The sequence below is a fragment of the Fimbriimonadia bacterium genome, assembly GCA_039961735.1.
Lineage (GTDB): Bacteria > Armatimonadota > Fimbriimonadia > Fimbriimonadales > JABRVX01 > JABRVX01.
Window position 1 is genome coordinate 1 of sequence record JABRVX010000006.1, and the last position, 57,671, is coordinate 57,671.

The 57,671-nt window shown below is 61.8% G+C and carries 48 protein-coding genes, 1 tRNA gene and 2 rRNA genes (1 of these 51 running past the window's edge); 21 read left to right on the forward strand and 30 right to left on the reverse strand.

Annotated features, from left to right (window positions below):
- The first annotated feature begins 230 nt into the window (after window positions 1-230).
- Together HRF45_02405 and HRF45_02410 are read left to right on the forward strand one after the other, a co-directional pair.
- Complete coding sequence (locus HRF45_02405; GenBank protein MEP0765382.1) at window positions 231-1,529, forward strand: hypothetical protein; 1,299 nt, start codon at window positions 231-233, stop codon at window positions 1,527-1,529.
- A 19-nt stretch (window positions 1,530-1,548) separates the two neighbouring features.
- A complete protein-coding gene (locus HRF45_02410) occupies window positions 1,549-2,559 on the forward strand; it encodes a hypothetical protein (GenBank protein MEP0765383.1) in 1,011 nt (336 codons plus the stop codon).
- A gap of 112 nt (window positions 2,560-2,671) precedes the next feature.
- Here HRF45_02410 and HRF45_02415 read toward each other — a convergent pair whose 3' ends face one another.
- Window positions 2,672-3,940 (reverse strand): aminotransferase class III-fold pyridoxal phosphate-dependent enzyme, encoded by a 1,269-nt coding sequence (locus tag HRF45_02415; protein MEP0765384.1) that lies wholly within the window; start codon window positions 3,938-3,940, stop codon window positions 2,672-2,674.
- 241 nt (window positions 3,941-4,181) lie between these two features.
- Here HRF45_02415 and HRF45_02420 point away from each other — a divergent pair, with 241 nt between their 5' ends.
- Window positions 4,182-4,871, forward strand: coding sequence for a matrixin family metalloprotease (locus HRF45_02420; GenBank protein ID MEP0765385.1), 690 nt, complete (start codon window positions 4,182-4,184; stop codon window positions 4,869-4,871).
- 741 nt (window positions 4,872-5,612) lie between these two features.
- Here HRF45_02420 and HRF45_02425 read toward each other — a convergent pair.
- Window positions 5,613-6,539, reverse strand: coding sequence for a fumarylacetoacetate hydrolase family protein (locus HRF45_02425; protein ID MEP0765386.1), 927 nt, complete (start codon window positions 6,537-6,539; stop codon window positions 5,613-5,615).
- Between the two features lie 68 nt (window positions 6,540-6,607).
- On the opposite strand from HRF45_02425, the gene HRF45_02430 reads away from it, so the two are divergent.
- Window positions 6,608-7,459 (forward strand): SDR family oxidoreductase, encoded by an 852-nt coding sequence (locus HRF45_02430; protein ID MEP0765387.1) that lies wholly within the window; start codon window positions 6,608-6,610, stop codon window positions 7,457-7,459.
- Window positions 7,443-9,722, forward strand: coding sequence for a hypothetical protein (locus HRF45_02435; GenBank protein ID MEP0765388.1), 2,280 nt, complete (start codon window positions 7,443-7,445; stop codon window positions 9,720-9,722). Before HRF45_02430 ends, HRF45_02435 begins: the two co-directional genes overlap by 17 nt.
- Here HRF45_02435 and HRF45_02440 read toward each other — a convergent pair.
- From HRF45_02440 to HRF45_02450, 3 genes are all read right to left on the reverse strand, one after another.
- Entirely contained in the window at window positions 9,688-10,476 is a 789-nt protein-coding gene (locus tag HRF45_02440) for an alpha/beta fold hydrolase (GenBank protein ID MEP0765389.1), read from the reverse strand. The two genes, HRF45_02435 and HRF45_02440, sit on opposite strands and share 35 nt — an antisense overlap.
- A 694-nt stretch (window positions 10,477-11,170) precedes the next feature.
- The gene (locus HRF45_02445; protein MEP0765390.1) at window positions 11,171-13,453 is read right to left on the reverse strand and encodes a penicillin acylase family protein; all 2,283 of its coding nucleotides are present in this window, start codon (window positions 13,451-13,453) and stop codon (window positions 11,171-11,173) included.
- Window positions 13,454-13,491: 38 nt separating this feature from the next.
- Entirely contained in the window at window positions 13,492-13,683 is a 192-nt protein-coding gene (locus tag HRF45_02450; protein MEP0765391.1) for a hypothetical protein, read from the reverse strand.
- A 354-nt stretch (window positions 13,684-14,037) separates the two neighbouring features.
- Here HRF45_02450 and HRF45_02455 point away from each other — a divergent pair.
- Window positions 14,038-14,112, forward strand: a tRNA-Val gene (locus HRF45_02455).
- Between the two features lie 17 nt (window positions 14,113-14,129).
- Window positions 14,130-14,843, forward strand: coding sequence for a prepilin-type N-terminal cleavage/methylation domain-containing protein (locus HRF45_02460; GenBank protein ID MEP0765392.1), 714 nt, complete (start codon window positions 14,130-14,132; stop codon window positions 14,841-14,843).
- 15 nt (window positions 14,844-14,858) lie between these two features.
- Here the strand turns inward: HRF45_02460 and HRF45_02465 are convergent, their stop codons facing one another.
- The 3 genes from HRF45_02465 to HRF45_02475 all read right to left on the reverse strand — a co-directional run bounded on the left by HRF45_02465 (window position 14,859) and on the right by HRF45_02475 (window position 17,768).
- Window positions 14,859-15,470 carry a hypothetical protein gene (locus HRF45_02465; protein MEP0765393.1) on the reverse strand — a complete coding sequence of 204 codons (612 nt, stop codon included), beginning with the start codon at window positions 15,468-15,470 and terminating at the stop codon, window positions 14,859-14,861.
- 83 nt (window positions 15,471-15,553) lie between these two features.
- Entirely contained in the window at window positions 15,554-16,960 is a 1,407-nt protein-coding gene (locus HRF45_02470) for a fucose isomerase (GenBank protein ID MEP0765394.1), read from the reverse strand.
- A gap of 355 nt (window positions 16,961-17,315) precedes the next feature.
- Window positions 17,316-17,768 carry a GyrI-like domain-containing protein gene (locus tag HRF45_02475; protein ID MEP0765395.1) on the reverse strand — a complete coding sequence of 151 codons (453 nt, stop codon included), beginning with the start codon at window positions 17,766-17,768 and terminating at the stop codon, window positions 17,316-17,318.
- Between the two features lie 338 nt (window positions 17,769-18,106).
- Between HRF45_02475 and HRF45_02480 the strand changes: the two genes are divergently transcribed.
- Entirely contained in the window at window positions 18,107-18,367 is a 261-nt protein-coding gene (locus tag HRF45_02480) for a hypothetical protein (protein ID MEP0765396.1), read from the forward strand.
- 118 nt (window positions 18,368-18,485) lie between these two features.
- On the opposite strand, the gene HRF45_02485 is transcribed toward HRF45_02480, so the two are convergent.
- Both HRF45_02485 and HRF45_02490 read right to left on the reverse strand, forming a co-directional pair.
- Window positions 18,486-19,523, reverse strand: coding sequence for a peptidylprolyl isomerase (locus HRF45_02485; protein MEP0765397.1), 1,038 nt, complete (start codon window positions 19,521-19,523; stop codon window positions 18,486-18,488).
- A 96-nt stretch (window positions 19,524-19,619) separates the two neighbouring features.
- Window positions 19,620-20,582 (reverse strand): MoxR family ATPase, encoded by a 963-nt coding sequence (locus HRF45_02490; GenBank protein MEP0765398.1) that lies wholly within the window; start codon window positions 20,580-20,582, stop codon window positions 19,620-19,622.
- A gap of 205 nt (window positions 20,583-20,787) precedes the next feature.
- Here HRF45_02490 and dnaK point away from each other — a divergent pair, with 205 nt between their 5' ends.
- The 4 genes from dnaK to HRF45_02510 all read left to right on the forward strand — a co-directional run bounded on the left by dnaK (window position 20,788) and on the right by HRF45_02510 (window position 24,686).
- Window positions 20,788-22,707 carry a molecular chaperone DnaK gene (dnaK, locus tag HRF45_02495; protein MEP0765399.1) on the forward strand — a complete coding sequence of 640 codons (1,920 nt, stop codon included), beginning with the start codon at window positions 20,788-20,790 and terminating at the stop codon, window positions 22,705-22,707.
- A gap of 34 nt (window positions 22,708-22,741) precedes the next feature.
- Entirely contained in the window at window positions 22,742-23,188 is a 447-nt protein-coding gene (locus HRF45_02500) for an Hsp20/alpha crystallin family protein (protein MEP0765400.1), read from the forward strand.
- Between the two features lie 62 nt (window positions 23,189-23,250).
- Window positions 23,251-24,300, forward strand: a complete 1,050-nt coding sequence (dnaJ, locus tag HRF45_02505; GenBank protein MEP0765401.1) for a molecular chaperone DnaJ — start codon at window positions 23,251-23,253, stop codon at window positions 24,298-24,300.
- Window positions 24,297-24,686 carry a MerR family transcriptional regulator gene (locus HRF45_02510; GenBank protein ID MEP0765402.1) on the forward strand — a complete coding sequence of 130 codons (390 nt, stop codon included), beginning with the start codon at window positions 24,297-24,299 and terminating at the stop codon, window positions 24,684-24,686. Before dnaJ ends, HRF45_02510 begins: the two co-directional genes overlap by 4 nt.
- Window positions 24,687-24,761: 75 nt before the next feature.
- On the opposite strand, the gene HRF45_02515 is transcribed toward HRF45_02510, so the two are convergent.
- From HRF45_02515 to HRF45_02540, 6 genes are all read right to left on the reverse strand, one after another.
- Window positions 24,762-27,767, reverse strand: coding sequence for a hypothetical protein (locus HRF45_02515; protein ID MEP0765403.1), 3,006 nt, complete (start codon window positions 27,765-27,767; stop codon window positions 24,762-24,764).
- A 280-nt stretch (window positions 27,768-28,047) separates the two neighbouring features.
- The gene (locus HRF45_02520; protein ID MEP0765404.1) at window positions 28,048-30,681 is read right to left on the reverse strand and encodes a hypothetical protein; all 2,634 of its coding nucleotides are present in this window, start codon (window positions 30,679-30,681) and stop codon (window positions 28,048-28,050) included.
- A gap of 194 nt (window positions 30,682-30,875) precedes the next feature.
- Window positions 30,876-32,108 carry an amidohydrolase family protein gene (locus HRF45_02525; protein ID MEP0765405.1) on the reverse strand — a complete coding sequence of 411 codons (1,233 nt, stop codon included), beginning with the start codon at window positions 32,106-32,108 and terminating at the stop codon, window positions 30,876-30,878.
- Window positions 32,090-32,755: a type II secretion system protein gene (locus HRF45_02530; GenBank protein MEP0765406.1), complete on the reverse strand. Its 666-nt coding sequence runs from the start codon at window positions 32,753-32,755 to the stop codon at window positions 32,090-32,092. The genes HRF45_02525 and HRF45_02530 overlap by 19 nt, the downstream gene beginning before the upstream one ends.
- A gap of 61 nt (window positions 32,756-32,816) precedes the next feature.
- Entirely contained in the window at window positions 32,817-34,052 is a 1,236-nt protein-coding gene (locus HRF45_02535) for an ABC transporter permease (GenBank protein MEP0765407.1), read from the reverse strand.
- Window positions 34,049-35,734 carry an efflux RND transporter periplasmic adaptor subunit gene (locus HRF45_02540; GenBank protein MEP0765408.1) on the reverse strand — a complete coding sequence of 562 codons (1,686 nt, stop codon included), beginning with the start codon at window positions 35,732-35,734 and terminating at the stop codon, window positions 34,049-34,051. Before HRF45_02540 ends, HRF45_02535 begins: the two co-directional genes overlap by 4 nt.
- 274 nt (window positions 35,735-36,008) lie before the next feature.
- Here HRF45_02540 and HRF45_02545 point away from each other — a divergent pair, with 274 nt between their 5' ends.
- From HRF45_02545 to rpmA, 3 genes are all read left to right on the forward strand, one after another.
- On the forward strand, window positions 36,009-38,189 hold the full coding sequence (locus HRF45_02545; GenBank protein MEP0765409.1) for a Gfo/Idh/MocA family oxidoreductase: 2,181 nt from the start codon (window positions 36,009-36,011) through the stop codon (window positions 38,187-38,189).
- 225 nt (window positions 38,190-38,414) lie between these two features.
- Window positions 38,415-38,729: a 50S ribosomal protein L21 gene (gene rplU / locus HRF45_02550; GenBank protein ID MEP0765410.1), complete on the forward strand. Its 315-nt coding sequence runs from the start codon at window positions 38,415-38,417 to the stop codon at window positions 38,727-38,729.
- Between the two features lie 13 nt (window positions 38,730-38,742).
- A complete protein-coding gene (rpmA, locus tag HRF45_02555; GenBank protein MEP0765411.1) occupies window positions 38,743-39,003 on the forward strand; it encodes a 50S ribosomal protein L27 in 261 nt (86 codons plus the stop codon).
- On the opposite strand, the gene HRF45_02560 is transcribed toward rpmA, so the two are convergent.
- From HRF45_02560 to HRF45_02580, 5 genes are all read right to left on the reverse strand, one after another.
- Window positions 39,000-40,487, reverse strand: a complete 1,488-nt coding sequence (locus tag HRF45_02560; GenBank protein ID MEP0765412.1) for a hypothetical protein — start codon at window positions 40,485-40,487, stop codon at window positions 39,000-39,002. The genes rpmA and HRF45_02560 overlap by 4 nt on opposite strands.
- 70 nt (window positions 40,488-40,557) lie before the next feature.
- Window positions 40,558-41,166, reverse strand: a complete 609-nt coding sequence (locus HRF45_02565) for a hypothetical protein (protein MEP0765413.1) — start codon at window positions 41,164-41,166, stop codon at window positions 40,558-40,560.
- 27 nt (window positions 41,167-41,193) lie between these two features.
- Window positions 41,194-41,856: a hypothetical protein gene (locus HRF45_02570; protein ID MEP0765414.1), complete on the reverse strand. Its 663-nt coding sequence runs from the start codon at window positions 41,854-41,856 to the stop codon at window positions 41,194-41,196.
- Between the two features lie 96 nt (window positions 41,857-41,952).
- On the reverse strand, window positions 41,953-42,459 hold the full coding sequence (locus HRF45_02575; protein ID MEP0765415.1) for a hypothetical protein: 507 nt from the start codon (window positions 42,457-42,459) through the stop codon (window positions 41,953-41,955).
- A 2-nt stretch (window positions 42,460-42,461) separates the two neighbouring features.
- Window positions 42,462-43,532 (reverse strand): M42 family metallopeptidase, encoded by a 1,071-nt coding sequence (locus HRF45_02580; GenBank protein MEP0765416.1) that lies wholly within the window; start codon window positions 43,530-43,532, stop codon window positions 42,462-42,464.
- Between the two features lie 249 nt (window positions 43,533-43,781).
- Here HRF45_02580 and HRF45_02585 point away from each other — a divergent pair, with 249 nt between their 5' ends.
- The 4 genes from HRF45_02585 to HRF45_02600 all read left to right on the forward strand — a co-directional run bounded on the left by HRF45_02585 (window position 43,782) and on the right by HRF45_02600 (window position 48,069).
- Window positions 43,782-45,473, forward strand: a complete 1,692-nt coding sequence (locus tag HRF45_02585) for an Ig-like domain-containing protein (GenBank protein MEP0765417.1) — start codon at window positions 43,782-43,784, stop codon at window positions 45,471-45,473.
- A 211-nt stretch (window positions 45,474-45,684) separates the two neighbouring features.
- Window positions 45,685-46,356 (forward strand): sigma-70 family RNA polymerase sigma factor, encoded by a 672-nt coding sequence (locus HRF45_02590; GenBank protein ID MEP0765418.1) that lies wholly within the window; start codon window positions 45,685-45,687, stop codon window positions 46,354-46,356.
- Window positions 46,353-47,057, forward strand: coding sequence for a hypothetical protein (locus tag HRF45_02595; GenBank protein MEP0765419.1), 705 nt, complete (start codon window positions 46,353-46,355; stop codon window positions 47,055-47,057). Before HRF45_02590 ends, HRF45_02595 begins: the two co-directional genes overlap by 4 nt.
- Window positions 47,047-48,069, forward strand: coding sequence for a serine protease (locus tag HRF45_02600; protein ID MEP0765420.1), 1,023 nt, complete (start codon window positions 47,047-47,049; stop codon window positions 48,067-48,069). Before HRF45_02595 ends, HRF45_02600 begins: the two co-directional genes overlap by 11 nt.
- A 200-nt stretch (window positions 48,070-48,269) precedes the next feature.
- Here HRF45_02600 and rrf read toward each other — a convergent pair.
- Window positions 48,270-48,386: ribosomal RNA gene (rrf, locus tag HRF45_02605) — 5S ribosomal RNA — on the reverse strand.
- A 100-nt stretch (window positions 48,387-48,486) separates the two neighbouring features.
- Window positions 48,487-51,387, reverse strand: a 23S ribosomal RNA gene (locus tag HRF45_02610).
- Between the two features lie 520 nt (window positions 51,388-51,907).
- On the opposite strand from HRF45_02610, the gene HRF45_02615 reads away from it, so the two are divergent.
- Together HRF45_02615 and HRF45_02620 are read left to right on the forward strand one after the other, a co-directional pair.
- Complete coding sequence (locus HRF45_02615; GenBank protein MEP0765421.1) at window positions 51,908-52,558, forward strand: PEP-CTERM sorting domain-containing protein; 651 nt, start codon at window positions 51,908-51,910, stop codon at window positions 52,556-52,558.
- Between the two features lie 112 nt (window positions 52,559-52,670).
- The gene (locus HRF45_02620) at window positions 52,671-53,150 is read left to right on the forward strand and encodes a DUF4395 domain-containing protein (protein ID MEP0765422.1); all 480 of its coding nucleotides are present in this window, start codon (window positions 52,671-52,673) and stop codon (window positions 53,148-53,150) included.
- 4 nt (window positions 53,151-53,154) lie between these two features.
- Here HRF45_02620 and HRF45_02625 read toward each other — a convergent pair whose 3' ends face one another.
- From HRF45_02625 to HRF45_02655, 7 genes are all read right to left on the reverse strand, one after another.
- On the reverse strand, window positions 53,155-53,613 hold the full coding sequence (locus HRF45_02625; protein ID MEP0765423.1) for a hypothetical protein: 459 nt from the start codon (window positions 53,611-53,613) through the stop codon (window positions 53,155-53,157).
- Window positions 53,594-54,148 carry a hypothetical protein gene (locus tag HRF45_02630; protein ID MEP0765424.1) on the reverse strand — a complete coding sequence of 185 codons (555 nt, stop codon included), beginning with the start codon at window positions 54,146-54,148 and terminating at the stop codon, window positions 53,594-53,596. Before HRF45_02630 ends, HRF45_02625 begins: the two co-directional genes overlap by 20 nt.
- A complete protein-coding gene (locus tag HRF45_02635; GenBank protein MEP0765425.1) occupies window positions 54,145-54,756 on the reverse strand; it encodes a hypothetical protein in 612 nt (203 codons plus the stop codon). The genes HRF45_02630 and HRF45_02635 overlap by 4 nt, the downstream gene beginning before the upstream one ends.
- A gap of 66 nt (window positions 54,757-54,822) precedes the next feature.
- On the reverse strand, window positions 54,823-55,098 hold the full coding sequence (locus HRF45_02640; protein ID MEP0765426.1) for a hypothetical protein: 276 nt from the start codon (window positions 55,096-55,098) through the stop codon (window positions 54,823-54,825).
- 121 nt (window positions 55,099-55,219) lie between these two features.
- Window positions 55,220-56,362 (reverse strand): DUF4350 domain-containing protein, encoded by a 1,143-nt coding sequence (locus HRF45_02645; protein MEP0765427.1) that lies wholly within the window; start codon window positions 56,360-56,362, stop codon window positions 55,220-55,222.
- Window positions 56,359-57,273 carry a DUF4129 domain-containing protein gene (locus HRF45_02650; GenBank protein ID MEP0765428.1) on the reverse strand — a complete coding sequence of 305 codons (915 nt, stop codon included), beginning with the start codon at window positions 57,271-57,273 and terminating at the stop codon, window positions 56,359-56,361. The genes HRF45_02645 and HRF45_02650 overlap by 4 nt, the downstream gene beginning before the upstream one ends.
- Window positions 57,212-57,671 carry the 3' portion of a hypothetical protein gene (locus HRF45_02655; GenBank protein MEP0765429.1) on the reverse strand. 455 nt of this gene lie beyond the right edge of the window, so only the last 460 of its 915 coding nucleotides appear in the window; the start codon falls outside the window, past its right edge; it ends in the stop codon at window positions 57,212-57,214. The genes HRF45_02650 and HRF45_02655 overlap by 62 nt, the downstream gene beginning before the upstream one ends.

The window sequence follows — 57,671 nt, forward strand, 5'->3', positions numbered from 1 at the left end:
CCTTACAAGGCTTGACAAGGGCCGGGGGTTTTGCTATCTTGGTAGCGTGCCCACTATCAGCCGAAGGGCACAAAGGGGGTTAGCATGGCTGAGCTTTCGGAGGGGTACGGCCCTCATAGCGCTCCTGCTGCCCTCTAGCCTCTTGGGCGTGACCGCCGTCTCCGGCACCGCGAGCCTGGAGTTCTGGACGGCCTCGCCGGCAAACATCCCCGTGACCGTGGAGATCGGCTTTGGGTAACCCCTACGCTCCGTATCGCGTCTATAGGAAGGCAGGCGGGGGCAACTACTCGCTCGTCGGAGAGACCCCGATGCGGCTGTTCTTGGACACCTCGGCGACCAACGGCACGGCGTACACCTACAAGGCGTGCGTACTGAACGCGGGCGGCGGGGAGAGGGTGCTTTTCGCGTGCAAGCTGAAGGAGCCGCAACGGTTCCGCGTGGACGTTGTTGAGGGCTCGACCTGCATCGTCGTGAAGACCTGGACCTCGCCGTCCGCCAGTCCAGTGGTGGCCTATGAGTGGGATGGCACCGACATGTACGGCACGGATTTGGAGGACGACACCTACCGCTTCGTGCTCACTCTCGTTGACAAACCAGGCCAGCCCAAGATCAAGCCAAAGCGATTGGAGGTCAGCCGGGTATTGCTCGGACAAGCGAGAGCTGTGCTGGTGAACGTAATGCACCACAACGTAGGCCCCATGACGTCGGGGTATGCTCGCCTCGCTCACATCAGGGCGGCCTGCAAGAGAGTTAGCCTGCCTGTAAAGGTGTTTCAGCCCGGCAACGCCTACTGGCTTGACTATGGACCTGATGGCATGACGCCAGGAGTCGCGATCTGGATCAAGTCGAGTGGAACCCGCATGGTGTACATCTTCACCCACGGCAACCATAACGTGCGTCCCCAAGGCGATCTGGATACGACCAGTTTCGTCATGAGGTCAGCACCTGGGGAGATCAGCCTCGATCCTAGAGTCGGCATTGTTCGTGTCACCAACGTGCACATCGCTGCTCTTCAGCTCCCGAAGCGCAAGCCGAGACTCGTGTGGGTTGACGCATGCGGCAGCGGTAGGCGTTACGCTAGTATCAACGAAGGGAACCTTAAGGACCCCGAGTCCTGGACAAAAGTGTCCATGAGCAACGCGAACGACATGGCATACTGGTTCTGGGGCGGTAGCGATCCGGACTACTATATCGGCGATCCTGCATGCTACTACATGGGCTACTTCGGGATGATGTACATGGGTGCGGATCCATACATTGACATGGTGCGATTGTTCTTTCAACGTTTCTCGGAAGGTGGTGGAGTGCCCTATCAGACAACTTACACCATCGGTCAGGTCATGCAGTGGCTGAGCGGTAGGTCAGAAGTAACGTCCGACTTCCAGGGGCCTCCTGCCCACGACTGGTACCAAGGGCAGCTGTGGCTAATGGATAGTCCACCATTTTACAACATCCGTGTCTTCACGGATAGCTTGTGGGGCGGGACGTCCCTCTACTACGGCGGACTAAAGATGTCCGACATGCGCTAGCGGACAAGGGAGTCATCACATGTCTCGGGCAATGCTCATAGCATCTTCCGCAATAGTGCTTGCGGTCATAGTGGCTACTGGTTGGTATTGGTGGAACCGGGATTCGGATCGCGTGCAGACCGGCCCGCTCAACGTAAAGGGGCCACTGCTAGAGCCAGGGGTCACTCCACCTAGCGAGCGCGACGTCGAGTGGATGCTGTTCCGACGACTCCTCTGGCGCCCCGACGACTATCCGCTGGCTTCGGCCCAACTGCTCCACATCCTCGAAGGGGACGCAACGGACCTCATGCCAGAGCCTTGGGAGCCTCAGAGGGACCCGTGGCCGGTGGAGTCGTGGCCGTTTGCCGTAGGCTTGCGCTCAGGTAACGTGTTGCTCGCCGACGAGGTCCGAGTTCTCAGAGACGACGATCTAGGGCCCAAGCTCGACAGGTTTCTGGCTCCAGACGTACCCCATGGTCAGCACCCTGCCGCGCGCCACGTGCTCGTGGTTGCGTCGCAAGACCTGCTGCTGAGGCCCGCAGGCTGGAGCGTCGTAGAGGCCTACGATCCAGGTTCTGATACGTGGCAGCCGACGAAGTCGGACCATCGCCTCGAGTCGCACCTTGAGAGCTGGCCAGCACGGATCCCTGCGATGTACCTCGTTCCCACCGACGGGTCCAGCAGCATCGAGTGCACTGGGTACTTAACCCCTTCGCACGCGGCGAGCGGTAGGGAGCGGGCACGGCGCACCGGCGAGGGTTACCTCGTTCGATTCGGCAAGCCGGTGCCCGTTACGATCGTGCCACTGCGGTGGAATCCCCTGTACTTTGCCTGGGTGCAACGAGAAGGGGAGCGTGGTAGGCCAACAAGGAAGAGCGTGCCCGCGCTCTCTCCGGTGATCGAACCTCGCGTTGTGAATGTCCAGGAGGCACTCGTCCTTCCTACGGCATTCGAGGATCAGTGTGAGGTGTACCTGCGTTCCTTGGGGGCCGATGACTGGTTGTGTGGCGTCGCCGTCTCCGCATCCACTCCTACTCTGGACGGAATGTGATGACACGCCGCTCAGCGCCCTGTGATGCTTGCTCAGAGTGGGCGAACGGGCTGGAGTTGTGCCGCGCGGTGTAGACTGGTCGCAGGGGGGCTGCGCGCGCCCCTCCTGCCTATTATCCACCCAGCTCCTGTAACAGAGCTGATGTTGCGGACATAGCATCGCCGAAGGCGGACACGGCGAAGTCGCACTGGTCCTCGGTGATGATCAGCGGGGGCTCCATGCGAATCACGCGCGGATTGTTCAGCGTATAGGCACAGATGACGCCGCGCGCGGTGAGCTGCCCGACGCACAACTCGCCGACATCGTCCTCGCTGAACACGATACCGATCATCAACCCCCTGCCCCGCACCTCCGCGATGTGCGACGGGAAGTCGGCCTGCACCGCACGTAACCCGCGAAGCAGCCTCTCCCCCATCTGCGCCGATCGCTCGCAGAGACCCTCTTCCTCGATCACTTGCAGCGTAGCCAGCCCCGCGACCGCGGCCAGCGGGTTGCCGCCAAAGGTGCTGGAGTGGATCAGAGGGTTTTCGGCGAAGGCCGGCTCCCACACCGCGGGCGTACCCATCGTCGCGCCTGCGGGGATCACTCCACCGCCTAGCGACTTTGCCAGCGTCATCAAGTCGGGCTCCACGCCTTCATGCTCCACCCCGAACATGCGACCGGTGCGGCCCAGCCCCGTCTGCACTTCGTCCACGATCAGCAGCGCACTTCGCGCACGGCACAGCTCGGCCACCTGCCTCAGGTAGCCGTCCGGCGGGATGACGATACCCCCTTCGCCTTGGATGGGCTCGATGATCACGCCCGCCGTCTCGTCGTCCACCGCCTCGCGCATGGAATCGATATCTCCGAACGGAACGTGCACGAAGCCGGGCACCAACGGGTCGAAGGGCGCGCGAAACACCTCGCGGCCAGAGGCCGACAGCGATCCCATGCTCTTGCCGTGAAACCCGCCGATGGTGCATACGAACTTGCTCTTGTGCGTGGCCTTCCGGGCGATCTTGATGGCCGCCTCGACCGCCTCGGTGCCCGAGTTGCACAGGAAGCTGTACTGCAGGTCGCCGGGGACCACCGCAGCGAGCCTCTCCGCCAGGTCGGCGAGAGGCTTGCTGAAGAACACCTTGCTGGAAAGTGGCATGCGGTCGAGCTGCTTTTTGACCGCCTCGACCACCTTCGGGTGCCGATGCCCTAGGCTGAAGACGCCGTAGCCACCGAGGCAATCCAGATAGCGGTTGCCCTCGGCATCCGTCACGTAGCAGCCCTCGGCTTCCCACTCTAGTCCGAAGCCGGCGAAGGACATGAGACGCTCGAGGCCGGGATTTACGAATCTGCGGTACTTTTCACGAGTATCGGCCAGCAGTCGTTCGGGATCCTCGGGCTTCATGTGGCCAGTATACCTACGGGTTCCTGGAGGGCCGGCAATCCAGTCCTGTCGGCGTTGCTGACGGCAGAAGTGCGAGGTTCCATTTACTCGCTCGCTTCCCTCCCCGGATCCGGGGTTATCATGTCGTCCAGAAGGGTTGGGCAACTTCCGAGGGCCGGACGGAGAGCACCTCGGAGCCGCCTTCGCCGAGGCCGGCAATTGTGCCTGCCTATTGATTGTTTGTTCGTGGAATGAGTTGAGAGTGAGAGCGCTGCCTATCTTGCTGTGTGCGTGCGCGGTGGGCCTCGTCGTCTCCGCCTTCGGGTCGGAGTCGCCGCATCGCGATAGGCTAGACCCGCAGATCACCCGACACTACGAAGCCGCGTGTATGGCCTTCGAGTCGGGCGATACGCAACGGGCTCTAGCCGAGATCGAGCTCGTGCTGGTGCCCCGCTCGACGGTATATATTGCTGCACCCAAGCGGTCCGAGTTGTATCGCTGCGCAGTACAAGGGCTCGAGGTATGGCGTGAGGCGCTCGGGGAAGACATGCCTTTCCGCCTGACGGACGACCCGAAGACCGCCGACATCCGCATCGAGTTTCGCAAGCAGTTGGCTAGCGACACCCACCACCTATGCGGTCACGTGGAGTGGAAGCGCAAGGCCGTGTACAGCAGAACCACGCACAACACGTACCTGGACGCGACGGTGCTGGTGGCAACGCACACTGCCAAGGGCGAACCGCACGATGCAGCGTCCCTGGTGCACATCGTCGCGCACGAGCTTGGCCACATCCTGGGGTTAGACGACACGAGCGACCCCAACGACATCATGGGGCCCGACCTGCACGGCGCGGCCTCTTGCCGTCTCAGCGCCGGCGAGCTGGCGGCTATCACGAGCCTCCGCGCCCTGTGCAGAGAGCTCAAGGAGAACGCCGTTCGCGCGCAGCCTTAATGGTAGGTATTGCGACGTTGTAGGCAACGTGGACGTCTACTGCATCGCCATGCCGAGCCTGCTTAGCGTCATGCTGAGCTTGTCGAAGCAAACGTCATGCTGAGCTTGTCGAAGCATGACCCCGCCCGCCGCATGTCGTCGTCCTTCTGTGCTACGGTGCCGGCTTGCCACGTCATGCTTCGACAGGCTCAGCATGACGTGGGGGAGGTTCAGCATGACGTGGCAAGACTCAGCATGACGCGGCGGGGCTCAGCGTGACGTGGGGAGGTCAGCGTGACGATAGTGGTTGCGGTTGTAGGCACGATGATGGGCCGAGCATGGCGGTGCGGCTAGTTAGCAGTCGGTGAGAAAACGGGCTGCCCTACACAGCGAAAAGGCACGCAATCCGAAACCGCCTTCCGGGGTCCCGTATCGCGTCGGGTCGTGCCTGCGGCTTGCCTTTCCGTCCCGAACGCGTCCTGCACCCGCCCGCCGCTCCGCCCCGGTACCTTGCCGGCACACCATCCGCTACCATGATAACACAGGTCTCGCTGCCTGGCGAGAGGTTCGCTGCACGAATGCCTTCCCGTGGACGGGTGGCCGCGCCCACGGACGGTGGGGCCATCGCGGTGCAGGTGTAGCGCAGCGTGGCAAGGACCACCGGGACGGCGGCATGCGCGCACACGACAGCGAGTGGAGAACCTCCGAGACCGCGGAATCACGGCGCGCGTGAGGCCACCTGGAGCCGTCAGGACGGCGAAACTACGACTCCGCTTCTTCCACCCGATTGCGAAGTGTGCCAAGACGCTCGATCGTTACCTCCACCTCGTCGCCTGGCTGCAGCAGGCGAGGGGGGTTCGAGTAGATACCCACCCCTGCAGGCGTACCGGTGGTCACGATGTCACCCGGCAGCAGGGTGAAACTGCGTGACAGACGTGACAGCAGGTGCGCCACACCGAACACCATGTCCCTCGTGTTGCCCTTCTGCCGCACCTCTCCGTTCACTCGACACTCCACACACAAGTTCTGCGGTTCACCCACCTCGTCTGCCGTCACCAGATAGGGTCCGCATGGGCCGAAGGTGTCGAAGGATTTTCCGCGTACCCACTGCTTCTCTCCCTTCTGGATGTCACGCGCCGTCACGTCGTTGAAACACATATAACCGAACACGCAGTCCAGCGCCTGTTCTTCGGGCACGTCCTTAGCCACACGCCCCACTACGAAGGCCAGCTCCGCCTCGTAGTCCAGGCTGTTCGTCTCGGCAGGCTTCACGATGGGATGCCCATGCCCGACCAGGCAGCTGGGGAACTTTGCGAACACCGTGGGGTATTCGGGTAGAGGCACGTTCTGCTCTTCGCAGTGATCGCGATAGTTCAGTCCGATGGCGATCACTTTGGATGGGTCCGGTACCGGCGGAAGGAACTGCACCTCTCCGATAAGGAACGAAGAACTCGCAAGGTTGGTGGGGTCGGAGACTGACAACTCGCGAGCGATCCGCTCTGCTCGCCCCGCGAGGCGAAACCCGGTCTCCCCCATCTCGATGAGAGCACGCATGGTTCTGGGTGCTGCGCTGCCGGTGCCGTCGGGCGTAGCGCTCAGAACCGCAGCGATGTCGAGGCACAGCCCGAGATCCTCAACCAAGACGCCAGCGCGGGTGCGGCCCTTGGCCACGAAGGACACCATCTTCATGAGCGGAGACCCAATGGGGGACAATGTGCAGTCATGGGGCGCATTATTCCTGATCGAAGTGTCGTGACGTGAGCGAGGCGGGACGAGTTCTGATTACCGGATGTTCGAGCGGTTTCGGGCTGCACTCGGCGATGCTCTTTGCGGGGCGCGGATGGCGGGTATGGGCCGGTGTGCGTGATCCCGATCGAGCCCACGCGCTGAGAGCCGTTGCCACGGAAGCCAGCGCCGGTTCGATCGAAATCCTGACCCTGGACGTTGCCAAGCATGAACAGGTGACGAGCGCAGTCGCCGAGATGGAACGTGTTGCCGGCGGTGTGGATGTCCTCGTGAACAACGCGGGCTACGGCTACTTCGGCTTCGTAGAGCAGGCCGACCTGGACGAGGTGCGCGCGAACTTCGAGACCAACGTGTTCGGGCTGCTCGCGGTCACACAGACCGTGCTGCCCATCATGCGCCGGCAGGGGCGCGGGCGGATTATCAATCTCTCGAGTCTCGTCGGACGATTCGCTTTTCCTCTCAGTGGACCTTACTGTGCGACGAAGCACGCAGTCGAGGCACTGTCAGAAGCGCTGTACCACGAGGTGCGCGGATTCGGCATCCATGTGAGCGTCATTCAGCCCGGGATGTTCCTCACGGACTTTCAGAGTCGCTCGCTCCGCGTGCATCCCGACACCGACAACCCAGCGTCGCCGTACGCAGCCGTTCGTGAGGGCACGAGGCGACGCAGAGCAAAACAGGCGGAGGCGGCGGGCGACCCGCGGGAGGTGGCGGAGGTCATCTGGAAGGCAGCCACGGCGCCAACTCCGAGGTTCCGGTACCGCGTAGGAGCCGACGCCGAAGAATATCTCTCGATGCGTGAGAGAATGACCGACGAGGAGTTCTTCGCAGAGATGGAGACGCGGCATGCGAACCCTCAGTAGGAGAAAACCGCAGCAACCTGTGGGCGTCTGTACCTCGATGATGCTGAGGCTTTCGCTTCTCCTACTGCTACCCTTTGCTCTGGTTACTGCTCACGCTGACGATCTAGACGAGTTCGTCGCCGCAGCCGACGCGGCCGCTCGGAGCCGCGACTTCCTCACTCTGAGGCGCGCGTGCGCCCAAGGCGTCGGCGAGCGGTTCGCGTTCATCGTAGAGAACGGCCCCTACGGCGGTGGAGAGGCGGGATGGCGAGCGGGGGCACTGACGCTGCCATCCGCCCTGCAGCGCTACCTGGTCTTCCACACGCCCAGCAGGGCGAGAGACACGACGGCTCACGTGTTTCGAGTGACTTCGGAGGACGGTGACCTTCGCATCGGAGCGCGGCTTCCCGACGAGGCGGCGGCCGGCTACCGCGTCACCCACCACCGGTTCGATATCCGCTTGGACCCTGCGAGTGGCAAGGCATTCATCACCGACCGGCTCACACTGGAACGGATGCCCGGTGCACAGGGTCTGGCGATCCTCAGGATGGGATCGGAGTTCGTGGTGCAAGAGGTGCGGCGCGATTCCGGCCCGCTGCCCTTCGCGCAGTGCGGGGGCGTGGTAGCCGTGCAGGTCGGCACGGCGACAGAGATTACCGTGCGGTATGAGAGCACCGAGGGCTTGGTAACGGAGGACGAAGGCGTACTGTCCGGGCATGTGTGGTGGCTCTCGGTGGGGCGTCTGCAGGCCACGCACTCGGCCACCGTTAGGGTGCCAGATGGCTGGGACCTCGCCAGCATGGAGCCGGCAGTCAAGAGAGCTCCGGGCGTATTTGAGTACGACTGCAAGCAGCCGAGCACATTCCTCTCCTTAGCGGCGGGCAAGTACCGCACTGCGGAGCAGTCAGCCGGCTCTACGGCAGTGCGGCTGTTGTACCTAGGCGAAATGTGCGGTAGTCCTGAGGGTTATCTGCAGGCTGCAGTTGAGGCACATCGGTTCTTCGAGTGGCTAGGCGCTCCGCGGTGGAGGAAGGCGACGGTACTCGTCTCGTCGGGATACCATGGCAGGCCGTTGTCGGTGCCCGGGCTGATCGTGCTGGGGTCGAGCACACCGATCTACGAAATGCCACGCTCGGTCGCGCAGATGTGGTTCGGCGGCATTGCGCCCGCAACATACATCCGAAACGCATGGCCAGAGGCGTTCGCCGACTTCGCAGCTCTGCTGATGACGCGAAAGGATTACCCGGCCGGCACCTTATACCTCGGCCCATCGGAAAACCCGAGGATGTTCGCCGAGCCCGTGCGAGAGGGACCTCTGTTTTTGGCGTCACCCGAATCTGGCTGGTCCGTGTGGGACTTCGCGCGCCGCAAAGGGTGTAAGGCGCTCGAGATGCTGGAGATCGAGATTGGTCGAGAGGCGCTGCAGCAGGCGCTGCGCCTCTTCGTGACCGATGCAGCGGTGTCGCGCGGCGTCGATTGGGAAGACCTACAACGTGCCGTGGACGATGTGACTGGACCGAGTTACCGATGGTTCTTCGACTTCTGGGTCGGCATGGGTTTGTGGGCGGAGCCGAGGGTGACCGCCGAAGCGGGCGCTGTGGTCGTCTCGTTGCCAGGGATGCCCGGACGAGGGACGGTTCCGGTTGCGTTCTTGGATGCCCGCGGGGGCATGGTCGAGCAACTGACTGCCCAAATCACCGACCGCGAGGTGCATCTGCGGCTTCCAACGGGGGCGTCCAGCGTCGCGCTGGACCCATGGTGGCGTGTGCTGAGGAGAGTGGATGCTCGCGATGTTCCTCCTACCTTGCAACAGCTCGCAATGGACACGTGGGTGATCGTGCCGGACGAGTTATGGATGTCGGCTGATTCGCTGCTGCAGAGACTCCCTCGTCTCTGGCCGGGCTGGAAAGTGAAGAAGGCCAGCGATGTCGTGCCGGACGATCTGCAGGCGCACGACGTGATCTTTTGGGGCACAGGAACGCACCCGCTGCTATGGGACCTCGGAGTTAAGTTCAGGTTGTGGGATAACGATGGTCGGATGGTGTTCCTCTCCCAGGCCTACCCCATCGCCAGCCACACCGGTCTCACCGTGATGCGCAACCCGCGCAGCGAAGGGCGACTGGTGGGTAGGATGTTCGGGGTGCCTGAAAACGGCCCTTGGACGGTGCAGGCTGGCACGGTAATCTGGGACCGTCAGGGCCGGCCCGTGATGCTGCACAGCGACCCAATCCTCACTCTGCGTGCTGGTGCTAAGGGGCCTGCGGGGCAGCCGGTTCTGCCTTGAGCGCGTCGTGGAAGAACTGAACGAGTTGCTTCACCAAGTCCGGTTCCTTCTCGAGCATACGCGTGCCGTGCGCGTCCCCCTTGAGCAGGATCGATGTCAGCCGGTCGCCTAGTCCACTCCGCAGAATGTCGAGCGCTCTACCGACTCCCCTATCCCCTTCGCTGAGAAGCACGAAGGCCTTCCCCTTATACTGATTCGCTGCGTCTGCGATCTTCAGTCCGTGGTAGTTCTCGCCGGGTGAGAGGAGCGCCACGGCCAAAACCTCCGGGTGAGCGGCGGCGTAGAGCAAAGCGTTGTTGGCGCCGTAGCTGGAACCTGCGATGCCGATCCGCTTGCAGCCCTTCTCTTGAAGCAGCTCGACTGCGCCGGCAACGTCATGCCCGATGTCCCATGTCGGTGCGAACCGCTGGTTGCCCTGCTGTTCCGACCTGCCGTAGCCGCGGGCGTCGATCGCCAACACACTGATCCCCTTGTCCACGAAGGCGGTCAGGTATGGCCGCCAAGTGCTCGCATCGGCGTTCCACTGGTGCAACAGGACGACGCCTCTATCCGTCTTCGCGTCGGCGAAGTCGCCGCAGATCGTTAGGCCGTCCGAGGTGCGGAACGACACCGCGACCGTCTTCGGCGGCTCCGTGGTGGACCTGGTGTTGCCGGACTGCTCGCTCCCGGGCGCCATGGGGCCACTCTCAGACGCGCAGCCGCATGCACCGACGATGATCAGCGCTGCCGACAAGATTTTGCCAACGGGCATCATGGGTCCCCTCCTTGGTCGAGCGGGCTCACGCGCGACTCGACGCTTGCCACCAGTATTGCACAGCCTGCGAGTCGTGTGGTGTGCCGCCATGTCGGCGCACTGGCCATCGGCTGGGCCTGGCCTTGGCTTGGGGGAAGTGCTCATCCGCTCACGGGCTCTAGAATCCGGCAGCCCTGGCATCATTCCGTGTGGCCTACAACAGGGCGCGCGAACGGACTGATCGTTCGGATTCGCTCGCCAGGCAGCGAGACCAGTGTTATCGTGGTAGCGGATGGTGTGCCGGCAAACGTGCCGGGGCGGAGCGGCGGGCGGGGTCATGCTTCGCCGAGACACGACGTCGGCCGCAAGGCCAACCATGCGGAGAGTAAACGTGCCCAGTACCGTCATGCTGAGCCCGTCGAAGCATGACGGGACGTGCCGAATGCCATCGTCTTCCGGTGCCACGTTCGCGGCTTACGACTCCTTGCTTCGACGGGCTCAGCATGACGTTTGCTTCGACGGGCTCAGCATGACGTCGGGGAGGGCTCGGCGTGACGATAGCGGTTGCAGGGAGGTGATCGCCTCCATTGCGCGTGCTCGGCGACATGATGCACCGCTCGTTTAGGAGAAGCATAGACAACCGAACACGAATGCAACCCCGCCAGTGCGATGGACCTGCCGGATGGACGCTGAGCGGTGTCTGCCTGCCACTCGCTCACTGCGATCGCTCGGTCCGAGGCCTAACGCTGTCCCACAGCGGTTTGTACATCCACCACGATGCCAGGTCGCGCTGGTCGGAGTAGTGCGGAGACGCGGGGTCCTCGCTCTGGCCGGGGCATAACACGCTGATAGAGCGGACTCCGCGACGGCCTAGTTCCGCGAGCATGATGTAGGTTCCGCGGTTCGAATAGGGCACGGGGGGCAGCGGTGCAAGGTTCATCTGTGATGCGCGGAACGTTGCCCGCGAGAGGTCATCCCCCGCGTCTTTTTGGATGTCCGCCACCGCCTTCTCCCAAGCCGCCCGCATCACCTGCTCGCGAGAACGACCAACCAGGTAGTCGAGCTTAGGCTTCGCCCCCGGCTTGAGCACGTGCCAGAGGTAGCTGGCCTGGGCCACCTGGCGGAAGCTTTGGTCGGAACCGAAGTTGCCGAGTGTAGGCAGCAACGTCTCTTCGCGCAGCCTACCCACGTACGCGCGGAACAACGCCGCAGCGGCAGAGCCCTCCCTTTCGTGGCGATCCCAGGCACGCAGTAGCCGCGCACCGGCGTCATGCGACGGTAGCTCACGTAAGAGCGGCTCGAGGAAGAAGTCGGCGTCCACCTGATAGGTAGCGATGTCGCGCACGACCTCACGCAAGCGGTCGGGCGAAATGAGCAGCATGCTACCTAACAGGTCGTCCAGCCGCTTCGAGCGAAAGACGGCGCCCCAGGTCGGCGTGTCCGAATGCCCATACCAGGTGGCAGGCTTGTTATTCCAGTTCGCCAACCACCCGCGCGATGGCTTCACGCACTTCGGCAGCTCCTCGAACGGAACGAAGCCCTTCCACTCATACTCCCCCGTGCCCGGCGTGGGGAATCTCGGGTCCAGCTTCTCGCTGCGGACAGGATACCGGCCCGCGTACCAGTAGCCGATCTCCCCCGAGGACGTCGCCGCCAGGAAGTTATGCGAGGTGATCACCTTACGGCACGCCGCCTCGAATTCCGCCAGGTTCTTCGCCTCATAGAATGCAAAAAACGCCTCGAAGTTATCCAGCTCCCGCTCCCAATACGTGGAGTGGCGAGCGTAGGCCCACTGCTTGCCAGATGTGCGCACGACGGGCCCGTGCACCGACCGGCGCACCTCGTGGCGCACAGTCTCCCCGCCCTTGACCTTTATTTCTTCAACTCGGACCTCGAAAGGCAGGCTCTTACCGTCGTACAAGTAGTTCGCAGGGTTCTCGGGGTCTATGTGCTCCACGAACACGTCCTCGGTGTCCCCTAGGCCGGATGTGGTGGTCCAGGCTAGGTGGCGGGTGTGGCCGATCAGCACGCCCGGGATGCCGGGAAATCCCATGCCGGCGACTTCGATTCCCCCGCCCTCCAGCCGAATTTCGTGCGCTATTTGCGGCGTTGTCCATCCCATCTGCGGCGCGCCCAGGAGCAAGGCGTTGCCGGTAGCCGAGCGCTGTGCATCCACTGCGATAGCGTAGCTGCCGAAGCGCGTGTACAGCCCGTGCGCCTCGGCAAACTCCTTCTCGTCCGAATGGGCGAAGGCCCGAATGCCCTCCAGCAGGTCGGCCAAACCCAGCTTGGGTAGCAGAGCGAGATGGGCCTTGGTCAGTTCCCTCGGCGGGTTGGGCACGGGCTTGTGCGAGCGAGATAACGGGGCGTCGCGAGGCACTGTGACGGGTGCCTCGGCATCGTCCATCCACGCGATATCGTTGACGGCGTCGAGAGCCTTGTCCTTCAGTCGAGCCTCCAGGTAGGTAAAGGCTAGCAGATTGCGGAACTCGCCTTCGCCGAAGGCCCCGAAGCGACGGCTCATCAGTTGCGCGATGGCGACCGTATCGGTGACTTCCCAGGGCCGAGGATCCACCCCGAACTGAGCGAACTCCTTCGGAAGCTTCCCTTCCCTCTTTGCCTCTGCAACCCACGAGTTCACTCCCTTGGCGTAGGCACGAATCGCGGACTTCAGTCGTAGGCCGAGCCTATCGAAGTGCCGCTGTCGCTCGTCCTCGGTGTAGCCGTCGGTGCGGGCCGCCCTGTCCTGGGCTAGGGCGTCGGGGCCATAGATCTCGGCCATCTCGCCCTTCGCCATGCGACGGTTGCGCTCCATCTGCCATAGCCTGTCTTGGGCCACCGCATAGCCCGCACCGTAGAAAAGCGAGCGGATTGACGGCGCGACGATGTGCGGCACGCCGAAGGGGTCGCGAGTGATGCGGACGGTCTCACCGTCTAGTTCAAGGGTCTGCTGCGGAACCGAGGCAAGCACGAAGGCACTGAGGATGGCGGACAACATGCAGGTCCATTCTGGAGCCTACGGACGGAGTCCTTCCCTTACTTAGGCAGGCTCTTGTCCGACCTGTCGGACAGCCGACCACCCATCAAGTGGTAGATGATAAAGCCCAGGGCAGCCAGTACCGCGACTGGGATGACGAGTGCGAGCGCAGCCTTGAACAGCCACCACATTACTTGGATGGCTAGCAGCGCCAGGATGCCGATTACGATGAACTTGAGAATGTTTCCCATAGATTGCTTGCCTCCTCGGCGTACGATATCCTACCGACCATACCCCACCGGGCGCCACTCCAACAGCAAGGATACGTCACGGCACTCGATCGGGTTGCACACGATCTGGCATGGGGCCCGATTCCGACCGGCGCGTTTGTGTGGACCACCCCAGCATGCGCTTTGCGAACGGACCTAGGTCATGCCCCAGCGCAGTTCTTGGGTTCGCGCCGTGCGACGGGCGGCGTGGCTCGCCGCCACCCGTAGGACCGGTCTGCCGCGATGTCGAACCGTCAGGGCATTCGCACTGGCCGCTACCCCACCTCTCCCGCTTGACCCGTCGGCGTCCGGGAGCCCATAATGGAATCGCAGCGTGGGCGGTTAGCTCAGGGGTAGAGCACTTCGTTGACAACGAAGGGGTCACTGGTTCAAAGCCAGTACCGCCCACCACCTCCGCCCCGATTCCGATGTACACTGGTGTCGTGCGACGAGACAGCCGCCCGTATTCCGGCGCGCGCCGTCACGGTCCGGTCACGGCGCTTGCCTTCACGCTGATCGAGCTTCTGGTGGTCATCGCCATCATCGCGGTGCTTGCCGCCATCCTCTTTCCCATCTTCTCGCACGCGCGGCTGAAGGCGCACCAGACCACCTGCGTCTCCAATATGCGACAGCTCGGTATCGCGAACATGGAATACGCCTCCGACTACAATTCCTGCCTGCCCATTCCCCACAACACGGCGAACGCCAGCATCTGGTGGGTGGACACCTGGCGCGAGCGAGTGCAGCCCTACTGCAAAAGCAAGGGCATTCTGCACTGCCCCAGCAAGACCTTCATCCAACACCGGAACGCAGGCGGGCACGACGTAGGGCATTACGGCGTCAACCCGTGGCTGACTCACTGGCCCTACGCGCACATCGTTCCCGGTGGGTTCGGCTATTCGCGCCTGCCCGAGATCCAAATGCCCGCCGGCACGATTCTCGAGGGCGAGAACCGAGATGGCGACTGGTCGGCGGAACCGCTAAACACGTACCCGGGCGACTCCGGTATCGAAGGGCACTTCCACCCATACCACTTCGATGGCGGGAGCTGGATTTTCTGCGACGGACACGCGAAATGGATGCCCATCACGGTGGCCGAAGCCGATGAGTTCTACCTCTGGCTGAAGAGGAAACCGTACTAGTCCAACCTCATAGTCCTATGGTTCTGCCCAGTAGCCGTAGTACCCCACCACATTGAACTCATGTTCTATCACTTCCTGAGCAGGGTCAGTGACGATCCATGGTTGGCCACCATCGATCCCGCTGAACGTTACCTCCATCCGATAGTGCCCAGGCGGCAGGATGTGCCCGTTGTGCGCTTCGAGGTCACGAAGGTGCTCGTACGGCGCTGTGGCAACCCTTCGGAAGCTGAAGGACTTCCAGGATCCATCGAACGTACGGTACTGCAGGATCCCCTGATGGGTGGTGAGCTTCACGTTGTACACATGATCCCCGTCCGGTTCATCCGAATCGCTAGGATCGTTTGGGTCGACATCGGTTACTACCGGTCTGCGGCCAGTTGCCTGTACGGTGAACCACATGAACCAGTGGGAGCCATACTCGTCGTCATGCGTATGCTCCCATGTGGCTCCGGGATAGTCGAGGGTCAGGCGCCACAGCTCGGACTGGCGGGGGAGTGTGGCCACACGAAGAGCGGTCGCGTTGCCTCCGAACTGGGCCAATACTGGACGGGCGAAGAGAACGCCGAGCGCAGCGGCGAGGGTGAGGCACGCCGCGCCGGCAAGCACCAAAGCCTTGCGAGAAGTCAACTGACTTCACCTCCGTGCACAGTGTAACTCCGGTTTCGCCCGCTGTCAACTTGTCTTCTGCGCACTGCCCTCCGGCACAAGACTCATGCGTGCCAGTGGATGTCCCACTCCAGATACGTCGTCAGAGCGTCGTAAACCGGTGCTGCGACCTCGGAGAGGTTCGCGGCCACGTGGTGTTCGAAGCCGTTCGCACAGATATAGTGCAGCAGGAGTTGCAGGTTGGGCACCTCCACTACTCCGAAACCACCGAAGGTGTCTAGCGGATCATCCGTCACGCGACCCTCGCCCACGTATCCGACGATGTCGCCCGCCAGGTCATCCGTGGAAATGCGTAGGAAGCTCAGCGGCCCCGGCTGCATGCGCCCGACGATGGTGCCATAAGCGTTCTCCCGGCCCACGCTGGCTGCGATAATGTCCTGCAACGACATCCTCTGCTCTCGGAACACGCTCTTCGGCAGATTGGAACAGTGGAACACCACGCACTTGTCCGGATCGTCCCCATAGTTGTTGTTCCAGTCTAGCAGTGCCGAAGGCTTGCCCGAAGCGAGCTGAAGGATGTGCATTCCCAGCACGCCTGCTATGTCGGTCTCGCATGCAGAGGGCATCAACCGGTCGCTCATCATGGACATTAGGGTGCAGGGCACGATTCCGTAGAACTCCTCGATGGAGGTCCAACACTGGAAGGCCGTGGCTGCCAACTCACGGTCCCGCATCCAAGCGTCCACCACTGCACCCAGGCGAGCCATGCGATCCAGGCTTTCGGCGGGGATACCCTCGGTCTGGGTGTAGGCACGGATCTCGTCCAGCTTCGCTTTGACCACTGGATCATCCGAGCTTAGACGATTGGCGCGACCGATCACCTCGGACAGGTCTAGCGTCTCGACAGTGATGCCCGATCTCTCGAGAAGCTTCTCGCTGTAGCGCACGGTGTTGAAAGCTGCCGGACGCGCGCCTATGCAACCGACGCGGAGGTTGCGCAGCCCTCGCACCACTCGACAGGTGGCGCCGAACCGCTGCAGATCTTCTCGGAAGGAGTCGTTGTCCGGGTCCACCGTGTGCAGCGCGGTCAGCGAGAACGGGATCCCATACTGACGCAAGTTGTTGCACACCGACATCTTTCCGCAGAAGCTGTCGGCCCTGTCTGCGAGCGACATCTTTGCCGGCTTGTCTGCGAAGGCATGCACCAGGACGGGCACGTTCAGTGCTGCGAGACGGATGGTGTCGGCGACTGCGCGCTCGTCGCCAAAGTTGGGCAGCGTTACCAAGATGCCATCTATATCGTCTGCGTGCTTACGGAATAATTCGGCACAGGCCCTCGCCTCACCAAACGTTTCGACCGAACCGAACTTACCCACGCTTTCCGGTAGCACGACCGTGTCGAATCCCATTTTCTCGAGCAGTGCCAGTATCCGCTCCCGCCCGGTCTTACATAGGTGATCCGGGAAGAAGCCGCGGTTTCCTACTATGACACCTAGTGTGGTTCTCGACATTCCATTCCTCCTAGGATGTATGTTGTCCCTTGCTCTCTCCCACCCCGTTAGGTGGTGCCACCCTCACCACTGCAAGCTGTGAGGGATGAGACAGTGACGCGATGAGGGGTATGACTGCCGCCATGCTGAGCCCGTCGAAGCAAACGTCATGCTGAGCCCGTCGAAGCATGACGGCGCGTGCCGCACGCAACCTGCTTGACGCGCCACGCTCGCCGCCTGCCACGCATGCTTCGACGGGCTCAGCATGACGGGTGGCCCGAGCACCCCGCTCAGCATCAGGGGTCATCACGCACTCCAATCTTGGTCGGTCGTTGGTCCGATACACAAGCACATCCCAGCACCAAAGCTCCACTCGCTACCCCGTCACCGGCACGAAGATACGGACGGGCACATTGCCCTCCATCACGCCGGGGGCAAACTCCTCGAAACACGGGTTCCCCTCTACGTAACGATACCCAGACCCTGGCAGCCACTCACCGAAGATGCGATGCCAGGTCGGCCCGATCTCCTCCATGCTGCACTCGAAGACCGCGTATCTTGCCTCGGGAACATCGCGGGCGACGAGTCCTTCCTTCGCCGCGGTCCCGGCGGGAATCATCATGCCCGCCAAGAAGTCGCTCGCCTTCGGGTCTCCCGCGTCGAAGTAGGCTCCATAGCACGCCTCTCCCAGTGCAACAGGCGCGATATCAGCCATCCGCCTCTCGAATGCGGCCCACAGGGCCTTCCAATCGGCCTGCTCGAGCACGATGCGCTCGCCCACTCCCAAGAGCGTGAATCCGGCACGATCCTCAAACGTCGGCTCTTTCATTCGGCCTCCTCTGCTACGATTCGAGGGTCAGGAGAGAGCTCCTACCCACGGGTTTTGCAGGAAGAGGACGGCCTGATTGTAGGCTACGCCGAGAACGGCAACGTCTTGCTCTTGGCGCGCCTATTGGACCGACGCCGACTCGTGGGAAGAACTTCGGGAGTACCCCTGGGGCGTCACCCAGTCAGTTCGGCGACCCGAAGCCTGCGAACCTCAACCGCGCCGCTCTGTCGCGCGCTCCACCGAGCTTGCCATCACGCTACCACTGACTGAGAAGGGCGAGAATTACTGGTCGGGACTGCGCGGTCTCCAGGCGTGGGTCACCGAGCCTACGCGACAACTTGAGGTTCGACGATGTTGCGCCTGATGGCCTTCGCAACAAGGCACCGCGCAACGCCCACATGAACTGGTACATCTACGATGCCCTCGTCGGCGCACGCTATGCAGCTTCACAGTACCTCACGATGATCGAAGGCGACCTGCCACAGTCGGAAATCGAGTCGATTCGAGCTGCGGGACGGCACTATCGCGAGGAGGCCGCGCATCTCGAGTCTGCGCGCGACACGGTCAGGCCGACGCTTTGGAAGCTGCGGTGGCACTGAAACGAGAGGCTGGGGCACTTGGCAAGGTCCGATCGTCGCTAACAGCCCCTGCTTCGGGCTAATGCGCGATGGGGGCGCTTCCGCGCCCCCATCGCCGAAGTTGGTCACGAGCTTTCCTCTAGCGGGGTGGTCGGTTGCCCTCGGGCGAGGGCTGCGGCTGCCTGGGAGTCATTGCGCCAGGAGGGACCACAGGCACGATGTAGTTTTCCATCTTCGCCTTGTCCTGGAGTTCGCGCACGATCATCCCGCGCTTCATCTCGGTGATGCGGTCCACGGCAGTCTTGTACTCCTCGGGAGTGGCCTGCTGGCCTGTTTTGACCAAGCGCACGATCTGGTATCCGCTCGGCGTCTCGATCGGATCGGTGACAGCGCCGACATTCTTGCCCAAAACAGCTTCTGCGAACTTGGGGTCCAGCTCTTCCTTCCAGCGCCATCCGAGGTCTCCGCCCTTACCCTTCGTAAACGGGTCCTCGCTGTACTTCTCGACCGCTTCGTCCCAGGATAGCCCACCGCGGATCTCCTCGACGACCTTCTGGGCGGCTTCGAGCGTTGCCGCCTTATTCTTTTCCTGCTCTTCGGGGGTGTTGCCCGGCACGCGGATGATGATCTGCGCCGTGGAGACCAGGTCATCGCGCTTCAGGCTCTGCTCAATGATGCGATCGAGCTGGATGGTCGCACGGATCTGAATGTAGAGCCTCGTCCAAGCGGTATTCCGAGCCAATAGTTCCTGTTCCAACGTGCGTCCGGCGGGCACGAGGGGTTTGAGATCGGCCAGTGTCTCATCCATCTTGGCCAACACGTCTGCGCGGGTCACCCGGATCTTCTGCCGATTGGCCTCTTGGTCTATCAGCTTGAAAATCATCAGTGTGTTGACGACATCCGCGGCGCGCCAATCCCACAGGAAGGTGGTGACTTCGCGTGCGGTGATCGCCTCGCCGTTCACCTTTGCTACAGCCTTATCCGGGGCCCATGCGGGCACGAAGCGGTCCTCGGGGATGTTGTACCAATTGGGTCGCTGCTGCGCCGGGGTCTTTGCAGGCTGGCTGGTAGCGGTGGTTCCCTTCCCGCCCTTTGTCGTCTGGGCATCGCTAACCGTGGTAACTCCGAATGCCAGTGCAATGGTGGCTGCTAGGCACAATCCGATGTGGGACGCCATGATCCTCAAAACTCTCACCTCGATCGGGGATATCGGGCGCAAGGCGCCCCTGGGTGTGGCGATTCTTGCATAGAAACCGACGGGCTGTCCACTTGCCTAGCGCGGCACGGGTACTTGGCGCGCCAGGTTCTTCAGTACGTCGTCCGGCCTCAGCCCTTCTATCTCGGCTTCCGGACGGAGAAGCACTCTGTGCCTCATTGCTGGCAGATAGACCGACATAACGTCGTCGGGGGTTACGTAATCGCGCCCGTGAAGCGCAGCAGCCGCCTTCGATCCCGAGAGCAACGCAACACCAGCACGAGGCGAGCCACCCAACACTAGATGCTCGGCCCCACGAGTCTTGCGGACGAGTGAGCCTATGTACCGTAGCACCTCCGCAGTAACCTGCACCCCGGCGATGGCCGCGCGTAGAGGTGCCAGCTCGAGCGCACTGACTACTGACACAATGCCCGCCTCGTCGAGCCTAGAGGGACGGAATCCGCGGTGATGGAGGTCCAAGACTGTGAGCTCGGCCGACTCGTCGGGATAATCCACCAGCACCTTGAACAGGAAGCGATCGAGTTGTGCCTCGGGCAGCGGGTAGGTTCCCTCGTACTCTATGGGGTTCTGTGTGGCAAATACGATGAACGGGTCCGGCAGGCTCTGGGTCGAACCCTCGATGGTCACCCTCCGCTCCTCCATGGCTTCGAGGAGTGCAGCCTGAGTTTTCGGGGGCGTGCGGTTTATCTCGTCCGCAAGCAGGACGCTGGTGAAGATCGGTCCGAGTCGTAGCTCGAACACGCCGCTAGAGGAGACGTACACCGATGTGCCGGTGATGTCGGAAGGCATCAGGTCAGGTGTAAACTGAATGCGGCGGAACGGGAGGTCGCATGCAAGCGCGAGAGACCGTACGGCGAGGGTCTTCGCCACGCCGGGGACACCTTCCAACAACACGTGCCCGTCCGCGAGCAGTGCGATCAGAAGTTGGTCCACGACCTCGTCCTGCCCCGCGATCGCCTTGCGGATTTCGCCTCGAAGTCGCTCCGCCGCTTCCGCAACCTGTTGCACGCCGGTGTCCATTGGGCAGATGATTCCCTTGTTGCCTCTATCCTCCTGCTAGTGGGCTTCCGGGAGGCCGCATTGCCCCGTATTTTTACTTGTATTTGACGCAAAGTCTCATTTTAGGACGCAGAAGACTTGACAATAAGGCACTCAAGTGCCACGATCTGCGTATCAGGAACTAGACGCGCGACGAACAGCTACGCGTCCGGAGGTTTTGCGAATCATGGGCAAAGCAGTTGGCATAGACTTGGGCACGACGAACTCGGTCGTGGCTGTGATGGAAGGCGGCGAGCCTACCGTCATCAGCACCGCGGAGGGTGGACGGATTCTTCCCTCTGTAGTCGGGTTCAAAAAGAACGGAGAGCGTCTTGTAGGCGTGACTGCCAAGCGACAGGTGGTGGTGAACTCCGACAACACCATCTACTCTGCAAAGAGGTTCATTGGCCGTCGGTTCGACGAGGTCACCGAGGAGGTCAAGCTCGTTCCCTTCAAGGTGAAGCCGGACAAGAACGGGATGGTCACCTTCCACATCCCCGCGATGAACAAGGACTATACGCCGGTGGAGATCGGTGCGATGGTGCTCGGCAAGCTGAAGGCAGACGCCGAGGCCTACTTGGGCGAGCCGGTTACCGATGCGGTCATCACCGTACCGGCGTACTTCAACGACTCACAGCGCACGGCGACCAAGCAAGCCGGCGAAGTGGCCGGGCTGAACGTGCTACGCATCATCAACGAGCCCACTGCTGCGGCACTAGCATACGGCCTTGACAAGAAAAAGAACGAGACCGTACTGGTATTCGACCTGGGTGGAGGAACCTTCGACGTCAGCATTTTGGACGTTGGAGAGGGTGTTTTCGAGGTGAAGTCCACCAGTGGCGACACGCACCTGGGCGGAGACGATTTCGATGACCGCATCGTGCAGTACGTGGTGAAGGAGTTCAAGAAAGACACCGGCGTGGACCTGATGAAGCAGCCCGATGCCCTTCAGCGCATACGCGAGGCGGCGGAGAAAGCCAAGACCGAGCTGTCGACGCAGGTCACGGCCAACATCAACCTGCCCTACATTACGGCGGTGGACAATCAGCCGAAGCACCTGGACATGACCATCACGCGCGCACAGTTCGAAGGGCTGTGCACCGACCTGCTGGAAAGGGTGAAGAAGCCGTTCCACCAGGCTCTGGAAGACGCGAAGCTGAAGCCTCAGGACATCGACGAGGTTTTGTTAGTCGGCGGTTCGACCCGTATGCCGATGGTGCAAGAGCTGGTCAAGACGCTGTGCGGCAAGGAGCCGAACCGTGGCGTCAACCCAGACGAGGTGGTTGCGGTCGGTGCGGCGATTCAGGCCGGCGTGCTTGCGGGCGAGGTCAAGGGCATCGTCTTGCTTGACGTCACTCCGCTATCCTTGGGCGTGGAGACGCTCGGCGACGTGATGGACATCCTGATCGAGCGAAACACCACGATCCCGACGAAAAAGCAACGGACCTACACCACTGCTAAGGACGGGCAGACTGAAGTCGAGATTCACATCCTGCAGGGCGAGAGGAGCCGCGCAAGCGCCAACAAGTCGCTCGGGAAGTTCCATCTGACCGGGATTCCACCGGCGCCCGCGCGGGTTCCGCAAATCGAAGTCACCTTCGACATCGATGCCAACGGGATTCTGAACGTCAGCGCAAGGGACCTGGCTACCAACCGCCAGCAGGCTATCACGATCACCGGCTCGGGCAGCCTCGCCAAGGAGGAGATCGAGCGAATGATCGCCGAGGCTGAGAGCCTGAAAGACCAGGACCGCGAGTTTCGCGAGCGCGCCGAGACCTTCAACAAGGCCGACCAACTCTGTTACAGCGTGGAAAAGACACTCGCCGACCTCGGCGACCAGCTATCCGAGGCTGACAAGACTACGGTCAACGACCTGGTCGCATCGCTGCGGAAAGCTGTGGCGGACCAGAACTTGGAAGAGGTGAATCGCCTACACAACGACCTGGAGCAGGAGTTCTACAAGCTGTCGAAGCAGGTGTACGAGCGCGCGGGCAGCCCGACGCAGCAAGAGGCTCCCCCCACCGAGGAGACCGTCGGAGCTGCCGCCGGTACATCGAGTTCCGGCCCTGACGAGGACGTGATCGACGCAGAGTTCAAGACCGAATAGCCACTCACACTAACAAGAAGGAGGAGTCGAAACAATGACACTGTCAAGACAAGACCCGATGACGCCTTTCGGGCGCTTCGACCGCATAGTTCGAAGGCTGTTCGACGAGATAAACGCGCCGGCTTGGAACGAGATCTCTGCGGGCGTGTCTGCGTGGGCTCCCCCCGTGGACATCAAGGAGACCGAGTCCGAGCTAATTCTAACGGCTGAGCTGCCCGGAGTCAAGATGGAGGACATCGACATCGAAATGGCGGGCGAGCACCTGACCATCAAGGGCAAGCGCGAGTTCGAGCAGACTACCGAGAAGGACAACTACATCCGCGTCGAACGGGCTTACGGGAGCTTCTCCCGCTCGTTCATGCTCGGCGTTCCGATCGAGGCGGATAAGGTGGAGGCCAGCTACAAGGACGGCGTGCTCACGGTGACGCTGCCGAAGTCGCCCAGCGTGCGCCCGAAAAAGGTACAGGTCAACGTCAGCTAAACCCTGTACTGGCCCGGGGTGCGGGCTTGCCCGCACCCCGGGGGCCATAAGGTGGTGGAGTCATGCCAGGCAAAGACTATTACTCCGTGCTCGGAGTCGGACGCAATGCTACTGACAAGGAGATAAAGGCGGCCTATCGCAAGAAAGCCAGGCAGTTCCACCCCGACGTGAACCCCGGCAATAAGGATGCCGAGGAGAAGTTCAAGGAAGTCAGCGCCGCCTACGAGGTGCTATCCGATCCGCAGAAGCGAAAGATGTACGACACCTTCGGCGCCAACTACGAGCAGGCGCAGCAGGCTGGCGAACGATTCCAAGACTTCGATCTAGGTGGGTTCCGTTTCGGCGACCTCGGAGATATCTTCTCGCAGTTCATGCGCGGTCAGGGTGGCTCTACCACCACCGTCCGACCACCGCAAGACATCCAGTACGAATCCGAGATCACTCTGGAAGAGGCTTTCGGGGGGGTCACAAAGACCATCACCCTACAGCTCGACGAGCCCTGCGCCGGCTGCAGCGGCACCGGCTCGAGAGCCAGCGGCAAGCGCCGCACATGCCCCACCTGTGGCGGACGCGGTGCGATTGGCGGTCTGTTCGGCATGCAGTCCGCTTGCCCAGAGTGTGGCGGCTCGGGACAGACGGATAGAGATGTGTGCCCCGAGTGCAAGGGACGAGGATCCACGCCCGGCCGCCGAAAGGTGACCGTGAAGATACCCGCGGGCGTGGCCGACGGTCAGAAGGTGCGGGTCGCCGGGCAAGGAGTGGCGGGGAGTTCCGGACGCAAGGGGGACCTGTACGTGGTAGTGCGGGTTCGACCGCACGAGAAGTTTCGGCGAGATCGCGACGACCTTCACGTCGAAGTGCCCGTGTACTTCACGACCGCTGCTTTGGGGGGTGAGGTGCAGGTGCCTACCATGCGCGGCCAGGTCAGGATGACCCTCCCAGCCGGCACGCAGTGCGGACAGAAGTTCCGGTTGCGAGGAGAAGGCATGCCACGGCTGCGCGGACAGGGACGCGGTGACCTGTATGCAACCGCGAAGGTGATCCTTCCCAAGCGCCTGTCGGTGAAGCAGCGAGAGCTATTCACTCAACTAGCGGAGCTGGGGGAGCAATGACACGCGACGAACCGCTGTACCCGATCGGTGTGGTATCGAGATTGTGTGGTTGCCATCCGCAGACGCTGCGCATGTACGAGCGCCTAGGGCTTATCAAGCCGCAGCGTGTGGGTGCCAAAAACCGTATGTACAGCGAGGCCGACCTAGAGCGTCTTCGCCGCATACAGCGTCTAACACAAGACATGGGAGTGAACCTAGCCGGTGTGGAAGTCATATTGCGGCTGTTGGACGAGATTGCCGAGATGCAGACCGAATTCGATGAGCACCTGACCAAGCTACAGCATGAGATGGAACGGCGGATTGCCGAACTGATGAAAGACAGCCAGGCACCCGTCCCAGCAGAGCGCGTGACGATCACTCGGTTTCGGCGGCGTATAGACGTATGATTATCACGTGTGATAGGAAGCGGGCGGGGCGCTCTGCGCCCCGCCCGCAGCATTCAGTCGAGTTGGCGTCGGGGTCTAGCTGCCGACCTTCCCGAAATTCACCAGTACTACGTTCAGATCGGGAAGGTCGGTGACACCGCTACCGTTGTAGTCGGCACCGCCGCCACCGAAGTTGACCAGCACCTTGTTCAGGTCGGCCAGCGTTATGTTGTTGTCCCCGTCGCCGTCGCCGTTGTAGCGCATCGTCCAGTTCAGAGTATTCGGCACCAACGAGGACAGAGAAGTGGCGACCGACTCGGTCAGGTGCGTCGGGGTCTTCACGCGAACCAGCGTGCCGCCCTTGTTCGCAAACCACACCGAGTAGTTGCCGGTGGCATTCAGCGGCGTCACCTGCGTCTCGACCAGCGCCGCACCGTCGTACAGCATGATCGTCAGAGGGATGCCGGTCAGGGAACCCACGTAGTCATTGAGAACAACGCGACCCAGCACCAGCGACAACTTGTCAATGGTGACGGTGTACGCACCGCTCGTACCGACGTTCCCGAACATGTCCTGGATGCGGAACTGGATCCGGTTCGTGTTGCCGGCCGTGTCGAAAGGAACGTTGGCAGCCGTAATCGTCTGCACCGCCGTCGTACCGTTGCTACCACTGCACGCTGCCGCAGTCCATGCAGACCACGTGCCGCCGCTGTTCGTGGAGAACCGGTACTGCGCGCTGCCTACGTTCAACCCGCTGGTGAGGTCTCGGACTTGTACCGAGCAGGTCTGGCTGCCGCCGTTGACTGCACCCGCAGGCTGGAAGTTGGCCCAGCTCCCAGGCGCCGTGGCATCCACGGGATGGTTGAGCCATCCGGTGCCCGAAGCGGTCCCGAACATGTCCTCGATGTAGAACCAGATCGCGTTCTGCGTCAGCGAGTCCTGGTTGAACGGGACGTTGGACGCCGTAACGGTCTGCGTGGCAGTGGTTCCGTTCGAACCGGTGCAAGTGGCCGTGAAGGGACCGAAGTAGGTGTTGCCACCGTCCCTCGAGTACCAGTACTGACCGCTGGCAACGTTGAGCCCCGACGTTGCATCCCGAATCGTGATGCTCAGGGTGGGTGTCTGTGTGGTGCTCTGAGCCGGGCTCACGCTGCCCCACGGAGTTGGAGCCGTACCATCGATCTGTACCGTGTATGTGGCCGTGGTCGAGTTGCTCGACATGTCCTCGATGCGGAGCTGGATCCTGTTCTGCGTCAGCGAGTCCTGATTGAACGGGATGCTGTTCGCAGAAACGGTCTGCACGCCAGTAGTGCCCTGCGAGCCAGTGCAGTTCAGAGCGAGCCACGAGCTATACGTCGTGCCACCGTTCGTAGAGTAACGATACGTGGCGGAGGTCGTGTCGAGTCCAGACCAGCCTACGTCCTGTACGTTAGCCGAGATGTTCGGCGTGGTGTCTGTCGTCTGCGTCGGGCTGAAGTTGCTGAAGGTAGGCGGCGACGCGTCCGCTGTCTTGTCGAAGTTCACCTCGCCGATCCAAGTGCCCCAGGTGTTGCCCGACATGGCATACTGGCCGTAGATCCAGAAGGTCTGCGCGTCGGACGGGTCGAGTCCGATTCCGAAGTAGTCGCCCCAGCGTCCGCCAGTGTATGCACCGGCCCCAGACTTTAGAAGAGCGCTGCCCTGCATCGTGCTATCGGACGAGCGCCTACCCGAGTAGCGGATGCCAGCGTACTCGGAGCCGGATCGTGCGAAGACTACGGCCATATCGTTGAGGTTATTCACAGAAACCGCTGGATAGTAGTAGTCCAAGCCCGAAGCGCCCCACCTCTCGTCCCAAACGACGGAAGGGGTGCCCGGAGTGTAGATTTTGTAGTACTTGATGACTGCCCGATTGCCCGAACCCCAGTCATAGGCAACGGAATGGGCCGTATAGATGTGGTTGACGTAGTACTCGGCATTCAGGAGTCGCGCGTCAATGTTGTCTATGTTCGTCGTCGTGTCCGGCTGGTCGCCATCCGGCGGCGCGGAGTACGAGACCACTGTCACCTTTGTACCGGCTAGCGAGGGCGTTCCCGTCGGATTCGTGATCTTCCAGACCACCACATAGTCACCGGACACGCGGTTGGAGTTGATCAAGAGGCCCATCCCTGGATACGAGTGGCTCTGGGCCGCCCGCAGGGTATGGGTCTTCGTGCCGGCGTCGTCGTTCATGTTCCAGAAATCGTACCAACCCGCAGCCTGCGCGTTGTAGATCTCAGACTTCAGCAGCCGGCGGACCTTCGAGTACTGAAAGCCGCCGCCCCAAGCGAATTGATTGGCCGTTAGGTACACCGCACCTACGTCGTCGTAGCCGATACTCGGGTAGTCGGCCCAGTTGTTGGTGTTGTTGCTGCCGTCGAGCCTGGCGTTGAAGTAGTACCACCACCAGCTCCCCAGCGCGTTGTTGTCGTCCGAAACCATCACGACCCAGTTGGAAGTGAAGTTCGTGTCGTCCCGCTGCAGGATGCAGATCACGAAGCGCTGGCTGTGGTTGTCGTAGAAACAGACCGGATCGAACAAGAATCGCGAGTCGTTGAGCCAGTCGTTGAAGTCCACCTGGAAGAGCAGATCGCCCTTCTTGTTGTAGATGGCCCAGTCGTCGTTGGTGACGACCACTACGTTGTGTGGACCTACCGCGATGTCGGGATCGGGTGGGATCCAGCCATTGGGACCTACCGAGTTCCAGTTCCGGAGCAGGTTGGGTGCAGCGATCTCGGGGCCACCGGACTCGTCAACCTGGATCGGCCCGGTCGAGGACGGGAATGGGCCTCCCGGCACGGGGTCGTGCTTCTTGATTCGTGGCTTCGACCACTCCGGGTACAGTTCAGGGATCAGGTCGTACGTGGACCGGAAATGGGGCCGTACCCTCTCAATGCCCGGACCGGCTCCTCCCACGAAAGGCTGGTCTGGCCGGTCGGTAATGCCCACTACTGTCGCGTCCGGGTGGTCGGTGATCTGGGACCCGGAGCCCGTCTGCTGTGGACTCTCCTGGGCTGCGAAGGCAACCGTAGCGGCGAGAATCGCCCCGAACGCTGCCATTCGAGAATAAGCCGCGTGGCTCATCTGTGTCTCCTCCTTACGATAGTCCGCGCAGTGCCGAGGTCACAGGCCCCGGACACCTCACGCCCGACACGAGGCGAAATGCTTCGCATAGCTAAACACTCGTGCCATTTACTCTAAATAAACGCCGTGCGCATCAAAGGGCAAACTGTGGTCGTCGCTTCACGCGGTCGCTTCAGATACAATTCTACCGTGGAATGCCCCTATCCGCAAGAACAACTACTCGCCCGGTGCACGGTTCTTCGTCAATCTGCGGTGCATTTACAGGCTGCGGTCTGGCTTCCTACTCCCCGGATTTGGCGAAGTTAAGCATCACCAGGTTCATGTCGGGAAGATCCACTTGCCCGCTCCCGTTATAGTCCGCAGGATGCCTCGACTTCGTGAAGTTGATCATTACTAGGTTTAGGTCCGGGAGCCCGATCTCGTTGTTCCCGTCGCCATCGCCGTTGTAAGGCAGAGTGAGGTCAAGGAAATTGGTCTGAAGGCCCGAAAGGACCTTGGCGACCCTTCTCGACAGATGGTGCGGAGTCTTGGCTCGTATGTGCGTACCGCCGGCGTCCCTGAACCATACTACATAGCCGCCGTCAGAGCGAAGGTTGGTGGTGACCGTTTCCATGAGCACGGCACCGTTGAACTGCTGGAGCGTGGCCTCTATCCCGAGGGGACTCGCCTCGAAGTCCGCGAGCGTGATCTTGCCCTCCAAGCGAGCCAGCTTGTCGATTCGAACTGCGTATGTCATCTCGCCCTGGTTACCGAACATGTCCTGAACCCTGAACTGGATCAGGTTCTCGCCAAGCACACCAGAGTGATTAAACGGCACGTCCGAGGCAGTGAGGGTTTGATAGTCGGTAGTGCCGTTCGAGCCCGTGCAGTTCGCTGGAGTCCACGCGCTCCATGTCGCGCCACTGTTCGTGGAGAAGCGGTAATACGCGGTGATGACGTTCAGCCCCGAAGTAATGTCGTGGACCATCACGGAACAGGTGTGCACGCCACCATTCACGATCGTGTCGGGGTAGAAACCAGCCCAATCCTCGGGAGCCCTCGTGTCTACGGGAATCACGTACACCGGAGACCAGGAGATGTTCCGATACATGTCCTCGACACGAAACGTGATCAGGTTTTTCGTCATCGAGTCCTGATCGAAAGGAACAGCAAGCGTCGTGAATCGCTGCCAGCCGTTACTCCCTTCGTCGCCAGACACGAACGGGGTGCTTGGAGCCGTGACCTGGGTCCACGTTTGACCGGTGTCTCTCGAGTACCAGTAGGTACCGCTCGGCGGGTAGAGTCCGGACTCGTCGTCCCGGACGTAGCTAGCGACGACCGGTTGCTGTGTGTGAAAGGTATAGTCCGGACTCGACTGCCACCCATAGGGCGGTATAGTATCGGGCAGACTGTAGTGGCTCATCTCGCCCACACCAATCTGCCACTTGCCATCGGACATCGTGTGCATATGGGCCATCCATATGATGTATCCCATCGGGTCCAAGGAGGAGCCGGCGTACTGCGCCCAAGTGTAACGCGTGTAGGGTGCTTGGCCTCCTGCAATCCAACCGAAACCGGAGAGCCATGGGTCGCCGGTCTTGCTCATTGTAAGCGACGAGGGATAGGCCCAGCTCGTGTTGCTGTAGTTGAAGCCGACGTACGTGGTGGGCACAGGGTCGAAGTCGGCAATCGGTATGTACGCACCATCGTCTGCCCAACCGACCTGCTGCTGCCACTCCACGTAATCGGAGCCCGGGTGAAAAGCATACACCCGGAAGATAGGGCGGTTAGTACCGGAGAAGCTGTACCCTACCGTGTGCGATAAGAGTATGTATTGATCGGCCGCAACCGCAGACGTCAGCCATGCGTAGCCCGTGGCCACGAGGGCCCCGGAACCGTATTGCGGGGCATCGGGTGGGTAGGTGTAGGCCCAACAGCCCACGTTCTTCTCGATTGTCACGGTAAAGGGGTTGGAGAATGGGCCCCGAGTGATCCAGATGCGAATGCTGTCCCCGCCATATGGCTTCGTAGCTGCCAGGATCACGTCGTGAGGGTTATACTGCCTTGGCTCGGCAACCTGGAGCCGTTGAGCGTAGGAGCCGTCGTACATCATCCCCCAGTAGGTGTAATACGTAAGTGGCTCGCCTGCTCTGAGTTTCGCTTTCGGCAGATAGCGCGCTTGTGCGTACTGAAAGTCGCCCGCAAAGGTGTACATGTCGTTCGCAATGCACACCTCCGAGTCCCAATTCTGCCCCATACTGGTGTGTGTCGCCCACAAGCCAGCGTTAGAGGCGTTGATGTCCCAAATCCATGCCCAGCCTTGGTCGAGCAGGTTTTCGGGCATGACGATGACAAACTGCTTGGAGGTCGGCGGATTGGAGGAGGAGCCCAGGAAGACGGCTATGAACACTGGTCCGTCAGAATCGTAGACGACGCGGGGTTCGTGGAGGTAGAGGCTCGTGGGGATCAGCCAGTTCATGTCGGCTTCCCACACCAAGTCGCCCCGCTTCGTGTACACCGCGAGACGGTTGCCCGTAGCCACGACGACTCGCTTAGTGCCGACCGCTATGTCCACGCCATCTGGCAAGCGGTCCGTCTCCGACATCGCGACCCATGTCCGCAGCATATTGGGAGTAGCGATGCCAGGATCGCCGGGGTTGGACGCAAGTACAGGACCCTCCGAGCCGTGAGCGAGCGGCCACTTTCTCCCGTCGTGTAAAATGGGTGGATTACTGATTGGCCCGAGCGGGCGTTTGGGCTCGGAGAGGCGCACCAAAACCGGTGCAACTTCCTGTGGTCCGAAGGCAGATTGGCCGCTCCAGTGCGTGCCAGATGCGTTTGGCGCAGCCACCGACTGTGCGCAAGCGTTCGAAACTAGTCCCAGCGTCACGAGGATTAGAACAGATGCGATTCTGAGACACTGGCTACCAGGCATGTCCTACCTCCACATCGAGACAGGGTGCGCTGACGCCTGCAGGCCGGGCGCTGGCGTCGGGGGCGCTGCGCCCATCTTCGAGAAAGTTGTGTGAAGCATTCTACAACATTTAGGGACGATCTGCAACAAGTAACTCATATGCCTCGGATTCCACGTACCGACCAGGAACCCACAGCCATACGAGGGGCTTGCCGTTACGCTTGATGGACGAGTTGGCCCCGGACATAGAGCGCCCCTACTGCGTTCGCGCTGCCAACCGAAATGAGCGCATCTTCGATGCCCAGAGTAGAATCCGCGTTCGGGGAATCTAGGGAAAGCACCTGGAAGTCGGCACTCGCGCCAGGCGCCAACACGCCGCAGCGATCCCCGAGCCCCAGAGAATGGGCAGCGTTGCGGGTTGCCATGGCCAGCAGTGTGCGGGCCGGTATGAATGGCATGCCGCGAGCGAGGTTGGCCGATTGAGCGGCACGCATCTCCTCGAACATGTCGAAGTCGTCGTTGGAGAGCAAGCTATCGGTGCCGAGCGCGACGTTCACACCCGCTTCCAGGAGTTCGTGTACCGGCGCAGTACCGACACCCAGTTGGGAGTTGGAGCGTGGACAGTGAACCACGGAGCAACACGCTCGCGCGATGGTCTCGATGTCGTCGCCGCTAAGCTGGACGCAGTGCACTAACTGCACCTCTGGCCTCAGAAGACCGACACGGCCGAGATACTCCACGGGGGTCGCATGCACAGGCCTAACTGGTAGTGCCATTTCTCGGAACCAGTCTGCTAGCTCTCCCCTGCCCTCGGTCAAGAACTCCACCTCCTCCCAACTTTCGGCACAGTGAATCGCCGTCGGCCCTTTTGAGAAGGTCCTCAGCGCCTCTTCGACGACCGAGTAGGGGGCATGCGGAGCCAACCTTACGTCTACATGCAGGCCGGCGGCTTGGCGCTGTTGGTCGGCCTTGTGACGGCATGCGTCGAGGCTCTCTCGCCACGTCGGCTGGTCGCGCAAGGCAATCACTTCCTGAAACACCACTCCACGAAGCCCAGCTTCGTTTAGCGCCTGCACCGAGACCGGAGCATCGCTAAAATCGCCGACGGCGCCTATCCCCGCTCGCGCGTTCATGAGTGCACCACGGCGGGCGCCCTCGAAAAAGGTCTCTGGTTCCGCAGTTCGCTTTAGATTTGTCACTTGGCGCAACCAAGGCACGAAACTACGCTCCGTTGTCATGCCTGCTAGGTCGGTGTACTCCAGGTGGCAGTGCGCATTCACGAAGCCGGGGAGAATAGCTGCATCGCCGTGCTCGACAGCCGCCTGCCGCGTGGCCGGGCGAACCTCCGCGATGCGCCCGCACTCTACGACGATCTCGCCGTCTTCGATAGGAGGAGACGACACGGGAACGATCCACCTCGCACGGTGGATCACAGGTCCTGCATCCACGCTTCCTCCACCTGATCGTAGGTGGATTGGCGAACGTGAAGGTCGCCGAACAGCACATTGAACACATAGCTCTCGCGCCTACGGATGCGCGAGTAGTAGTCGTCCTCGGGGTCTATGGGACGTTGTCCCAGATGCCAGTGCCCTGCTGCGTCGAAGAGTACATTCACCTTGGTACCTTCCTTGAAGGTACTCACGCGAATGCCACGGAACGCGATCTCCGTACGCCAAACGTAGCTCGAACCGAACTTCGAGTAGCTAGTAGGCATGGCGTACAGAACGTGATCGTTAAAGTCCTCCACCTTATAGCCATTGTCAGCCGGGCACTTCCAGATCTCTTTGCTCTTCTGATACGGTTGCAGCACCTCGTGCAGCATCGGCATATAAGGGATCTGCACCTGCCACTCGGGGTGCTGCCTCCAGATCTCCGGCGTGTACTTGTCGGTCGGATCCACGGCGTAAGGGAAGCGGTCGCTATAGTTCTCAGCGTACATGGCCATCGAGGCGCCGATCTGTTTGAGGTTCGAGACGCATGTCGCACTGTTGCCTTTGCGGCGGGCCGCGTTGAAGACCGGGAAGAGAATGGCGGCGAGCAGCGCCAGAATACCGATTACGACGAGCAGTTCAATGAGCGTGAACCCGCGTTTCATCGTTTCCCTCGGTCGAAGCATGCCATGTCTTGTATACGCACCTTATGCTCGATTGAAGCCCCTATTCGTGCCGTAGTGCCTCAATAGGATCCAGCCGAGCCGCGCGCCACGCAGGGTAAAGGCCAAATACGATGCCTACTGCAGCAGAAAATACGGACGCCCCTATAGCTGCCCACACTGGGAAGGTCATGCGAATTCCCGGAATCCTCCCTTCCGCCATGGGAGAGTGCGTGAACCAATCCACGGCAGCCCCCAGCCCATAGCCGAGCGCCATGCCGATCAGTCCTCCGATAAGCGAGAGGGTAGCGGCCTCGACCAAGAACTGAAAGAGCAGCTCGTAGCGCTTCGCTCCCACCGCCATCCTGAGGCCGATCTCGCGGGTGCGCTCTGTTACGGAGACGAGCATGATGTTCATGATGCCGATCCCTCCGACGAGAAGTGCGAGGCCTGCTACCCCTGCGAATACCACACCCAGACCGGTAATCATGGCACCGAACGCGGCGGTGATGGCCTCCTGCGAAGCGATCTGGAACACTGGACGGTTATCGTGGTGCCGCATCATGGTCTCCCAGATTTGGTCCATCGCCTTTTCGGCGTCCACTCCCGGACGCGGTCTTGCCCAGATGATCGCCACATTGTCCGTCCCGAGCCACCTCTTCTGCACCGCCGAAAGCGGAATGAAGGCGACCTTGTCGTTGTTCTGACCGAATGCTGCGCCTCGCTTGACCAGCGTGCCGATCACCCGCAGGCTGCGACCCCGGATCATAACGTCCTTTCCGACCGCATCACCTTTGGGGAACAGCTTCTCCGCCACCTCGTGGCCAAGAACGATGTGGTTAGCCCACGAACTCATGTCGCTCGCGTCGAAACCCCGGCCCGTCTCGATACTGAGCCCCCTGAGGTCGAAGTACGGCTCCTCCACCCCGGAGAACTCAACGCCCTCGATCTCCAGATCCAGGTGCGAGACTTTCACCTGTCCTTGTGGCAACTCACCAGACACGTGCTCGAGCAACGTGCACTCGGCGCGGATGTTCTCGATGTCTTTTGTCGTGAGCGCGGAGATCGGCCCCCTGCCTTCCCCCCTCTCGCGTCGTCCAGGGTCATAGAAAACCATCAGCACATCGGAACCGAGGCTCTGAAACTGCTCCGACATGAAAGAGCGAAAGCCCTCGACCATCTCCACGGTGACGGTGACACCCATCACGCCGATGATGATGCCCAGCATTGTTAGGGCCGAACGCACCTTGTTCGCCGCCAGCATCGAGAGGGCGATGTTCAGAGACTGGATCAGGTTCACTGGTTGTCCTCGCTCTGCTCCTCGCTCGGTGGGCCAAAGACGTTCATGGGCTTCCTCTTCGGGCCCGTGAAAGGTGCCTTCGCGAACTTGTCGCCCTCCTTCGCTCCACTGACGATCTCGTACTGCGTCACACCCTTGAGCCCAATCTGGAGCGGGACTCGTCTGGTTTCTGGCACCATTTTGCCGGTCTTCTTGTCCTTCACTTGCTTGCCGGTCAAAAGCAAGCCGTAGTACACGTCCTTTCCGGTCTCCTTTCCTACCGCCTCGGCAGCCAGCAGTAGTGCGTTCTTTGCCCTACCCGTAATGATCCGACATTTTGCCGTCATCCCGGGCTTCAGGCGCGGATCCGGATCGCGCAGGCGCACTTCCACCTCGAACTTGACAACGGTATCGGCGGTGACGGCCGTCACTGCAGCCCCTTCCGAGGCAGGCGCAATTCGATGCACTCTTCCCTCGAACTTCACACCCTGCAGCGCATCCGCCGTAATCTCCACGTCCTGCCCCTCTCGCAGACGCGCCACGTCCACCTCGTTCACCTGCAACCGGACACGCAGCTCGCTCAGGTCTGCAATCTGATACACAGGCGTTCCCGCCGAGAAGCCAGATAGCGCAGTCACTAGGTCACCCACCTGCACGTAGCGCTTGGTGGCCATTCCATTCATCGGGGAGCGAATCTCTGTCTCGTTCAGCTGCCGTTCGGCATCCGCCAGTTGGCTGCCCACTTGGTCCACGGCGGCCCTAGCCTGGTCCACTTGTTCTCGCGTCGCCCTCACGTTCTGTTGCCGAGCACGAGCAGCGGCGAGGTTGGCTTCGGCGATCTGCAATGCCTCCTTCTTGAGCTGAACCACATAGGTGTTGGCCTGTGCTTGCCTGTAGCTCGCCTGCGCCTGTTTTAGCCTCTCCTCCGCCGCTTTCAGGCGAACCGGCTGTTGTTTATCGAGCAACTCGCGAGCCTTGACCGCGGAAACGTAGGCGGTCTGCGCCGTGTCGAACAACGCCTTCGCAGCCTCCAGCTCACGCGCGGAGGCATAACCCTTCGCAACGAGGTTGGAGACACGCATGTGCTCGGCTCTCCGTTGTTCGAGATTGGCGCGTGCATCGTCCACTGCGCGGTCGGCATTCAGGCGCTCTTGCGGGAAGATGGCATCTTGGAGTTCCACGAGGTCCTGAGACGCGGCATCCATGGCGGCTTTCGCTTGGTCCAGAGCCGCCTCGGTCAGCTTCGGCTGGGTCTCCAGTTCCTGTCGTGCCTGGCGGTACGAAGCCTCAGCCTGCCGCAGGTCGGCGGAGGTGCTTCGCTGATCCGTCTCGTAGCGAATGCCGGCCTCTTGCAGGCGGGAGAGGGCCGACCGCTGTTGGGCCCTAACCTGTGCCACGACCAGCTGCGTCTCCTGAGGGTCTACGGTAGCTAGGGTTTGTCCCGCCCTTACCATCTGTCCCTCTTCCACCAAGAGGCTTGCCACACGTCCACCGGTCCGGGGGCGCACTTCGACGGCGCGAACCGCCTCCACGGTGCCCGACTCCACCACGTCCACCACCAGTTCGCCTCTGGTAACCGTGAACGTCCGTTCCTTCTTTTGGGCGGGCTGCATGGCTCGCATCGCCACCCAAGTCGAACCGCCAATGATGATGACACCGAGCCCTAGGCATCCGAACACGACCCCGCGCTTACCGATTCTCATTGCGTTCTCATCCTCTTCCCTTCCCAGCCTTCACGGTCAAGGGCCTCATGCCCGGATACGCCCTCGCCTCGTACCGGGTTGCGGCGCTCCGCCTTCCGGCTGTTCAACCCGCTTGCGTTCGCTCCTGCCACGCGCAGGGCCTGAGCACTTCGCCCCAACCGAAGGCCATCTGCCCGACCGCCACCACGCTACGCGTTCCCAGGGGTATACACACTACCCACAGCGGGCGAATCCGATAATCAAGAACGATGTCCCCGAGTGCGAGGAGCGAACGATGAAGCAGCTACTTCAGAACTACAAGACGGGCAAGATGGAAGTCGCCGAGGTTCCCCCACCTTCGGCCCGATCCGGCGGAGTGCTCGTCGCCAACCGCTTCTCGCTAATCAGCGCCGGCACGGAGCGACAGAAGGTGGAGACGGCGAAGAAAAGCCTCATCGGTAAGGCCCGTTCGCGCCCCGACCTGGTCAAGAAGGTGCTGCGTTCCATTCAGACCGAAGGCCTCGCCACCGCTTGGAGGAAGGTGCAGGCGCGCCTGGATCAGCCCACTCCGCTCGGCTATAGCTGCGCTGGCGTCGTGCGCGAGGTCGGGGCCGACGTGCCCGACATTCAGGTGGGTGACAGGGTGGCATGCGGTGGGGCCGAGCACGCACACCACGCCGAGTTGGTGTCGGTCCCTCTCAATCTGGTCGTTCCCGTGCCCGAGTCGGTCTCCATGGAGGAAGCGGCATACACGACAGTTGGAGCCATCGCCTTGCACGGCGTCCGGCAAGCACAGGTTCAGCTAGGCGACAACGTGATGGTCATCGGGCTCGGGCTGCTCGGCATTCTCACGGTTCAGCTCTTGAAAGGGTGCGGGTGCCACGTCATCGGTGTCGACGTCGCACCCCAGCGCGTGGAGATGGCCAAACGGTTCGGATGCGACCTGGCCGTGCTCCGTACGGAGGACCTGATCTCCGCCACCGAGGCATTCACACGGGGCTGCGGCGTAGACAGTGTGATCATCACCGCGGGCGGAGAGCAGAACAATGACCCGGTGGAGCTTGCGGGCGAGGTCGCACGGGACCGTGGACGTGTCGTGGTGGTGGGCATGGTCAAGACCGACCTGCCGCGCAGAACGTACTATGACAAAGAGTTGACCCTAACGACATCTCGCTCTTACGGCCCGGGGCGTTACGACCCACTGTACGAAGAGGCGGGGATCGACTATCCGATCGGTTACGTCCGGTGGACCGAGCGCGAGAACATGCGCGAGTTCCTGCGGCTGGTGGCGAACGGCAAGGTGGATCTGAAGTCCATCACCACTCACACCTTCAAGTTCGACGACGCACTCTCGGCGTACGACCTTCTAACCGGTCCGGACGCTGCTTCCACCCTTGGGGTACTGCTCGAGTACGCGACACACGAGCAGTATTCCCCAATCATCCATGCGGCGAAGATGGAACGCATGCCCGGCCCCGTGAAGCTCGGGGTCATCGGCGTGGGCAACTTCTGCACGGGCACGCTGCTGCCCCATCTCAAGGGGATCAGCGAAGTGGAGTTCGTCGGTGTTGCGAGCGCGGGCGGTGTGTCGGCCAAGAGTGCGATGGACCGCTTCGGCTTCCGCTATGCGGCAGGAAACGCACGGGACATCCTGCAAGACAGCGACATCAACGCGGTGCTCATCGCCACAAGGCACGACAGCCATGCTCCGCTGGTGTGCGAGGCGCTGCGGGCAGGCAAGGCCGTTTTCGTCGAAAAGCCGCTCGCGCTGAACGAAAACCAACTTGCCGACGTGATCCGTACCCACCAGGAAACAGGCGGATTCCTGTTCGTCGGCCACAATCGTCGCTTCTCGCCGATGGTGAAGCGAATCGCGGAGTTCTTCCGCAACCGCAGCGGGCCAATGATGATGAATTACCGCGTGAACGCCGGGCCGCTGGAAAGCAAACACTGGATGCGCGCCACGGCCGAGGGAGGCAGTCGGGTAATTAGCGAGGGCTGCCACTTCCTAGATGTGATGATGTTCCTCGCCGGAGCGCGGCCCGTTCGCGCCTTCGGTGCCATCCCCAAGGACGGGCACGAACCCGACACGGCACACGGTGTGGTGCAGTTCGCCGACGGGAGTGTGGGCACGCTGACCTACGTCACGATCTGTGACCCGAGCCTGCCGAAGGAACACCTGGAGGTTTTCTGCGACGGCAAGGGGGCGGTGCTGGAAGACTTCCGAGCACTGAAGCTATACGCGGATGGCAAAGCGAGCGAACATAAAGCGGCGGGCCAGGACAAGGGCCATAAGGCCGAGCTCGAGATGTTCGCGGAGCTCGTGAAGACGGGCGGCCCGATGCCAGTGAGCATCGAAGACCTCGCTGCGCTCTCGCTATCCACCTTCGCCATCCTCTCCACGGCTCCCGAGGGTGTAGCTACGACGCTGGATGTGCAGCGCCTGCTCGCCCGCGAGCCGGTGCAGCAGGCGTAGGGCTGACCCCATGCCCCGATGATCCGTCCTCGGATGGGGCTGGGGCCCGCACCCAGCCCGACTGCAGCCATCGCGGGATGCCGACGCCTATCCATCCGAGGGCGGATAGATAGGCAAGGTTGCCGGCTGCAACGGGGATCTAATCACGAGTAGGCCCGCTGCATGCAGACGACCGGGCTGCTGTGCCATAATAATTGTTCGCGTCACGCGCAGAGAGGTTATTGGATGTACGCGATCGTACAATCGGGCGGAAAGCAGTATCGAGCAGAGAAGGATGCCACGCTGATCTTGGACCGGATCGAGGGCGATTCCGGCTCCCGGGTCGAGCTGGACCACGTTCTGTTGGTCCGCACGGAATCGGGCGTGAAGGTGGGAACGCCGTACGTGCTTGGCGCCAAGGTGGTGGGTACCATCGTTCGCCAGGCCCGCGGGCGTAAGGTCGTCGGCCTGAAGTACAAGGCGAAAAAGCGCTACAAGAGACGATACGGGTTTCGACCGGAGCTCACGTTCGTCCGCGTCAACGACATCGTAGGAAGCTAGGGGAGGTCGCGATATGGCACACAAGAAAGGCGTCGGAAGTACCCGCAACGGCAGGGACAGTAAGCCGAAGATGCTGGGAGTGAAGCGTTTCGCGGGGCAGGTCGTCCGCGCAGGCGAGATACTCGTACGCCAGCGCGGCACCCGGCTGCACCCGGGCCCGAACGTCGGCGTCGGTCGGGATTTCACGCTGTTCGCCTATTGCGACGGGCACGTGGTAATGGAAGGACCCAAGAACCGCCGGCGCATGGCGGTCATCCCCGCAGAGACCTCCTAGCCCCCTGCTCCCAAGTCTTGCGGCGCCCCGAGGGTCCCTCCCTCGGGGCGTTCCATCTGTCGCAATCCCGTGTGGTCTCGCCGCCCCGGCGATTGGAGTGACCGGCGAGACGCCGGTACCACGGTCACCTCCGACGCTGCAAGGCCAGGAGGAGCAAGCCGGAGGCAACGACCGCAATCCCTCCCGGCTCCGGGACCGGGGTGGAGAGGTAGACGCGTGCGGTGCCATCGGGCATTCCGGCTACCCAGAGGAACATGACCGTTCTCACCGATCGTCATGGCACCCGCGCCAACGTAGGGCTCCTCGCCGAACGCGCTGTCAGAAACGCAGAAGGTGTTAACGAATACCTTCTCCTTCCCCGCCGTAGACTCACCAGCGCCGTCCCACAACACGTTCCCCCACCGATCCATTCCGCCGAGAGACAATCTGGTCGGCGGACCACCTAGCACCGGGCCAGAGATACTCTCGCGGTTCCGGTACACCGCCCTATTCGCGCCGCCTATCGACTCGGCCCCGATCCACGCTACCGTGCCATCGTCCGTCAGATAGATGTCCAGCTGGCGTATGCCATGATCACGGCCGCCAAAGACCTGTGAGGAGATGTCCTCGTAGTCCACATAGAGCACTTGGCCGCGAAACCCCGGGTAGAACGCAAGCCAGGCGAAGTGACCGCTGTTGCTGAACGCTTGTGCCAAGGCACCGACGCTGTCCAGCAGCAATCCCTTCGTCAGGTTCTGATCGTTGAGGAACACATCCATCCTACCGTCGGTGTTTGGACCCACCCCGGTCCATAGGACGTCTCCTCGGTCATTGACGTAGGCCCAGGAGTCGGCGGAGCGCGGTTTTCCTCCCAGGATCGGAGCAGAGTAGTTGGTGCTGTTCACATACAGGTCCACGCCCTCGCCCTGGCTCATCGCCCAGATCGCATCGCCTCTGCGATTGATGCCCCTCAGCGCTGTCTGGTACTTGTACAGCGTGCCGCCGAGCATCTCAGTCCCTCGGAAGAACTGGATTTCGTCCCTTTCTCGGGAGGCAATGAGCCACAAGGGTCTGCCCTGCTCGTCAATCCCTCTCGAACCCACAGACCCGGTCGCATCATGCACGGGAGGCGACACCTGCGGCAGGATGTCTTCGCCGTCCACCATCATGTGAAGCAAGCCGTCAGGAGTCATCGCCGACCACGCAACTTGGCCCTGATCGTTGATGCCCCCGCTCGCCGTCCAACCCAGCGTCGGCATATCGAAGTACTTCGCGTTCAGATTGGTACCGTTCTTGAACACCTGAAACACGGGGACGCCGCCGCTCCATGGCATCGGGATTGACCCATAGAAGTATGCGTCGCCGTTCCGGTTGACCCCGTACGGCTTGGGCCAGCCCCCCGGCACCTCGTCCAATCCGGACACCAGCAGCTCATGACGCCACTGCATCTGCGCAGGTGCTAGACACACGAGGAGCCAGGCCAACACAACTACCATAAGTTTCATCGTAACACCTCCAGGTCTTCACCGTGGGGGCGGCCACAGCGCCGAAGGCCGCCCCCGGCGAGTCAATGTGCTACCTCGGTCCCCACGTGGCCCGGACTCTGCCGTCGTTCGTCACCACGATGATCGCCCCGTCTGCGTCCATCGCCATGTCGTGCCGCGAAACGGTGGACGAAAGCTGGACCGGGAATGGGTGTGGCAACACCAAGGGTTGGAACGGGTTGATCGTCCAGAGCCACCCGCTCTCGGTCACGAAGTACAGGTACGTCGTACCGCCCTGATCGCTGTACGTCGGACTGGAGCTAAGTTCGTCCGCCGTCGAGGGCATCTTGCGGCAGAAGTACGCGATGGCGTCAAGTTGGTCCGCGCTGCGATCGTGCGCACGAACCACCGAGGGTCGGTTGGTTCCGGAGCCTGCGGTTCGGGTGAGCACATAGGTGATCGGTTGCGCGCAGCCGAAGTCATTGCACGGGTTGGCCACGACCATTCCGATGTCCTTGAGCACGGGCGGCATCCCGTCCAGCGCCCTGGTCACGGGATAGCCCTGGAGTCGCACTGCCCCGTCGACGCGATCGTCTCGTACTCCATAGACGCGCGCCTTGTTGGCGGTGGTCCTACCGACAAAGTACATCCGGACATCGGGTGGGGCCGTGTTGGCGATGGTGGCCCAACCGTCGCACACTTCTCCTGGCGTCTTCTCGTCGTAAGTTCACGCGACTTCACCGCTCGCCCCTTTGTCTACTATCTTGTCCAGGGTTGACAGGCCAGTGGCTGCGTAGACGTAGATGCGCCACCGGGACTCCTCCAGAGGCAGCGGCCCATACCCCGCGCTGGGAGTGCGAAGTAGGGGTCCAGAGGCCCACACGTACCACACGGGCGGTTGGTTCTCCGGGCTCCCTGAGTAGGATGTCTCGAAGGCCAGGATCTGCCAGCCGCTGTTCCCCACATACACCCGGGAACCGTTGGTTGCCCCAAAGGGTGAAGGAGCGTACAGGGGAGGCGTGATCGCGCCGAGTTGCGCGGATCGCCAGATGCGCGAGCCGGTGGATGCGTGGATACAGTGGATAAGGCCACTGGTGTTGCTGACGTAGACCGCCGGCTCGTTCCCTGCCATGCCCAGCGCGGGCGTGCCGACCGGCACTCCATCGCACTGGTATGGCCAGCCGGGAGCAACTTGGGTAACCCACGATCCCTGCTGGTCTACGCTCAGGACCACGCGGTACAGGCGATTGTCGTCTGTGCCGAAGTACACGCTGTAGCCATAGGGCGACGGGTCGTTGTAGGGGCCCACGGCCACGACATCGGGAAGGCGAGCCGCCCAGCCTACACTGGCATCCCCTCTCCAGCTTCGCAGGCCCTCCCATCCCCGCAACCGCGAAGACGAGCCTCCGCATCGCTGCAAGGGAAGGGATCGCGGTGCGATGGGCGAGGGGCGGAGAGGACGTACGGCCTGCGATGAGCCATCGGCCTACCTGCCGCGGGGTCTTCGCTTCTCTTCCAGCGGCACGCCCTTATCGTCTGTGGGGATCACCTGGCCGTCAGCTCGCAGCACGATGTGGATTCGCTCGCCAGCGATATTGTGCAGGTTGCACTTCACGACGATTGTCTCCGGCGGCGCGCCGGCCGGCGGCGGCGTGTACGCATAAGAAACATCACGTTGAACCGCCGAGTCGGTGGGGCACTTGAGCACCGACTTGTCCGCTAGGTAGGCCGGAACCAGGTCCTCGAGGGTCTGCGGGTACTGCCCGCCATGTTCACCGCGATACCGCTGCAGTGCCGTGCCCACGCTCTGCAAGTTCTCCGTGCAGGTAGTGATGCTGTAAGCCATCTGCATCCCTTGCTCGACCAGTGGCTTCATGAAGATCGCGAACACGATGCACGCCAGGAGGATCGCTCCACAGCCTATGCCCACGATCCAAGGCCACGGAGTTCCGCCCCGTTGCGAGCCACGCCACACCACTCTACTGCCGCTCATCGCTACCTCCCCGGAGTAAAGTCGGTGGATGGCTCTACGGCCAAGCAGAAGGCCGCCATCAGCTTGGCGCAGTTCTCCACGTCCTTCAGGTTCAGCACCTCGCACGGTGTGTGCATGTAACGGATGGGCACCGAGATCAGGGCGACGGCCATTCCGGCTCGGCTCACCTGCATCGCGTTCGCGTCGGTGCCGGTCCCACCGCCGGCGACTTCGATCTGGTAGGGTATGTTCGCGGCCTCCGCAGCTTTGAACAGCATGGACACGACCTTCGCGTTGTTGTTTGCCCCTCGACAGATCGCGGGCCCCTTCCCCAGCGATAGCTCGCCGACCTTCTTCTTGTCCACCGTCGGGTAGTCGGTCGCATGACCCACGTCCACGCAGAGTCCCACGTCGGCATTCGTGCCGTAGGCGCTGGTCTTCGCACCGCGGAGGCCTATCTCTTCCTGGACGGTGGCCACGGCACACACCGCGACCTTCGGTTTCCTGCGCGAGGCCGCGACGATTCGCAGCGCTTCGGCCACGATGAACGCCCCCATCTTGTTATCGAAGCCTCGAGCCGTGGCGACATCACCCTGCAGCGGAGCGAACTCCACTTGATAGGTGATGCAGTCGCCGATGGAGACTAGCTTCTGCGCCTGTGCCTTCTTGCTTACGCCGATGTCCACCCACAGGTCACTCAGGTCCGGCGCCTTCTTGCGCTCGTCGGGTTCGATCAGGTGGATCGCCTTCCGACCTAACACGCCGGGCACCCGACCCTTCGCCGTGTGCACCCACACGCGCTGGCCTACCGCGACCGTCGCATCGTGTCCGCCAATGCGGTCGAAGTACAGCATCCCATCGTCCGAGATGTAGCGGACGATGAATCCGATCTCGTCCATGTGTCCTGCGAGCATTACCTTTCTCGGAGCATCGGGGTTGACCCAGGCGAGGACGTTGCCCATCACGTCCGTCTCCACCGCATGGGCGAATTGCGACGTGTACTCGCGATACAACCTCGCGGCTGGCTCTTCGAATCCGGAGGGGGACGGGGCGTTGACGATGCTCTTGAAGAACTCGAGGGACTCCGCTCGCATTTGTTGCACCTTTCACAAATAAGTGTTCGAGTAGGTATACCCGATACGCGTTGCCACTATACCGGCGAGGCAAACACGGCTAGCGCCCCGTAGATTTGGCGTTTTTCGTGCCATCCCGCGCAAATCGCCTGCCGGATGGATTGACAGGAGGCAGCACCGGAGTTACACTACCCGGTAGAAGCTTGGGTTTTGCTGGGTTATCCGGCGCTGTCGCGTGCGTCGTTGCACTAGTAGGAAGGAGTGCCCTCGATGATCCTGGGTCGCTTAAGTATAGTAACTGCTGCCCTGTTGCTGCTCCTGGCTGCTCAGGCGCAGCCGTATGTCGCGGTCTTCACCAGCCCGCCCGACGGCGCTTGCGCACGATTCTTTGCTCAGATCACCTTCAGCGTGGGCGGACCACTGCCGCTTCACGTGCGCGTGCAGGACGACCTCGGGCACACGCTTTTCAGCGAGACGTACTTCGGCACACCGCCCCCGATCATCTCGATCGGCTATGACCCGCTGGCTCTGGGCGTGCCAGACGGCCCTCACGTGCTTACTCTGGATGTCTGGGGCAGCGAGGGCTCGGCACAAGATACGCTGCTGCTCAACGTGGACAACACGCCGCCAACACCGACCATCAACTACCCGGCCGACGGGCAGTGCGTGAACGGCGTGGTGACCATCCGAGGTACCGTCCAGGACAACTTCTCCGGACCCGGTGCCTGGGAGTTGCGTATAGACGGCGTTCAGGTCGCTGCTGGCGAGGGTGCGAACGTCCAATACGATTGGAACACTGCGGGCCTGTCTGACAACTCGCTGCACACTATTCGCCTGGTGGCCTCCGACGTGTGCGGCAACTCGGCTCAGACCCCGATTGCCACGGTGCGCGTCAACAACAACGCGCCGACCCTCACCGATATCGTCCCCCAAAATGGCGCTGTCGTCAAAGGGATCGTGACGGTCTCCGCGCTCGTGTCCGACGGGCAGACGACGGAGTGGTCGGTCATGGTGGACGGGTCCATAGTGGGGCTAAACCCACCGAGTGGCGTGGGCTCGGCAATCTCGTCGCTGTGGGATACGACCAAATACACCGATGGCGCACACTCCCTGGGCCTCACCATCACGGATGGATGCGGCAACTCGGCTACTACCTTCGTTATGGTAGTGGTCTCTAACGGGCCAACAGGCGGTGACGGTAACTGCAGGCCGCTGAAGAACCTCATCGTCGAGAAGCCGCCGGTAGGTCTCGGGCTCACACGTGCGCGGGTCTTCCGGCCGCAGACTATCAACATTGACGGCTTTACCGTGCGCGACGTGCTCGAGGCGAACAACGTGGAGATCACGGCGAATACCCTGGTGCAGCGAGTGTGCGTCTCGAAGGAGACGCCGCTGTACAAGTGCGGGGCGTTCGTGTACGGGCCGGGAAGCGGGCTGAATACCAACTTCAACTCGGGCTGGGTATACGCAAACTCCCAGCACCTGGACCGCTCCGTGGTGGACATCGCATTCGCTGCTCAGGGCGGGAAGCTCGGCAACCGTGCACTGCTTTTCTCGCCTCCGGGAACGACGTATCGCCTCAAGGTCACCTATGTAACTCGGCTCGAGAACGGCCGCATCTCACCTCCTGAAACCGTGGAGCTGTGCTGGACAGTGGTAATCGAGGATCGCGACGACCTCCGCGACAACGTCGAGTACTTCTCGACCGTCGCGGCGGGCGCCACGCAAAAGCCGAAGATCGCGGACGACGTCGTCGCGGCGCTGTTCGAAGCCATCTACGAGGACGACCCGCTGGAGGCGTTGGTGCAGATCGAGATGGTCATCGCACTCTCGGCCACTGATTTCAGCACGCTTCGCGACCGACCACACGTGCTCTTCCACTCTGGCTACCTGGTCGATAGCGACGAGGAGCCTATCGGTTGCCTGCTCATCGAACAGGCGAACGCTCTTCTCTGGCGGTAGCGAGCTACCGGGCTGCGGTTGGTTCGGGGGCGCCTTGCGGGCGCCCCCGGTCTCTGGCTTAGCCAGCGACGAATCGCACGATCGAGGCCGCCATTTCGTCAGAATATGAGGACAACGGCTCAGAAGCTCCAAAATTCGAAGTACGGAGCCGCTAAGGGGGCCTGACGTAGTACGCTGGGTTCGACGTCCACACTGAAGAGGGACGAACATCGTGATAACCGACGGCGGGGCCAGCCCGTCTATCCCATCGGGAAGCGACGAGACGATGGAAGGACGCGCTGCGACACTGACCCAGGCAATCGGCGAAGGAAGCTGGGACGTCACCGACCTCCAACTCGTAATCCGGGCGAGGGGTGGCGATCTCCCGGCGTTCGCCATGCTGTTCGAGCGCTACCGAAAGCTTGTCTTTCGGTTCGTGTCGCACCTTGCCTCGGGCCGCGACGATGCCGAAGACATCACCCAGGAGTGCTTCGTTCGCGCATTCGAGAACCTGCATCGCTTCCGGGACGAGTGTCGCTTCACCACTTGGCTGCTCCGAATCGCGGTCAACCTATGCACGGACCGGGCAAGAATGCGCTCGCGGCGCACCGCCCTGGAGGACCAGGAGGCGGCCGGTGCCCTGCTGTGGATGACCACGAGCGAACCTAGCGACCCTGTGGCGAACATCGTGGCAGAGCGCCGAGCCGATGCCGTGCGTCGAGCACTCAACGCGCTGCCGGAGCACCACAAGCTGATGATCGTGCTTCGTGACGTGGAGCAGAAGGACTACGACGAAATCACCCAGATACTCGGGTGCACGTACGGTGGGGCCAAGCTGAGAGTGCTGCGAGCCAGACGAGCACTCCGGGATAGGCTTCAGCCCCTGTTGGAGGTACTGGAATGAAACTGGCCTGCATGCTGGTGCGCCGCAGCGCCGCGGCCTATGCGAACAACGAACTTCGCAACGGTCGCCTGGACAGGTTCGTTCGAAACCATCTCGAGACGTGCCCCGACTGCGCCAGAGAAGTGGAGGCCTTTCGTGCGGTCGGTCGCTTATTGGCGTCCACGCGTCCTGCCGACGTTAGCCCGAGAGTGCAGTGGGACGATGTGCGCCGAACGATCCTGGCCCGCCGGGAAGCCCAGCGTCAGCGGGCAGCTGCTGTCGCTACGATGAGGCGAGGAGCCTCTCTTGCCGGGGTGTGCGGGGCAGCGGCCCTAGCGCTTTGGCTCGTCGGCCCGACGCTGCGAAACGGCCTGATCAGCGGCACGCCGGGCGAAGGTGAGATCGTCAAGTCGCCCGAGCCACAGCCTGCTCCGACCGCCATCACCGATACTAAGGCGCCTTCACCGTCGGTGCAGGAGGTTCGCCAGCCGCATCTAGCCGAGGCGAGCATGCGCCAAGGGCAGGCACGGAGCATAACTGCGCCCGTCCGCACCGAACGCGTCGCCCTGGTGGAAGACCCGAAAATTCCAGCCCCGATTGGCCCCGCATCGGAGGGCCCTACACAGATCATCGCTGTGGAGCTCTCTCCGAACGCGAATACAGGAGCGGTGGAAGCCGCCGTGGTGTCACCTGATGAAGGCTCGCTGTTTATTGATACTTAGTTTGCTGCTACTCTCGGCTCTGCCGCTGTGCTCATTCGCGCAGGACGAGGTGGATGAGCCTGCAGCCGCTCTATCGGCCATCGAGAAGTGCGTGATCTCGGTCACCGCGCGGCAACAGGCACGTCCCGGTCTCACCAAAGGTTTGGTTCGCGGTGGCATCGGCGTGCTGGTGCGCGCGGATGGCATCGCGCTCGTACCGGGAGAGCTGTTCGTGTACGGTGTTCGTACCGACTCCGGCACCGCCGAGGAGTTGTATTGCCGACCGGACCAAGTCAGTGTTACCGTAACGGTGCCTGGCCACGAGCCGATTCCTGCGCAGATGCTCGGGGCCGATCCGCGCACTCGACTTGCCAGTATCCGCCTTGCGTCAATCCCTGCCTCTCTCTCGGTTCTGCCTCTTCAGAGCACCCAGCGGGTCGCCCCTGACCCCTCGGCGCGTGTGTTCCTCCCCGGCGCCCAGGTGATGCACGCCGCCCTGCCTGGCTCCGAGGCAATCGGTGTGGATGCGCACACCAACCGGTTTATGCCCTTGGTCGAGGTGCACCTGGAGCGTTCGGCCGTCGGGCTGAGTGGTGCTCCGGTTGTCAACTCGAAGGGGCAATTCGTGGGTCTACTGAGGGCGCAGAAGGCTAGCACGCCGGGAGCAGAAACGCCTTCGCAAGTGTGGTTCGCGCTACCACCCAGCCTGGTGCAGCGTGTCGCCGAGGGCCTGGCACAACCGCCCTATGTTGTCAGGCACAGGTGGGTGGGGATTCAGTGCGATAACGCCCGTAACCGTCCGGGTGCGGCCGTGGTAGGGGTGACCTTGGGTGGACCCGGGCAGGTGGCGGGACTAACGATAGGCGACGTGATTATCGAAGCGGGCGGCCTCCCCGTGCGTACCTCCGCCGACTTCGCCGGTGCGGTATTCTCGCAGCCACTGGACGGCTGGCTTCCTATTACGGTGCTGCGCGGTGGTACGACGTTGAAACTGCGCGTGAAGGTTGCTGCCGAACCCACCCCCCGCCGCTGACCTACGCCGTCTTTCCGGTTGATCGTTTCGGGGAACGGCAGTCGCTGCCGCTTGTGCTCACAGATGCTTACACGCGATTGCCCTCTCAGCACTGTGCGCACCACGTCACGGGTACCCGAAGGAAGTGTTCCCCGCTCTATTGGGAAGGAGAAGAAAGCGCAGCGGCCCCGATGGGTATCGGGGCCGCTGTAAGCTATCAATCCGGGCAACGTGCTATCCTCCCGGGCCGTTGCCAGCCAAGTACTTTCGCCGCTGAGGGGCTTAACTACCGTGTTCGGGATGGGAACGGGTGTTTCTCCCTCGCCATGGTCACCCGAATTGAGATCGGATGGATCGCTCTTGGATTGTCAAGAGCACCCTGACAGTTGCATAGTTACGAGGTCTGTGTAGGAGTGTCGTGTCATGATTGCAGCTCTCTAGTTAGCCGCTCGACCGATTAGTACCGCTGGACTGAACACGTTACCGTGCGTACATCTGCGGCCTATCGACCCGGTAGTCTTCCGGGGGTCTTAACCCACGAGGGGAGGGAGACCTATTCTTGGAGTCGGCTTGGCGCTTAGATGCTTTCAGCGCTTATCCGATCCGGACTTGGCTAACCTGCGTCTGCACCTGGCGGTACAACAGGTACACCAGAGGTCCGTTCATTCCGGTCCTCTCGTACTAGGAACGACTCTCCTCAAGTCTCCTACGCCCACGGCGGATAGGGACCGAACTGGCTCACGCCGTTCTGAACCCAGCTCGCGTGCCACTTTAATAGACGAACAGTCTAACCCTTGGGACCTACTCCAGCCCCAGGATGTGACGAGCCGACATCGAGGTGCCAAACCATACCGTCGCTATGAGCGCTTAGGTAAGATCAGCCTGTTATCCCCAGGGTAGCTTTTATCCGATGAACCCTGGCGTGCCCACACACAACCAGAGGGTCACTAGGCCCTGCTTTCGCATCTGCTCGACCGGTATGTCTCACAGTTAAGCTCCCTTGTGCCCTTACACTCGACGGCTGATTTCCGACCAGCCTGAGGGAACCTTTGGGCGCCTCCGTTACCTTTTGGGAGGCGACCGCCCCAGTCAAACTACCCACCATAGACTGTCTCCTAACCGGATAACGGTCAGGGTTAGTACTTCCAACTAACAAGGGTGGTGTTCCATTGATGCCGAAGCTCCCACCTACGCTCTACAAGTTAGCCGGAAACACAATCTAAAGTTGTAGTAAAGCTCCATGGGGTCTTTCCGTCCTGCCGCGGGGAACCCGCATCTTCACGGGTGCTACAATTTCACCGAGCTTCTGGCTGAGACAGCGCCCAAGTCGTTACGCCTTTCATGCGGGTCGGAACTTACCCGACAAGGAATTTCGCTACCTTAGGACCGTTAGAGTTACGGCCGCCATTCACCTGGGCTTCGATTCGGTGCTTTGGATTGCTCCGAACACCTCCTCTTAACCTACAGGCATTGGGCAGGCGTCAGCCCCTATACGTCGACTTTCGTCTTAGCAGAGGCCTGTGTTTTTGGTAAACAGTCGCCCGGGCTGCTTAGCTGCGGCCCCGACTCTCGCCGGGGCGCCCCTTATTCCGAAGTTACGGGGCCCGTTTGCCTAGTTCCTTAGCCAGAGTTCGCTCGAACGCCTTAGTCTCCTCGACTCACCTACCTGTGTCGGATTGCGGTACGGGCGTACAAGGGTTATGCTTAGAGGTTTTTCGCGGCCCCGGTCAGCTCCACTTCGCTTTGTGTTTCCACTCCACTTCGTCGTTGGCCGCGATTCTGCCGGCGGATTTGCCTACCGGCCACGCGGTTTCCTTCCCACATCTACCAACGGTGTGGTAGGAGCCTCCCGAAACGTCACCCCATCGCACCCCTGCACGGGGCAGGAATATCAACCTGCTGTCCATCGCCTACGACTTCCGTCCTCGGCTTAGGCCCGCCTAACCTCCGGCTGACGAACATGGCCGGAGAAACCTTAGGCTTTCGGCGTACGGGATTCTCACCCGTATTCTCGCTACTCATGCCTGCATTCTCACTTCCATGCACTCCAGCAGTGCTCACGCTCTACCTTCATCGCGCATGCAACGCTCCCCTACCATCCCGACCGAAATCGGGATCCACAGCTTCGGGGGATAGCTTAGCCGCCTTACATTGTCCGCGCAAAACCACATTCGGCCAGTAAGCTGTTACGCACTTTTTAAAGGGTGGCTGCCTCCAAGCCAACCTCCTGGCTGTTTATGCGATCTCACATCGTTTCACACTTAGCTATCACTTAGCGCCCTTAGCTGGTGGTCTGGGCTATTGCCCTCTCGACTACGGATCTTATCACTCGCAGTCTCACTGCCACGCTAATCTTATGCCATTCGGAGTTTGGTTGGGTTCGGTAGGCGGGTAAGCCCCCTAGCCCATCCAGTAGCTCTACCTGCATAAGACATCACGTAACGCTGCACCTAAATGCATTTCGGGGAGAACCAGCTATCTCCGAGCTCGATTGGCATTTCACCGGACTAACCACAACTCATCCAAACGGTTTTCAACCCGAACTGGTACGGCCCTCCATCGTGTGTTACCACGACTTCAGCCTGGCCATGGCTAGATCGCTCGGTTTCGGGTCTGCTGCTCGCGACTCAGTCGCCCTATTCAGACTCGGTTTCCCTTCGGCTCCGCGGCTGAACCGCTTAGCCTCGCCACAAGCAACAACTCGCAGGCTCGTTCTACAAAAAGTACGCCATCACACGTTCCCCGATCGCTCGGGGCATAGTGCTCTGACTGGTTGTAAGCGTACGATTTCAGGTTCTATTTCACCCCCCTCACCGGGGTACTTTTCACCTTTCCCTCACGGTACTTCTGCACTATCGGTGGCATGGAGTATTTAGCCTTACGCGGTGGTCCGCGCAGATTCACACAGAGTTCCTCGTGCTCCGTGCTACTCGGGTGCCCACTGACTCGCTCCAGCTTTCGTGTACGGGGCTTTCACCCTCTACGGCGCTGCTTCCCAGACAGCTTCCACTAGCCTTCGCGATATCGTTATGTGGGTCCCACAACCCCGGCCCAGCATGCCGGACCGGTTTAGGCTCGCCCCGTTTCGCTCGCCGCTACTCAGGGGTTCTCTTCGATTTCTCTTCCTCCGGGTACTTAGATGTTTCAGTTCCCCGGGTGCCCTCCACTCGCCCTATAGATTCAGGCGAGGGTGACCGGGTGTTAGCCCGGCCGGGTTTCCCCATTCGGAAATCTCCGGATCAAAGCTTATTAGCAGCTCCCCGAAGCGTTTCGCCGCTGGTCGCGTCCTTCATCGGCCCCATGCCCCAAGGCATCCGTCGTACGCTCTTTGTAGCTAACAGAGAATATCTATCGTGAAGATACGACATCCCTCGAGACCTTTTCACTATGCAACTGTCAAGGTGCTCCAACCGCCGTCGCCGGCGACGCCGAACCCCTGTACAGGGCAGCGGCGAAAAGGAATCATACCAGACCCGACGCCCCGTGTCAAGCGCCCTCCGAGTTTTTCGGAGGATTCGCACCAAAATCGTATCCGGGTTGCATCAGCCGACAGACCATACGTAAGGAAGGGAGCCTGAAATTGCATGCCGTCTCGTTCCAGCACTCCCCTTCGGCACCCGATACCCCATACCCATGCACCCAGCAACCAGGAAGCCGGTCAGGAGGAAGCGCTCCGCTATCGCAGAGATCCTCGTCGCGCTCTCCAGCCTCTACGTGCTTCCGTGAGCATCCTCCAGGTCTTGCAGAGCATGGTCACCCGTATTCCCCCCGGCTTTTAGCCCACTCCACACACTCGGCATGGCTCTTGCACTCCCCCTAGGCGAACCACGCTTTAGGACTTTGCCGAGGAGAGCACAGCATGAGAACAGCAACACTTGCCGTAACGTTCGCCGCCGGGGCCTTGTGTCTAACCCTGCCCGCTGCAGCGAACACCTACGCAGGCAGCGACTGGATACTGGAGTACAACCTGAACGGGCAGATCGAGCTTTCTGCCACGCTTATCGACTTCGCGAGTGGAAACCAGACGGAATCCGTGACCGCTCTGGACATCCCCGGGGGCGCCAACTTCGGGATCGCCTTGCCCTTGCCGCTCGCAATCGACATGTACGAGGTGGACTGGAACGGCAACGCCATCCTAGGGGACGTCGGGGACCGATTGCTGCGCGTGTACGGAGATGACCCGGGCGAGCTGCCGGTCGTGATCGACGGCGCCTACTTGGCCTGGATGAACCCGGTGCTGGCCGACTACGATCTCGAGATCACGCTCGCGCGCATCTCTACGACCATCATGGCCATGAACGGCCCCCGCGTATACGACCTGCGCGACGGAAAGGGCTTCGTTCTCGAGGGCTTCGCCTGGGCCAAGCCCGGCACAGGACGAGAGGACGGTACCCTCGCAGCATCGTCCAAGTTCATCCTGACCCGACCAGTGCCTGAGCCGAGCGCGCTGGCGGGCCTTGCCATCGGACTTACGACCCTCCTGAGTCTGCGAGCACGCCGCAGGGCGTGAGAGTGACTGGGCCTAACCACTCCCCCACCGGCGTCCCCGCAGCCGGTGGGGGAGCATTCATTGAGGGACATGAACCGGTAAAATCTGGGTAAGACTACCGGGGGGTGCGAGGATGGCGCTATCGCCCACGTTGAAGCAGCGACTGGAAATGCAAGGGTTCACGGGGTTGGACGAAGCCACATTGTGCAGTTTGGAGCCTGCAGCCAGGTTGACGCCGCTGCTATGCTCGGCCTCCGCGCTGATCACCGGCCTGACCGGTTCGGCCTACGTCGCCTGGGTGTTCGCCGCTCTCGGAATCTTGGGGGCCATCTTCCCTCGCCACGCTTTCGACCTGCTATACAACCACATGCTCCGGCCTATCTTCCGAGGACCGGTGTTGCCGCCGAACGGTGGGGGCAGGCGGTTGGCCTGCGGCATGGGCGGGCTAATGCTGGCGGGCGCAGGTTGGGCCTTTTGGGCCGGCGCTACAGTAGTGGGCTACGTGCTGTGCGGCATCATGGTGGTGATGGCAGCGATAGCCGGTCTAACCCACTTCTGCCTTGCCGCGCTGATTTACCGCGCGCTGTTCGGTCGGCGCGCCACAGCAAGGTAACCACCTATAGCTCGAAGTCAGGCTCTTCCCTCTCCGGCACCGGGCGACCCATCTGCTCATAGATGGCCTCGCTCTGCTGGATCAGCGCCGCGGCACGCTCGTTCTTCGGATCGAGTTCCACTGCCTTGCGGAACATCTGCAGCGCTTGCCGAAACTTGGTGCTGCGCGAGAGATCCGGGGCATTCTGGATCGCATCTCCTAGCTCGGTGAGCGCCTTCGAGTACGCCTGCGCCACTACTGCGTCCTTCGGGGCCTTCTCGTACTTGGCCTTGGCCTCCAGCGTGGAGTCGCGCAGACGTATGAGCGCTTCCGGCACCTCGGCACCCGGCTCGCCATGAGGATTCTGTATGGGTGGATGCTGCGGAGGGCTCTCCGTGGTCTTCTCGGGCAGCGGGCCGTTGCACCCGATTAGGAACGAAGCTGCCACCAACACTAAGATGACACTAACGTGCTTGATTACCACTGATAGCCTCCTGGCGCAGAACCTTCGGGTCCAGCGCGGTGTCTTCCAGGTTCTCATTGAACGTCACGAAACCGTTGTCGTCGTTCGCTCGCAGTGTAAGCTTCGCGCCTTCGCGGACGTACACGACCTCGATCCAGCCATCGCCCTTTTTGCGCGTCCCTTTGCCCAGACGCTTCTCGTATTCGGCGAAGGCATCCTCCGCCTCGGTCATACTCTCCATCACCACCCGATGGATCATCTTCACCGCACCCTTGCCCGGAACAAAGGCTGCAGCGAAGCTCTCCTGGCTAGGCAGTTCCCACGCCATGTACTCCAGACCGGGGTCGGCACCCACCTGTTCGGCGATGTCCTTAGCATCGGGCGGAGCGGGCACGGCTTCCTGGACCTGCTCAGGTGTTGCGCCTAAGAACAGCGGCTTCACGCCGATGAGTTGCAGCTTCGGCGGGGCGGCCTGCGTAGTTTCCGGCTTCGGCCTGTCACCCGTGCAGCCGCTCAGCAACAGTCCGAGAGCCGCAACCAGCAGCAAACTCCTCACTGTTTCTTGCGCTCCCGCATTGCACGAAGTGCCTCTTGCATAGCCTTCACATGAGCCGAGTCGACCAGAGTGGCGGTGAACCGGTGGTCCGCCCCCGACCGGATGGTTTCCAGCCGCAGGCGGCAAGCATCTTGCTCCCGTCCGTAGCTCCGAATGGTACGCGCGGGTTGTCGGTCCACGACCGGTTCTCCGAAGCTCTTCTCATACCTCTGAGACCACAGAGTCGCCTCGGCGCTTGTCACCGGCGCGATGCTGTGGCTGATCTGCACGAGGCGTCCGTCCCTAAAGTAGGCTATCAGGGTCTGCGCCGGGTTCTGCCTGGTCCCGTTGGACTGGACCCAGGCCAGCATGTCGAAGCCTCCGGGTAGCTCAGCGTTCGGCAGTTCCTTCGCCCCGTGCGGCATCGGATAGGCATTCTGGACCTCGGCGAAGGAAGCACCGAGGCGCACTGCCACCGCACCGTTGGCGTCCAACAGGGCGAAGCGCGCGCGGTCGGTATTAGGCGGGGCGGACGCGCTCGATGCGGGCACCTCCGGGGGGCCGCTCCTGCAACCGGCCACCAACGCTGCAGAACAGCAGATGAGGATGAGGAGGGTTACGCGTCTCATAAGCTAGCTGCCGCACGGCGAAGTGCCGTGCGGCAATCGTCGTTGCTAACGTCCGGTGACGTTTGCCTAGTTGCCGCCCTCTGTCGGCGGTGCAGGAGGCGTCGCACCCTCGGTAGGAGTCTTGCCGCCCTCCTCACCGGCTGGCGGTGTGGTGGAGGTGCCGGTGTCGCCCGTCCCAGTCTCGGCCGGGGGAGTCGTTCCAGTGTCTCCGCCGTTCGGCGTCTCAGGCTTCTGCATGCCGTTCTCCTCGCCGCCACCATTCGTCGTCTCGGCGCCTTTGCAGCCGCCCACGATGGCGATGGCGATGCAGGCGAGCATCAGCCATGCGATCTTTCTCAACATCTGCTTGATCCTCCGTTCATTCTGCGTCGTCGGCGGCGCGGGCCTTACGGCCCAGCACTTCCGTGCCACCGACAACTGCATTCTACCCACAAAAGAACCAGGTCCCGCGCAAGTGGTGGTCCTAGGACGTTTCCGGAGCACGGAGCGAGTTCACCGCTGCGTCCATCTCTCGGCAACGTCTGACCGCCTCCGTAGCGGAGAGCCTCTCGTATGGCGATCCAACCTGTGCTTCGAAGACTTGTTTAGCCTTCTCGGGCATGGCCTGGAGGATAGTCTCCTCTGAAGCGGACGGAGGCAATCTTAGGAGACGCCCCGCCCGACGCAACGCATCCTGCCGAATCGCCTGCAGCGCGGGGCCTGCAAGACCGGCCTCCCCATAGAGGCGCGCTAAGGCAACAACGTAGTCCCCGAGAGGAGGCTGCTGGCGCCTCCGAGAAGCAGGGTAGCCCAGACGGGAACCTTGCGCTACCGCTAGAACGCCGAACAGCAGCAGAGCGTGGTAGACGAGCGTGCGACCCGGGCGGCCTATGCGTCCCCACAGGCTACCCGACTGGTCATCCACCGCGCCGTGGATCGTTTCCTCGAAGGCCACCGAGCGAGCCCCCCGTGCGGCAATCCCGATCAGCCGGATGGCGGCCTCTGCGTGATCGGCTTCACCCAGTTGCTCGTTCGTAAAAGGCGCTGCGTCAGCGAAAGCAACCAGCCACCCCTTGCCATATGCCCGAGCCAAACCGACTGGCTCGGTGCCGTTCGCCATAAGGACCACCCAATCGTTGCCTCTCGGGCGCAGAGCATGAACGGTGACAACACGCACGTCCCCCATCGCAGGATGGACCGAGCGCGCGCGACTCGGCGCTGAGGCTCGGGACAGTCCAATCTGTTCCTCGATACCAGGCAGATCTGCTGCCCCAAGCAGTACCAGGGTCGAACCGGCTCGCGCAAGGCCTAGGGCGCGCTCCCAGCCGGCACTGCCCCCGCCTAGTCCCCCAGGATGCCGTCTGCCGGGGGCGATGCCGCCTTCTGCGAGGACGAGGATCCGAGGCGGCTCTTTGACACTGTCGAGTGGTGTGCGCGAACGCGACACCTCATAACCCATCGCTCCCACCAAGCGGTACAGGGCCGCCAGACCGCCCGGGCCTGTCGAATAGGTGGAGCGGGAGCCCGGGTCCCGCTGCCGCCGTGATAGGATGGAGACACCCCCGAACATGGTAAGGAGAATGGCTGCAATCACAATGGCCGCTACGAGTCGCCCGACGAGCCTCATCGAGCGATCTCCGCGCAGGCTGCATCGACACTCCCGAAGTGTTCTCTAACCGCCTTCACCTGCTCTGCCGTCACGTGGCCGGCGCCGTACCAAGCCCCTTCGTAGGCCAGTACTAGCGGCACGAGGCGAGCAAAGCGTGCTGCGTCCCGGCTGCGGGCACGGCGCACGTACTCCCCGTTGGTCAAGCCTGGCTCGTGTCGGATGATGCCCGCCTCGTCGAGCCTGGCCAACGCCGCAAGCAGCAGATATCGCAACGCGCTATTCAGGTTCCCGAGTGCCGCCGATTCGTCCGAGAGCCGAAGCCACTCCCTGGAGCTCGCCTGTGTATACTCGTGGTCACCCTCATCGCTGCGACGTCTGATCGAAGTGCTGTGGATCCCACGACGCCGCAGCACCACCACGGTCACCGCCATTGCAACGGCTATCCCGGCTGCGATGAAGCCCACCCACGTCAGCACGTTGTCGAGGGCCGCCGCACTGGGTGCCAGGTCCGCGGTCAGGCGCGTTAGCCATCGCAGGAACGCGTTGATGCGGTCTAATAGCCACTCGCCGAGTGTCTGGCGGCTCGATGGTGGCGCGAAGACGGGATCTTGCAGGATGCGACGGGCCTGCTCCGACACGCCGGCAGGGATGGGGGGCTTTTCCAGCCTCTCGAGTTGTTGCAGGCTCTTTAGCGACCTTAGGGCTTCTTGGCGCTCTGTCTTGCCGCCCCTAACTGCCACTTGCAGGGCGAAGTTTCGGTAGCCGGCTCGGTCCAATTCCGCAGCTACCGCCGCCTGTTCGGACTGGCTGCCACGAGTAAGCGCCTTCTCCGCCCTTTGCAGCAGTGCGCCGTTGTCGGCTAAGAGGCTACAGCAGGAACTCAGAAGAAGTAGGCTCGCGCCGAAGGTTCTTCGCCAGCAGCTCCACATCGAAGGCCTCGTTCCTGATTCGAATGTCGAAGTATGTTAGTACGATGGCGGCGGACATGAAGGGGACTACCAGGATGCTGAGCGCACCCGACAGTATCAGTTTAACACCTTCTTGGAGTGCATTCACCCCACTCAGGCTGACGATAGGCTCGTCCGAGAAGAACTGCCCGCCTCCGAACGGAAGGAACGTCACGGATACGGCCATCTCCGCTACAAGGGACAGCACCACGCTCACGAGGCCGAGCAACATGAGAATGCCGAGCGTTCTTAGAAAGCGCGAGGTGCTGAGGCGCACGCTACGCCCTATCGCTCCGAGCACCCCAGCCTGCTCGACTACGATCACAGGTGCTACGAACGCAAGAAGCACCGCCAGGAACAGCACCAGAATCAGGAAACCA

Bases quoted from the DNA above. Each gene is read 5' to 3' on its own strand.
- HRF45_02485 (MEP0765397.1), bottom strand. From the start codon at position 19,523: ATGGCGTCCCACATCGGATTGTGCCTAGCAGCCACCATTGCACTGGCA.
- HRF45_02450 (MEP0765391.1), bottom strand. From the start codon at position 13,683: ATGGGAAACATTCTCAAGTTCATCGTAATCGGCATCCTGGCGCTGCTA.
- HRF45_02490 (MEP0765398.1), bottom strand. From the start codon at position 20,582: ATGGACACCGGCGTGCAACAGGTTGCGGAAGCGGCGGAGCGACTTCGA.
- HRF45_02615 (MEP0765421.1), top strand. From the start codon at position 51,908: ATGAGAACAGCAACACTTGCCGTAACGTTCGCCGCCGGGGCCTTGTGT.
- HRF45_02620 (MEP0765422.1), top strand. From the start codon at position 52,671: ATGGCGCTATCGCCCACGTTGAAGCAGCGACTGGAAATGCAAGGGTTC.
- rplU (MEP0765410.1), top strand. From the start codon at position 38,415: ATGTACGCGATCGTACAATCGGGCGGAAAGCAGTATCGAGCAGAGAAG.
- dnaJ (MEP0765401.1), top strand. From the start codon at position 23,251: ATGCCAGGCAAAGACTATTACTCCGTGCTCGGAGTCGGACGCAATGCT.
- dnaK (MEP0765399.1), top strand. From the start codon at position 20,788: ATGGGCAAAGCAGTTGGCATAGACTTGGGCACGACGAACTCGGTCGTG.
- HRF45_02440 (MEP0765389.1), bottom strand. From the start codon at position 10,476: ATGATGCCCGTTGGCAAAATCTTGTCGGCAGCGCTGATCATCGTCGGT.
- rpmA (MEP0765411.1), top strand. From the start codon at position 38,743: ATGGCACACAAGAAAGGCGTCGGAAGTACCCGCAACGGCAGGGACAGT.
- HRF45_02415 (MEP0765384.1), bottom strand. From the start codon at position 3,940: ATGAAGCCCGAGGATCCCGAACGACTGCTGGCCGATACTCGTGAAAAG.
- HRF45_02650 (MEP0765428.1), bottom strand. From the start codon at position 57,273: ATGTGGAGCTGCTGGCGAAGAACCTTCGGCGCGAGCCTACTTCTTCTG.
- HRF45_02545 (MEP0765409.1), top strand. From the start codon at position 36,009: ATGAAGCAGCTACTTCAGAACTACAAGACGGGCAAGATGGAAGTCGCC.
- HRF45_02410 (MEP0765383.1), top strand. From the start codon at position 1,549: ATGTCTCGGGCAATGCTCATAGCATCTTCCGCAATAGTGCTTGCGGTC.
- HRF45_02645 (MEP0765427.1), bottom strand. From the start codon at position 56,362: ATGAGGCTCGTCGGGCGACTCGTAGCGGCCATTGTGATTGCAGCCATT.
- HRF45_02435 (MEP0765388.1), top strand. From the start codon at position 7,443: ATGCGAACCCTCAGTAGGAGAAAACCGCAGCAACCTGTGGGCGTCTGT.
- HRF45_02515 (MEP0765403.1), bottom strand. From the start codon at position 27,767: ATGAGCCACGCGGCTTATTCTCGAATGGCAGCGTTCGGGGCGATTCTC.
- HRF45_02640 (MEP0765426.1), bottom strand. From the start codon at position 55,098: ATGTTGAGAAAGATCGCATGGCTGATGCTCGCCTGCATCGCCATCGCC.
- HRF45_02540 (MEP0765408.1), bottom strand. From the start codon at position 35,734: ATGAGAATCGGTAAGCGCGGGGTCGTGTTCGGATGCCTAGGGCTCGGT.
- HRF45_02635 (MEP0765425.1), bottom strand. From the start codon at position 54,756: ATGAGACGCGTAACCCTCCTCATCCTCATCTGCTGTTCTGCAGCGTTG.
- HRF45_02520 (MEP0765404.1), bottom strand. From the start codon at position 30,681: ATGCCTGGTAGCCAGTGTCTCAGAATCGCATCTGTTCTAATCCTCGTG.
- HRF45_02425 (MEP0765386.1), bottom strand. From the start codon at position 6,539: ATGAAGATGGTGTCCTTCGTGGCCAAGGGCCGCACCCGCGCTGGCGTC.
- HRF45_02530 (MEP0765406.1), bottom strand. From the start codon at position 32,755: ATGAAACGCGGGTTCACGCTCATTGAACTGCTCGTCGTAATCGGTATT.
- HRF45_02595 (MEP0765419.1), top strand. From the start codon at position 46,353: ATGAAACTGGCCTGCATGCTGGTGCGCCGCAGCGCCGCGGCCTATGCG.
- HRF45_02460 (MEP0765392.1), top strand. From the start codon at position 14,130: ATGTACACTGGTGTCGTGCGACGAGACAGCCGCCCGTATTCCGGCGCG.
- HRF45_02500 (MEP0765400.1), top strand. From the start codon at position 22,742: ATGACACTGTCAAGACAAGACCCGATGACGCCTTTCGGGCGCTTCGAC.
- HRF45_02580 (MEP0765416.1), bottom strand. From the start codon at position 43,532: ATGCGAGCGGAGTCCCTCGAGTTCTTCAAGAGCATCGTCAACGCCCCG.
- HRF45_02475 (MEP0765395.1), bottom strand. From the start codon at position 17,768: ATGAAAGAGCCGACGTTTGAGGATCGTGCCGGATTCACGCTCTTGGGA.
- HRF45_02445 (MEP0765390.1), bottom strand. From the start codon at position 13,453: ATGTTGTCCGCCATCCTCAGTGCCTTCGTGCTTGCCTCGGTTCCGCAG.
- HRF45_02510 (MEP0765402.1), top strand. From the start codon at position 24,297: ATGACACGCGACGAACCGCTGTACCCGATCGGTGTGGTATCGAGATTG.
- HRF45_02575 (MEP0765415.1), bottom strand. From the start codon at position 42,459: ATGAGCGGCAGTAGAGTGGTGTGGCGTGGCTCGCAACGGGGCGGAACT.
- HRF45_02470 (MEP0765394.1), bottom strand. From the start codon at position 16,960: ATGTCGAGAACCACACTAGGTGTCATAGTAGGAAACCGCGGCTTCTTC.
- HRF45_02560 (MEP0765412.1), bottom strand. From the start codon at position 40,487: ATGAAACTTATGGTAGTTGTGTTGGCCTGGCTCCTCGTGTGTCTAGCA.
- HRF45_02585 (MEP0765417.1), top strand. From the start codon at position 43,782: ATGATCCTGGGTCGCTTAAGTATAGTAACTGCTGCCCTGTTGCTGCTC.